The organism is Bacillota bacterium (genome assembly GCA_013178305.1).
Classification (GTDB): Bacteria; Bacillota; Sulfobacillia; order JABLXB01; family JABLXB01; genus JABLXB01.
In genome coordinates, this window is the sequence record JABLXB010000001.1 from 1,095,628 (window position 1) to 1,136,609 (window position 40,982).

General features: G+C 61.1%; 37 protein-coding genes, 7 tRNA genes and 1 other RNA gene (1 of these 45 running past the window's edge). 38 read left to right on the forward strand and 7 right to left on the reverse strand.

Annotated elements, in window-relative coordinates:
- The 3 genes from HPY55_05145 to HPY55_05155 form a co-directional block, all read right to left on the reverse strand.
- A protein-coding gene (locus HPY55_05145; GenBank protein NPV70021.1) for a hypothetical protein crosses the window boundary here: on the reverse strand, positions 1-118 show its 5' end (the start). It extends 767 nt beyond the left edge of the window; the window shows 118 of its 885 coding nt (coding positions 1-118); its start codon is at positions 116-118; its stop codon lies off the left edge, out of view.
- Between the two features lie 150 nt (positions 119-268).
- Positions 269-1,192: a TAXI family TRAP transporter solute-binding subunit gene (locus HPY55_05150; GenBank protein ID NPV70022.1), complete on the reverse strand. Its 924-nt coding sequence runs from the start codon at positions 1,190-1,192 to the stop codon at positions 269-271.
- 97 nt (positions 1,193-1,289) lie between these two features.
- Entirely contained in the window at positions 1,290-1,970 is a 681-nt protein-coding gene (locus tag HPY55_05155; GenBank protein ID NPV70023.1) for a GntR family transcriptional regulator, read from the reverse strand.
- 246 nt (positions 1,971-2,216) lie between these two features.
- Between HPY55_05155 and lgt the strand changes: the two genes are divergently transcribed.
- On the forward strand, positions 2,217-3,101 hold the full coding sequence (lgt, locus tag HPY55_05160; GenBank protein NPV70024.1) for a prolipoprotein diacylglyceryl transferase: 885 nt from the start codon (positions 2,217-2,219) through the stop codon (positions 3,099-3,101).
- A gap of 72 nt (positions 3,102-3,173) precedes the next feature.
- Positions 3,174-3,268: transfer RNA gene (locus tag HPY55_05165), tRNA-Ser, on the forward strand.
- Positions 3,269-3,370: 102 nt separating this feature from the next.
- On the opposite strand, the gene HPY55_05170 is transcribed toward HPY55_05165, so the two are convergent.
- The gene (locus HPY55_05170; protein ID NPV70025.1) at positions 3,371-3,598 is read right to left on the reverse strand and encodes a hypothetical protein; all 228 of its coding nucleotides are present in this window, start codon (positions 3,596-3,598) and stop codon (positions 3,371-3,373) included.
- A gap of 186 nt (positions 3,599-3,784) precedes the next feature.
- Between HPY55_05170 and HPY55_05175 the strand changes: the two genes are divergently transcribed.
- The 11 genes from HPY55_05175 (at position 3,785) to HPY55_05225 (ending at position 17,688) form a co-directional block, all read left to right on the forward strand.
- Positions 3,785-3,862, forward strand: a tRNA-Arg gene (locus tag HPY55_05175).
- Positions 3,863-4,128: 266 nt separating this feature from the next.
- Entirely contained in the window at positions 4,129-4,689 is a 561-nt protein-coding gene (locus HPY55_05180; protein ID NPV70026.1) for a cupin domain-containing protein, read from the forward strand.
- A gap of 81 nt (positions 4,690-4,770) precedes the next feature.
- Complete coding sequence (locus HPY55_05185) at positions 4,771-6,810, forward strand: hydantoinase/oxoprolinase family protein (protein ID NPV70027.1); 2,040 nt, start codon at positions 4,771-4,773, stop codon at positions 6,808-6,810.
- Between the two features lie 3 nt (positions 6,811-6,813).
- Positions 6,814-8,592, forward strand: coding sequence for a hydantoinase B/oxoprolinase family protein (locus HPY55_05190; GenBank protein ID NPV70028.1), 1,779 nt, complete (start codon positions 6,814-6,816; stop codon positions 8,590-8,592).
- Positions 8,593-8,649: 57 nt separating this feature from the next.
- Positions 8,650-9,819, forward strand: coding sequence for a sugar ABC transporter substrate-binding protein (locus HPY55_05195; protein NPV70029.1), 1,170 nt, complete (start codon positions 8,650-8,652; stop codon positions 9,817-9,819).
- 101 nt (positions 9,820-9,920) lie between these two features.
- The gene (locus tag HPY55_05200; protein ID NPV70030.1) at positions 9,921-11,435 is read left to right on the forward strand and encodes a sugar ABC transporter ATP-binding protein; all 1,515 of its coding nucleotides are present in this window, start codon (positions 9,921-9,923) and stop codon (positions 11,433-11,435) included.
- On the forward strand, positions 11,432-12,421 hold the full coding sequence (locus HPY55_05205; GenBank protein NPV70031.1) for an ABC transporter permease: 990 nt from the start codon (positions 11,432-11,434) through the stop codon (positions 12,419-12,421). The genes HPY55_05200 and HPY55_05205 overlap by 4 nt, the downstream gene beginning before the upstream one ends.
- A gap of 126 nt (positions 12,422-12,547) precedes the next feature.
- Positions 12,548-13,027 carry a DUF3830 family protein gene (locus tag HPY55_05210; protein ID NPV70032.1) on the forward strand — a complete coding sequence of 160 codons (480 nt, stop codon included), beginning with the start codon at positions 12,548-12,550 and terminating at the stop codon, positions 13,025-13,027.
- Positions 13,028-13,053: 26 nt separating this feature from the next.
- Positions 13,054-14,163: an aminopeptidase P family protein gene (locus tag HPY55_05215; GenBank protein NPV70033.1), complete on the forward strand. Its 1,110-nt coding sequence runs from the start codon at positions 13,054-13,056 to the stop codon at positions 14,161-14,163.
- A gap of 268 nt (positions 14,164-14,431) precedes the next feature.
- Positions 14,432-15,319 carry a glycyl-radical enzyme activating protein gene (locus HPY55_05220; protein ID NPV70034.1) on the forward strand — a complete coding sequence of 296 codons (888 nt, stop codon included), beginning with the start codon at positions 14,432-14,434 and terminating at the stop codon, positions 15,317-15,319.
- An 8-nt stretch (positions 15,320-15,327) separates the two neighbouring features.
- Positions 15,328-17,688 (forward strand): glycyl radical protein, encoded by a 2,361-nt coding sequence (locus HPY55_05225; GenBank protein NPV70035.1) that lies wholly within the window; start codon positions 15,328-15,330, stop codon positions 17,686-17,688.
- A 79-nt stretch (positions 17,689-17,767) separates the two neighbouring features.
- On the opposite strand, the gene HPY55_05230 is transcribed toward HPY55_05225, so the two are convergent.
- Genes HPY55_05230 through HPY55_05240 form a run of 3 tightly spaced genes read right to left on the reverse strand, consistent with a single transcriptional unit; the run spans position 17,768 to position 22,041 of the window.
- Complete coding sequence (locus HPY55_05230; protein NPV70036.1) at positions 17,768-19,147, reverse strand: hypothetical protein; 1,380 nt, start codon at positions 19,145-19,147, stop codon at positions 17,768-17,770.
- Positions 19,131-20,306, reverse strand: a complete 1,176-nt coding sequence (locus HPY55_05235) for a GerAB/ArcD/ProY family transporter (protein NPV70037.1) — start codon at positions 20,304-20,306, stop codon at positions 19,131-19,133. The genes HPY55_05230 and HPY55_05235 overlap by 17 nt, the downstream gene beginning before the upstream one ends.
- A complete protein-coding gene (locus tag HPY55_05240) occupies positions 20,287-22,041 on the reverse strand; it encodes a spore germination protein (protein ID NPV70038.1) in 1,755 nt (584 codons plus the stop codon). Before HPY55_05240 ends, HPY55_05235 begins: the two co-directional genes overlap by 20 nt.
- 413 nt (positions 22,042-22,454) lie before the next feature.
- On the opposite strand from HPY55_05240, the gene HPY55_05245 reads away from it, so the two are divergent.
- The 25 genes from HPY55_05245 (at position 22,455) to HPY55_05365 (ending at position 40,646) form a co-directional block, all read left to right on the forward strand.
- Positions 22,455-22,533 (forward strand) — tRNA-Arg (locus HPY55_05245).
- A gap of 97 nt (positions 22,534-22,630) precedes the next feature.
- The gene (locus HPY55_05250) at positions 22,631-23,101 is read left to right on the forward strand and encodes a nucleoside deaminase (GenBank protein ID NPV70039.1); all 471 of its coding nucleotides are present in this window, start codon (positions 22,631-22,633) and stop codon (positions 23,099-23,101) included.
- Positions 23,055-23,147 (forward strand) — tRNA-Ser (locus HPY55_05255). The genes HPY55_05250 and HPY55_05255 overlap by 47 nt, the downstream gene beginning before the upstream one ends.
- A 17-nt stretch (positions 23,148-23,164) precedes the next feature.
- A tRNA-Ser gene (locus HPY55_05260) sits at positions 23,165-23,258 on the forward strand.
- A gap of 49 nt (positions 23,259-23,307) precedes the next feature.
- Positions 23,308-23,574, forward strand: an RNA gene (gene ffs, locus HPY55_05265) — signal recognition particle sRNA large type.
- Between the two features lie 71 nt (positions 23,575-23,645).
- Positions 23,646-25,430: a DNA polymerase III subunit gamma/tau gene (dnaX, locus tag HPY55_05270; protein ID NPV70040.1), complete on the forward strand. Its 1,785-nt coding sequence runs from the start codon at positions 23,646-23,648 to the stop codon at positions 25,428-25,430.
- A 91-nt stretch (positions 25,431-25,521) separates the two neighbouring features.
- A complete protein-coding gene (locus HPY55_05275; GenBank protein ID NPV70041.1) occupies positions 25,522-25,815 on the forward strand; it encodes a YbaB/EbfC family nucleoid-associated protein in 294 nt (97 codons plus the stop codon).
- Positions 25,816-25,827: 12 nt separating this feature from the next.
- On the forward strand, positions 25,828-26,424 hold the full coding sequence (gene recR, locus HPY55_05280) for a recombination protein RecR (GenBank protein ID NPV70042.1): 597 nt from the start codon (positions 25,828-25,830) through the stop codon (positions 26,422-26,424).
- A gap of 96 nt (positions 26,425-26,520) precedes the next feature.
- Complete coding sequence (locus HPY55_05285; GenBank protein ID NPV70043.1) at positions 26,521-26,826, forward strand: DUF2508 family protein; 306 nt, start codon at positions 26,521-26,523, stop codon at positions 26,824-26,826.
- Between the two features lie 64 nt (positions 26,827-26,890).
- Entirely contained in the window at positions 26,891-27,154 is a 264-nt protein-coding gene (gene bofA, locus HPY55_05290; GenBank protein ID NPV70044.1) for a pro-sigmaK processing inhibitor BofA, read from the forward strand.
- 197 nt (positions 27,155-27,351) lie between these two features.
- Positions 27,352-27,930, forward strand: coding sequence for a pyruvate synthase (locus tag HPY55_05295; GenBank protein NPV70045.1), 579 nt, complete (start codon positions 27,352-27,354; stop codon positions 27,928-27,930).
- Positions 27,927-28,223 (forward strand): 4Fe-4S binding protein, encoded by a 297-nt coding sequence (locus HPY55_05300; GenBank protein ID NPV70046.1) that lies wholly within the window; start codon positions 27,927-27,929, stop codon positions 28,221-28,223. The genes HPY55_05295 and HPY55_05300 overlap by 4 nt, the downstream gene beginning before the upstream one ends.
- 21 nt (positions 28,224-28,244) lie before the next feature.
- Positions 28,245-29,423 carry a pyruvate ferredoxin oxidoreductase gene (gene porA, locus HPY55_05305; GenBank protein ID NPV70047.1) on the forward strand — a complete coding sequence of 393 codons (1,179 nt, stop codon included), beginning with the start codon at positions 28,245-28,247 and terminating at the stop codon, positions 29,421-29,423.
- Positions 29,424-29,434: 11 nt separating this feature from the next.
- On the forward strand, positions 29,435-30,358 hold the full coding sequence (locus tag HPY55_05310) for a pyruvate ferredoxin oxidoreductase (protein NPV70048.1): 924 nt from the start codon (positions 29,435-29,437) through the stop codon (positions 30,356-30,358).
- A 57-nt stretch (positions 30,359-30,415) separates the two neighbouring features.
- Positions 30,416-32,029 carry a glutamate--tRNA ligase gene (locus HPY55_05315; protein NPV70049.1) on the forward strand — a complete coding sequence of 538 codons (1,614 nt, stop codon included), beginning with the start codon at positions 30,416-30,418 and terminating at the stop codon, positions 32,027-32,029.
- A 60-nt stretch (positions 32,030-32,089) separates the two neighbouring features.
- Positions 32,090-33,022, forward strand: coding sequence for a dihydroorotate dehydrogenase (locus tag HPY55_05320; GenBank protein NPV70050.1), 933 nt, complete (start codon positions 32,090-32,092; stop codon positions 33,020-33,022).
- 13 nt (positions 33,023-33,035) lie between these two features.
- Complete coding sequence (locus tag HPY55_05325) at positions 33,036-33,818, forward strand: dihydroorotate dehydrogenase electron transfer subunit (GenBank protein ID NPV70051.1); 783 nt, start codon at positions 33,036-33,038, stop codon at positions 33,816-33,818.
- A 24-nt stretch (positions 33,819-33,842) separates the two neighbouring features.
- Positions 33,843-35,297, forward strand: a complete 1,455-nt coding sequence (locus HPY55_05330; protein ID NPV70052.1) for an amidohydrolase — start codon at positions 33,843-33,845, stop codon at positions 35,295-35,297.
- 24 nt (positions 35,298-35,321) lie between these two features.
- Positions 35,322-36,617 (forward strand): dihydroorotase, encoded by a 1,296-nt coding sequence (locus tag HPY55_05335; protein NPV70053.1) that lies wholly within the window; start codon positions 35,322-35,324, stop codon positions 36,615-36,617.
- Between the two features lie 29 nt (positions 36,618-36,646).
- Positions 36,647-37,726, forward strand: a complete 1,080-nt coding sequence (locus tag HPY55_05340) for a TRAP transporter substrate-binding protein (GenBank protein ID NPV70054.1) — start codon at positions 36,647-36,649, stop codon at positions 37,724-37,726.
- A gap of 94 nt (positions 37,727-37,820) precedes the next feature.
- Positions 37,821-38,291, forward strand: coding sequence for a TRAP transporter small permease (locus tag HPY55_05345; protein NPV70055.1), 471 nt, complete (start codon positions 37,821-37,823; stop codon positions 38,289-38,291).
- Positions 38,292-38,298: 7 nt separating this feature from the next.
- Positions 38,299-39,588: a TRAP transporter large permease gene (locus HPY55_05350; GenBank protein NPV70056.1), complete on the forward strand. Its 1,290-nt coding sequence runs from the start codon at positions 38,299-38,301 to the stop codon at positions 39,586-39,588.
- A gap of 55 nt (positions 39,589-39,643) precedes the next feature.
- Positions 39,644-40,189, forward strand: a complete 546-nt coding sequence (locus HPY55_05355; GenBank protein NPV70057.1) for a hypothetical protein — start codon at positions 39,644-39,646, stop codon at positions 40,187-40,189.
- A gap of 145 nt (positions 40,190-40,334) precedes the next feature.
- Positions 40,335-40,408, forward strand: a tRNA-Gln gene (locus tag HPY55_05360).
- Between the two features lie 162 nt (positions 40,409-40,570).
- Positions 40,571-40,646, forward strand: a tRNA-Glu gene (locus HPY55_05365).
- Positions 40,647-40,982 lie beyond the last annotated feature (336 nt).

The window sequence follows — 40,982 nt, forward strand, 5'->3', positions numbered from 1 at the left end:
CCCTCATGCCGCGAGCTGCGGCCTCCCTGGCGAGCTGGATGCTGCTCGAATACCTGGGGCTGTCGTCAGGTCCTATGTGAATGTGGCAGTCTATCGCTCCTTCGAGGAAGGAACTCACGGTTTTCATCCTCCCAGGCTGACAGGATAGTGTAAGCCTGCTGGTGGGCTGCGGCCTGATCGCCGCAGCCCACCACGCTTATCCCCGCCACCCGGCCCGGCGGGCCTCCGGCCCCGGCGAACGGCCCCGGCGGCGGACTCAGTCTGTGAACTACTTTACCAGGCCCTTCTCAGTCCAGAACTTCTTGGCCCCGGGATGGAGCGGTATCGGGACTCCGACCGCGGACTCGATCTTGACCTGCTTAATTGAGGCGTGGAACGTCCCGAGCTGCTCGAGGTTGTTGTAGATTGCCTTTGTTATCTCGTAAGCGGTCTTGTCGTCCATTGAAGCGTTGACTACCAGCGTGTTGGCGACACCCTGTACGACCGCGTCCTTATCAAGCTTGTAGACACTCGCGGGCACCACGACCTTAGAGTAATAGGGGTATTTCTCGATCATGGTGTTCATCTTGTCCGGCTCGATCTCGACGAAGCGGATCTTGTCGGTGTTGGCCAGCTGCATCACGGCCGAGGTCGGGTAGCCGGCGCCCGCCAGCGCCACGTCGACGTGGCCGTCCTTGAGGGCCATCATTCCATCCTCGTACGATACGTAGCTCGCCTGCAGGTCCTCGATCTTCATCCCGTATACGTCGAGGACGGCCTTGATCATCGGGATACTCCCACCGCCGGCCGGACCCACGGCGACCTTCTTGCCCTTCATGTCGGCGATCGTCTTGATCGGGGATTTGTCCAGCGTGATGATGTGGAGGATCGTCGAATGGAGCGACCCCAGCGCGCGCAGGTCGAACTTCTCCTTGTACGTGTCCTCGCCCCTGGACGCGAAATACGCCAGGTTGGCGTTCGTTATGCCGATGTCGGTCTCCTTCTTGCCCACGAGCCTGCAGTTCTCGACCGCGCCGCCCGTGACCTCGGCGGTCATAGTAACGCCCTTCACGTTCTTCGAGACTATCTCGGCTATTCCGGTGCCGATCGGGTAGTACGCGCCACCCATGCTGGCGGTGGCTATTGTCATCTTTTTCGGTTGCGCCTGACCGCCGCAGCCCGCCAGGGCGATTGCGGCGACCAGTAGTGCCATGCAGATGCTGACCACAGTGTTACGCTTCACGATTTACACCCCCGTTAGATTTTGATCAAGGAAGCCCAGGATGGATGATAACAACGAAACCGGAAGACTACCCCTTCTTGTTGACGGAATCCAACAGCGACCTCGAAGCATTTGACCTGTGAAGCCTCACGAGCTCCTCAACCCGCTCCTCCTCGCCCTTCTCGAGGGCCTCGAGTATTGCGAGGTGCTCCTGGTGCGACGGGCGGAGTCTCTCCGGAGCCAGTTTGAACACGGATCGCGAGCGTTCCGCGCCGTACCAGATTTCCTCGATCATCTTCTGGAGCTTCGGGTACGGTGATAGGGCGTAAAGCTTCGTGTGGAACTCGTGGTTGAGTATTCCGTAGTTGGCCCTGTCGTCGTTCTCGACGCACCGCCCCATGTTGTCGAGAATGGACCTGAGCTCCGCGATGGCCCCGGGAGCAGCACGCCCCACGGCCGTCCGCGCCGCAAAGCCCTCGAGAACACCCCGTATCGCCAGCGCCTCCTCGATTTCCTCGGGGCGGAAACTGGCGACCTCGGCCCCCGAGTGGGGCGTCACGACAACCAGACCTTCCGCCTGGAGCTGCCGGATCGCCTCCCTGACCGGGATCTCGGAAACGCCCAACTCCTCCGCGATTTTCTTCTGGAGTAGGCGCGTCCCGGGCTCGAGATCGCCGTTGACTATGTGCTCTCGGAGAGCCCTATAGACGACTTCAGTCTTGGTCGTGAATCTCGGCTTCTCGTGTTTGAGTAGCATCAACCTGCTCACTCGGTCACCGCCCTTCGCCGCAGCCCGGGTCGTACTCGGCTGCCGCTAGTATCGCGGTATGACGCCCGTCCGCTATAGAATATATTATATAGAACGCGGCACATTCCTCCTTGGCGTTGACAAACCGTTCGACAAGCGACGCCCCAACGCTGTAAAATGCAATAGGCGTTACCTGCGCATACTCATGACCGGTAGACAGTCGCTGCCGGAAGCGTGGGCTGGATAAACGGGAGGGATGCCGCCGGCATGAACCCGGTTGCTCTCAGAGTCGGTCTGATAACGGTGTACTGGTACGGCATAATGGCGGCACTCGCCATGCTCACCGGCTACCTGGTTGCCAGGCGCTTCGCGGTGTCTTACGGCATCGACCCCGACCGGTTCGATTCGCTGATGCTCCTGTACATCCCGACGATAATAGTGGGCGCGCGGGCGGCATACGTCATCGCCAAGTGGGATTTCTTCCGCGATAACCTGATCGAGATCGTGAAGACGTACCACGGTGGTCTGGGATCGCACGGCGCGATCATCGCGATGGTGATCGTGGGCTGGATATCCACCAGGCTAACGAGAGTCCCGTTCTGGACGCTGGCCGACGCAATCGCCCCGGCGGTTCCGCTGGCCCACGTGTTCGTCCGTCTTGGCAACTTCTTCAACGGCGAGCTGTACGGCCTGCCTACGGGCCTTCCGTGGGGCATGGTGTTCCCCGGGACGTTCGAGCCGCGCCACCCGAGCATGCTCTACGAGGGCATCGTGTCCGTGTTTACGTTCGCCCTGTCATACTACCTGGCCCGCAGGCGGATCGCGGAAGGCCGCGCGCGCGAGGGGCGCGTGTTTTTGAAGACCATGTTCCTGGTCTCCGTCGTGAGGCTGCTGGTGGACTTCACGCGGCCCCGCGGCCGCGGGGTGTTCCTGGGCCTGATGCTCACACAGGTACTCGCCCTGGCGATTGCGCTGGTGTGCGCGGCGTTGCTCGCCCTGCCGGTCCTGCCCGGGGCCGCGTCAGCGCCTGGCAGCGGCGATGCCGGGCACAGCGTTGTCGGGAACGGCGACGGCCGGAGAAGCGGCGGCGATGCCCCGAGCGCAGGCGGCGCCGGCGGAGACGATGATGACGCTGCCGGGTGCGTCCGGTGACCGCCCAGGATCGCCTTCCGGTATTGTAAGTGCAGTTCGACTATGCTATTATTCTCTGTGCAAGTCTTTTGGGGAGAGGTACCCAAGTAGGCTGAAGGGGCGGGTTTGCTAAACCTGTAGTAGGGCGATTAGCTCTAGCGAGGGTTCGAATCCCTCCCTCTCCGCCATGAAAGAACAGCCCGGGGAACCCCGGGCTTTTTACCTGGCGGGACCTTTTTGAAGCCTTTCTCGAAGGTGACCGCACGAAATCTGCCTGCTGCAGGCGATGTTCACAGGACAGGCGGCAGGAACCTCTGGATACGGGTGACTCTCATTACAGGGGTCATGTAGGGCGAGTAGGTGACGTAACCGCACGCGTTGACCAGGTGCCCAAGGTACTCGCGGAGATTAATCGTGCTGCTTACAATTAGTAAGCGGACCGGTCCCCTGTGAAGTATGAGTTCGTTCCCAAAGAAATCCACAAAACCGAGCTCGCAGCGCTCAAGTGGTACCGACATCCTTCCTCCCTCCTCCTCCCGCGTAGACATAAGACTTCTCTACATACTATGCCCGGCGGGGTTTTCCGGTTCACCCGGGGTGGGCCCGCCGCCGGTCGCGGCTGCGGCGGTGGCCGCAATCGGGCCGTCAACAGTGTCAACTTGAAAGCGGCCTATGCTTGTGGTATTATCATTTGTGCACATTGCGCGCCCGTAGCTCAGCCTGGATAGAGTGACGGACTACGAATCCGCAGGTCGCAGGTTCGAATCCTGCCGGGCGCGCCATTTCTATTACCGCTAAAGGTGCATTTATTCCCTCAACAGCACCGGAAGGCCATTATCTCACCCAACCTCATCCCGCCGGTAAATGCAAGGGATCGGCATGTAGAGGTACGTTCCCTGCACGGCATCCAGCACCGCCCCTGCGCCAGTGTCAAGTATTATTTGCATGTCTCGATTTCGCGAGAGAGGAATTCTGTTCGCCACAGCGAACTTACCCATAAAACCCAGAGGCAGTTCTGGCTATACCAGGAAACCAGCATAGATGGAGGATGGACATGAAGGAGATAGGCCAGAGAATTCGCGAGTTAAGACAAGAAAAGCGACTGACTCTAGAAGAATTGAGTTCCCGGACCGATCTCTCCAAGAGTTACATCTCTGAGGCTGAGCGGGGGATCGCGTCCTTAAGCATCACCGCCCTTCAGAAGATCGCGCAGGCCCTCGATGTCCCGCTTTCCCATTTCTTCCTTCTTCCCACTCCCGCGTCGAACACTGTGAGGATTACCAGGGTAGGGGAGCGTTCCGAGTTTCGGATGGAGGCAAACGAGGATCGGACGTTTACGAGCCTCGCGGCAGGCTTCCCCGGTTGCGTACTGGAGCCCCTTCTCATCACTCTCCTTCCCGATCACGCCAGGGTGGAGCCCTATAGCCACCCGGGTGAGGAGTTTGCGTTCGTGCTTGAAGGAAGCCTCACGGTTCTGGTCCAGGATGAGGAGTATGAACTTGGAGCGGGCGATACCATCCATTTGCCGTCGCTGATCCCTCATAACTGGGAAAACCGCACCGATAAGCCGGTCAAAGTCATCGCGGTCAGTACTCCCAAGATCTTTTGAGGCAACGGTTCTGGAGCGCCAGGAGGGCCCGATGAAGCACAGTCGACACATCGAGTTAACCCAGAAGGGGGACTCAATCCAGTGAAGAGATTCCGCGTCGCAATGGATATCGGCGGTACTTTCACAGATTTCGTCCTCTACGACGAGGAAACCGGGGAGTACCGTACGGGGAAGGTTTCGACCACTCCCAGGGATCTCTCGATCGGAGTACTTGAAGGACTGATCCAGCTCACGAAGGATTTCTCAGCCATCGACTTTTGTGTTCATGGCACCACCTCCGGCCTCAACGCGTTCCTGGAGCGCAAGGGAGCCCGAGTAGCTCTCATCGCGACCGAGGGTTTTCGAGACGTATACGAGATTGCCCGGGGAAATCGGCCGGACATGTATAACCTGCAGTACCAGAAACCCCAGGCCCTGGTCAGGCGGCGCGATGTTTTCCAAATCAAGGAGCGGGTTCTCTTCAATGGCACGGTGGCTGTCCCGGTCGACGAAGGCGCCGTTCGAGACCTGGCCGCGAAGATCAAGTCCGGTGGCTACGAGTCCATAGCTGTCGCTTTACTCCACGCCCACATTAATCCCGTAAACGAAACGCGCATCCGCGATGTACTCAAGGAAGAGTTGCCCGGGATATCGATCTCCCTGTCTCATGAGGTCGCCAGGGAATGGAGGGAGTACGAAAGGACGAGTACGACAGTCCTGAATGCGTACGTCGCTCCGATTGTGGAAAAGTACCTGACCCGTCTTGAGGGCGAGGTAAGAGGCGGGGGCATGGAGGAGTCTCTTTACATCATGCGCTCCAACGGCGGTGTCATGACGGCGGAGGTCGCCAAAACCCACCCCATCCAGACCTTGCTCTCTGGTCCGGTCGGGGGCGCGGTCGGGGGGGCGTCGCTGGCCAAGGAGATGGGAATGCGCAGCCTCATCGGGGTTGACATGGGCGGCACGAGCTTTGACGTGACCATGGTCATCAACGGTCAGGCGGATGTCACCAATGAGACGAACCTGCAAGGCTTCCCGGTGTTGACTCCTATGGTCAACATTCATACCATCGGCGCCGGAGGAGGGTCTATTGCCTGGATCGAGGGTGGTGGCCTCCGGGTCGGACCTCGGAGCGCCGGTGCCCAGCCCGGACCCGCCTGCTATGGGAGAGGGGGCACCATTCCCACAGTGACCGATGCCAACGTCGTGCTGGGAAGGATCGACCCTGAGCACTTCCTGGGCGGTAACATGACACTCATGAAGGACGGGGCCCTGGAGGCCGTGGCGTCAATTGCCGCACAACTGGGTCTCACCGTTGAACAGGCGGCTGAGGGGATCTGCGACGTAGTCAACGCCAAGATGGCGGACGCTATCCGTACGATTACCATCCGGAAGGGCATTGATCCCCGGGAATTCACGTTGGTGGCTTTCGGTGGGGCGGGTCCGATGCACGCCGTCTTTATCGCACAGGAACTGGATATCAAGGACATTCTGGTGCCCCGGTTCCCGGGCGCCTTCTCTGCCTGGGGAATGCTGCAAAGTGACATCAGGCATGACGAGGTTCGGACCTTCCTCCAGCCCGCCGGGGGTGCGGATACTTCGGCTATGCAATCCATCCTGGATACCGTGGAGCGAGACGTCGAGGTTGTCCTGAAACGGCAGAAGGTAACCCCCGATCGCATGACCTTCATTCGGACCGCGGACATGCGTTACATCGGCCAGGAGTACGTGGTGAACGTGCCGATGCCGGGCGGCCGATTGGATCGGAATTCCCTGGGTGCTCTCGTAGCCGACTTTCACGAGAAGCACCGGCAGATCTATGGGCACAGTAATCCACGGGGTCCGGTGGAGTTCGTCAACTTGCGAGTGGTAGGAGTAGGAGAGCTCTCATCGGGCGTCAAGGTGGAGCCGGCGGAGGCGACCAAGGGTGAACCAAAACCCAGAACGCTAGCGCCGGTTATCTTCGGAGGCAGAGAGTTGCCCACTCCGATCTTCGCCAGGGATCACCTCCTGCCAGGGCATCGTTTCGAAGGTCCGGCGGTCGTCGAGGAATTCACCGCTACCACAGTGGTGCCACCAGGGTATCGGGTCGAGGTTGGCCGCTTTGGTAGCATGCTGATTAGCGCCAGGGGGGAGGACTGAGGAATGGGCCAGCAGCCTTGTGTCAACCCGGTGACGGTCGAAATCATTCGCAACGCGTTGCAGTCAGCGGCCGAGGACATGAACGCCAGCTTGTTTCGGAGCGCCTTCAGCCCGGTAATCTACGAGATGAAAGACTGCAGCGTCGGCATATTCAACGACAAAGCCGAGATGCTCGGCCAGTCGGCGGGGTTGCCCATCTTCCTGGGAAACCTGGAGGAATGCATCAAGACGACCATCAGCATGTACGGCCTGGATTTCTTCCAGGAGGGAGACGTGCTCATCATAAATGACGCGTACATGACCGGGACACACCTGAATGACGTGACAGTCTTCGCCCCGATTTTCCTCGACGGCCAGATCATCGGATTCTCGGCGAATAGGGCTCACTGGCTGGATGTCGGCTCCAAGGACCCGGGAGAATCGACCGACAGTACCGAGATCTATCAAGAAGGTATTCGTATCGGTCCCACCAAGATAGTCGAGCGAGGACGGCTTCGCCGGGATGTCGTGGATCTCATAGTGAGGAACAGCCGGTTTCACGAGGCGGCCGAGGGTGACATGAATGCGCAGATATCCGCCTGCCTGACCGGAGAGAAGCGCTACAAGGAGATCGTCGCACGGTTCGGCCTGGATACCATTCGAGCTGCCACCCTGGATATCTTCGCTCAAGCTGAACGTCTTGACCGGGAAGTCATAGCCGCCATTCCTGATGGCGTGTACGAGGCCGAGGGATGCCTGGACAATGACGGTCAGAGCGACGAGCCGGTCAAAGTGTATGTGAAGGTCATTATAAGCGGGAGCGATATGACCATAGACCTGGAGGGGTCCAGCCCGCAGGCAAAAGGGTCTACCAACTGCGGTTTCCCGCAGACAGTCTCAGCCTGCCGGGTTGCCTACAAGGCGTTGATCAACCCCCAGGCGCCCGTTAACGGAGGAAACTTCCGTGCACTTACCGTCAAAGCGCCTCCCCGGTCCATTTTCACCGCCCAGGAGCCCGCCGCTGTGCAATGGTACTTCACCCCACTGGGGCTCCTGATCGACTTGATCATAAAGGCTCTCGCCCCGGTTCTCCCTGAACGCACAGCGGCGGCACACTACGGCGACTCGATGTGCATCAACTTCGCCGGGACTGACCCGCGCGAGGGGACTCCGTTCCTCACGGTAGAGGCCACGGTTGGTGGCTGGGGTGCCTTCAGCTGGGGTGATGGGCAGAACGCGCTGATAAATAACGTGAGCGGAGACTTCAAGAATCTCCCGGTCGAGGTTATGGAGACAAAGTACCCCGTGACCGTTACCCGGTACGCGATCCGCCCGAATAGCGGCGGAGCCGGTAAGTACAGGGGCGGAAACGGGGTCATCAGGGAGTACCAGGTACACTGCGATGATGGCACCGTATACCTGTGGTGGGAGCGCTCCAAGACCCCCGCATGGGGCATCCTCGGCGGTCAGGACGGCAAGCCTCCGGTGGTTGCCATTAACCCAGCGACCCCGAGAGAGAGGCGGGTTCTTAAGGTTAACGGAATGAAGCTGGAACGAGCGGATGTGGTGAGAGTAGAGTCGGGCGGCGGTGGCGGTTACGGGGACCCGCTGGAACGCGATCCGGCACTGGTGACAGAGGACCTTCTCGACGGTTATGTAGATGTGGCCGAGGCCGAGTCCGCCTATGGTGTGCGGTTCATTTACGGGACGGACAAAGTCGATGTGAAGGCTACTTCAGAACTACGGGCAATGATGAGCAGCGCCAGGAAGGCAGGCCACTCCCTCCAAGGAGGCCGCCGCTAGTCGGTGCCGGTTTGCGCTCCTTCGTATGGCCCAGGTCAGAGGGGGGATGTAGTGCAGATGAGAGACGGGTTCCGAAGGCTCGCGGTGGCAGTCAAACTATCGACTTCCGGTTCACTAGCTGGCAACATAAGAAAGGGGAAGAGAGTCATGATTAAGGCGTCGTCTTGCCTACTTGTGCCTCTTGCAGTGTTGCTAACCGTCACCGTGCTTCTGGCCGGGTGCGGCGGGTCCAAAACGCCGAGCTCGGCGCCCCAGCAGCAACCTGCGCAGCAACAACCCGCTCAGCAGCCGTCCCAGCCGGCGCCCGCCCAGAAACCGGTGCGTGCGGCCTTGTTCCATCTGGTCCGGGCCAATGCTTATGATCAGGCACGGATTGATGGAATCAACGGCAAAGCGAAGGAACTCAACGCTCAGGTGGACTTCTTCTCGTGTGAGTACAACACCCAGGAGCAGATCAACCAGATCCAGGACGCGATCACGGCGAACAAGTACGATGTCTTCATGATCCACCCCAACGACAGCAACGCACTCGTGCCGGCCATCCAGGAGGCCCTGAAGAAGGGCATCGTGGTAATCGGGGCCGATGCGCCGATAGGCCCGAACACCCGCTCGCTCAAGCCTTACCCGGAGGGAGTCAAGTGCATAATCGGCCGAACCGGCTGGACGACCGGCACTTTCCTCGGTAAGGCGGTGGTCGAGGCGTCCAAGGGGAAGAAAGTCTCCAAGGTCGCCTACCTTATCGGTATGCAAGCGTTGAGTATCGACCAGGACCGCTACGAGGCGTTGAAGCAAGTTATCAAGGACCAGCCGCACATCCAGGTAGTTGCGTTCCAGGAGGGGCAGTACCGGCGTGACATCTCGCGCCAGGTCATGCAGAACGTCTTGCAGGCCCACCCGGACATCAGCGTAGTGGTTTCCTCCGGCGACCAGATGACTCTGGGCGCCTATGACGCGGCCAAGGAAGCGGGCCTCGAGAAGAAAATCAAGTTCATCGGCAACGGCTGCAGCAAGGAAGGCCTGCAGGCCATCAAGGACGGCTGGTTCTTCGGCGGTTACGCCGACATCCCGTACACCCAGGGGCAGCTCCTGATCGAGACTGCCGTGAAGGCGGTACGCGGGGAAAAGGTGCCGGAATACATCAACCTGGAGGACCAGCGGCCCCCGCTGCCGCCGGAGGGTCCGATCATCACCCAGGAGAACGTGGGCAAATTCCAGGGCCAGTGGTAAGCGGGCGGCTCTGCCTGACAGGCAGGCTAACGCCCGAGTCTGTCGGGCGGCAAGGAGCTGATTGCCAGCTCCTTGCCGCCCCGATCCCGTGGTGAAGTGCCATGCAGGATAAGCCCATACTGGTGCTGCGCTCCATTAACAAGCAATTTGACGGCGTCCAGGCGCTGCAGGACGTGTCCCTGGTTGTCGAACGAGGGACGATCCACGCCCTGGTTGGTGAGAACGGGGCCGGCAAGTCGACGCTGGGGAAAATCATTGGCGGGGCTTACCGCCCGACCAGCGGCCAGGTCCTGGTGGAGGGGTGCCCGGTCGTCTATTCTTCGCCCAGGGATGCCCTGGCAGACGGCATCGCCCTGATCTCGCAGGAGGTCGCGCTCGTTCCACAGCGTACGGTGATTGATAACGTCTTTCTCGGCATTGAGAGCGCACGGTACGGATTCCTGCGCGGCGGTGAAATGCGGGAGAAGTACGAAGAACTGACGGGCCGTTCCGGGTTCTACGTTCCCCCGGATACGCTGGTTTCGTCGCTGCGCATCGCCGAGCAAAAGAAGGTGGAGGTTCTCCGCGCCGTGGCACGAAACGCCCGGCTGATCGTCATGGACGAACCCACGGCCGCCCTGTCGGCCGAAGAGACCCAGAGGCTTTTTGCCCTGGTCCGGGGGCTCAAGGCAAAGGGTACCACGATCATCTACGTGTCGCACTTCCTCGAGGAAGTGCTGTCCCTGGCGGACACGGTGACAGTGCTCCGGAACGGCCAGTTGATTAAGACTTCGCCCGTGAGTGTGGAGACGCCCGAGAGCCTGGTCGAGGCCATGCTCGGAAGAGTCATCTCCCTCGGCTTTCCGGGGAAGGTCCACCCCGAATCCGGCGCACCCCTGGTTCTGTCTGTGGAGGGGCTGTCCCGGAGCGGTGTTTTCGCGGACATCTCCTTCGGCATCCGGGCGGGCGAGATCGTGGGTCTGGCCGGCCTTGTCGGCAGCGGGCGTTCAGAGGTGGCCCGGGCCATTTTCGGGGCGGACCGCCGGACGGCGGGTGTCATCCGGCTGCGGGGAGAGATTGCGAGGATCCGGTCTCCCCAGGAGGCAATCGAGGCCGGGGTCGCTCTCCTGCCCGAAAGCCGCAAGCTGCAGGGTCTGATCATGAAGTTTACGGCCGGACACAACGTCACACTGCCACATCTCAGGTATGTGGCTGTGGGCCCACTCGTGCGTTCACGGGTCGAGTACCAGCGGACCCAGTCGCTTCTTGCTGACCTGGATGTCAGGCCGCCGGATCCCCGGAAGGTGGTTGCCGACCTGTCCGGTGGAAACCAGCAGAAGGTCCTGTTCGCCAAGTGGCTGTTCAATCGTCCGAGGGTGCTTATCGCTGATGAGCCCACCGCTGGCGTGGACGTTGGAGCGAAGCGAGCGATCTACCGGCTGATTCACGCGCTCGCTCGGGAGGGGATGGCTGTACTGCTGATCTCCTCCGACCTGGGCGAGGTCTTGGGCCTTGCTCACAGGGTGCTGGCGATGCACCGGGGGCAGATCGTTGCGGAGTTCAGAGACCCGGAACTGACCGAGGAAAGAGTCATGCATGCCATTTTTGCCCGGGATGAGGGCGGTGCGAGCTTATGACAGAGAGACCGAGTGATTCGACGAAGGTGCAGGTTGAGGTCCGCAGGCCCATCACTGTAGGCACCATCCTGCGCAACTATGGAATAATCCTGGCATTCTTGTTCTTCTTTGTCGTCCTCTCATTTTCGACACCGGCGTTTCTGACGGCCCGTAATCTCCGCAACATCGTGGACCAGTCGGCGGATGTCGGCATCGTCGCCTGCGCCATGACGCTCGCCATCATCAGCGGGAACTTCGACCTTTCGGTGGGCGCGGTCTTCTCTTTCGCCGGTTCCCTGTCTGCGATCATTGCTGCCAGGGGCTTCGTTGGCTTGGGACTGGCGGCCGGCATTCTGACCGGTCTGCTACTCGGATTGCTCAACGGCGCCATCATTTCGGGGTTTCGGGTCCACTCGTTCATCGCCACTCTGGCTAGCGGGCTGATCATCCGGGGGCTGGCGATGATCCTGACGGGGGGACGCCTGATTATCGTAAATGAACCGGCTTTCAAGATCCTGGGCCAGAGCACTTTCCTAGGCCTCAAGTACCCGATCTTCATCTTCCTCGCCTGGGCAGCCTTTACGTCCATTCTGCTGTCCAGGACAACCTTCGGCCGGGCTGTCTATGCAATCGGGGGTAACGCCGAAGCCGCACGCATGTCCGGCGTTCGCGTGGACAGGGTCCGGACCCTGACCTTCGGACTCACCGGCCTCAGCGCCGCCCTGGCGGGAATGATCACGGTCTCCCGCATCAGTCAGGGCCAGGCCGACATAGGCTCAATGGTAGACATGGAGGCTATCGCCCGGGTGGTAATCGGGGGCACCAGCATCATGGGCGCGGAAGGCGCCATCTGGCGCACCGTGTTCGGCGTATTGTTGATGCGACTGATGGGCAACGGGTTCAACATACTCAACGTCCCGCCGTTCTACCAGAGGGTGTTTGAAGGAGCGGTCATCCTTTTCGCCGTTGCCGTCGATACACTGACGCGGTCCCGGCGGCAGAACTGAGAGCGAGAGGAAGAAACCGCCTGCCGCAGGAGCCCACAGCCTGGGGGAAAGGGCTTGCGGTACACTGTTGGGCGTCAGGGCGGCAAGATCGGGGACTGCACGGTGGACGGTCAAGGAGGAGAAACCATGTCGAGAAGAATAAGAATACGTTTTGAACGCGGCGGCGAAATCACGGCCATCCTTTTGGAGAGCGAAGCTCCGGAGACGTGCGACATAATCTGGGATCATACGCCCATCTCCTCAGAAGCGCTTCATACTCGCTGGTGCGGACGGGAGGTCAACTGGGCGATCGATTTAGGTCGCAGGCCTCCCCGGGAGAACCAGACCATTTCGAGCAGCGTGGGAAACGTGGTTTACTGGCGAGAGTGGGAAGGGCTCTACCCTTCCACTGGAGCAGAGGCTCTGGGCCTCTATTACGGAGCCGAACTGATCCGCGACCATCGGGGACACCAGCCTGTGAACGTGTTCGCACAGGTAGACGGCGCTTTCTGGGACGTTCTCAAAGAGGTGGGGCAGCGGATCTGGCGGCAGGGGGCGGAAAAGGTCACTGTCACTCGAGTGGTGGACGACGCCGAATCCCGAGAGACAGCGTACGTGGTCTCGTGATCCATCCTTGAGAGCGGGGGAGAAACGTGGAGAGAACAGTTTTCGAGCATCGTTGCATACAACTCCAGTGTATGTTGGCTCAACAAAACGTGGAGGCTGCGTTGATCACGGATCCTGTCAACCTCTACTACCTGACAGGGTGGCGGACCAATCCGCATGAGCGGTTCACCGGACTCCTCGTGCCGCAGGCAGGTCCGCCGGCGCTCGTTGTGCCGGCTCTCGACCTCGAGGCCGCCGGAACTGGCTGGGTGAACGACGTTCGCGGCTGGCGGGACGGGGAAAGTCCCTACGAAGTTCTGGCGGAAGCTGCCCGACCGGGTGGGGCTGCAGGCGGAACCCTGGCGGTGGAAAAAGCCATCATGAGCCTGGAGACCTTCGAGGGCGTCGCCGGGGCGCTCAGACCCAGGGGGACACTGGACGTCCGTCCCTTGCTGAACAACCTGAGGGTCAAGAAAGACGAGAGGGAACTGGAGCTCCTTCAGCGGGCCGCGGACATAGCCTGCGAAGCCCTTGACTCCGTCTGCCAGATTATTCGACCGGGAATGACTGAGAAGGAGGTCGCCGGCCGTCTCGATCAAGCAATCAGGGCTCTTGGAGGCGACGGACCTGCTTTTGAGACGACTGTCCTTTCCGGCCCACGGTCGGCGCTCCCACACGCTCAATCCGGGGACAGGCTAATCGCGCTCGGCGACCTGCTCGTGATCGACTTCGGCGCGGCCTACCGCGGCTACCTGTCCGATATCACCCGGACCTTCTTTGTCGGTCCCTGGCCTGAAGACCTCTCGACCGTATATGACGCCGTCCTGGCTGCCCACGACGCGGCGATCGACTCGGTCGCGCCCGGAAAGACCATGGAAGACATTGACCGTGCAGCCCGCAGGGTCATCGAGGAGCGTGGGTTCGGCCAGTACTTCATTCATCGGACCGGCCATGGGTTGGGCCTTGCGATTCATGAGGAGCCGTACTTTGTTGAGGGCAACCGTCAAGAGCTCGAGCCCGGCATGGTGGGGACGATAGAGCCCGGGATATACTTGCCTGGAATCGGGGGAGTCCGCATCGAGGATGACGTGGCGGTGACCTCTATAGGGAGCAGGACGCTGACGAGATGGCCAACGGAGCGACGGACTCTGGGTTGACTCCGTACCGAAAGATTCCTCAATAGATCACCACCAGATTCGCGACTGGACGAGCGAGGAGGCCATAGCGAGGGCCTTTGGCATTAGCAGGGCCACGCTTTACCGGAGGCTCAGAGAATACGTAAAGACAGCGTGGAACCATCGGAAGAATATGGCACGACACTTGCGTAAGCTTGCGGGGACCACGTTCGTAACCTGACTCGAAACGCAGGGGGCGATCGCCTTAGGCTGTTTGACGCAACCAACCACCGGAATCATTTTCGACATCATGAAATACGGCATTCACGACGGGCCTGGGATTCGAACGATAGTGTTTCTCAAGGGGTGCCAGATGCGCTGCTGGTGGTGCCACAACCCTGAAGGGCAGAGGCCGGGCCTGGAGGTCATGCTCTGGGGCGAGAGGTGCATCGGCTGCGGAGAGTGCCTCAAGGCCTGCCGTCACGGGGCAATCGTGGATGCGGCCGACGGTGAGCGCCCCATCCATACCCTCAGCGAGAAGTGCACCGTGTGTGGGGATTGTGTGAAGGCGTGCTACGCCGGGGCCAGAACGATTGTGGGCAGGGTGGCGACAGTCGATCAGGTCATGGAGGAAATACGGAAGGACAGGGCCTTCTACGAGGAATCGGGCGGCGGGGCGACGTTTTCGGGGGGCGAACCGATGTCGCAGGCGGAATTCCTCGACGCTCTCCTGCAGGAGTGCAAGAGAGAGGAATTGCACACTGCGGTTGAGACCACCGGGTTTGCGAAGCTCGAGGACCTGCTCAGGGCCGGCGAGAAAACCGACCTGTTCCTGTACGACCTCAAGCTGATTGACGACGAGGAGCACAGGAAGCACACGGGCGTATCGAACGGGGTCATCCTCGACAACCTGAAAGCCCTCTCCCTCCGCCACGGGAACATCATCGTCCGGATCCCCATCATCCCCGGGGTGACAGACACCGACCGCAACCTTCTGAAGATGGGCGAGTTCCTGTCGGGGTTGGACGACGTGAGGGAGGTACACCTGCTCCCCTACCACAAGGCCGGCGTCGGCAAGTACGCGAGGCTCGGCAAGGGCTACGACCTGCCGGCTTTGCAGCCGCCGAGCGAGCAGGCTATGAACGGGATTGCCGAGAGGCTCAAGAACTGCGGGAAGAGGGTTAAGATAGGAGGTTAGTCCTGGGCATGAACGAACGGGTTGCGATGCTGAGGCAGAAGAGCCAGGAAACGAAGCCATTCATTACGACTGAGAGGGCCGAGCTGATGACCCGGTTTTACAAGGAATTCAGCGAGCCTGTCTCGGTTCCGGTCCGGCGGGCCCATGCATTCAAGTTCCTGATGGAGAACAAGGCGATCTACATCGGGGAAGGCGAGATCATCGTCGGCGAGAAAGGCCCAAGCCCCAAGGCGACCCCGACGTATCCCGAACTCTGCTGCCACAGCCTTCAGGACCTCGAGATTCTAAACTCGCGGGAGAAGGTTCCCTTCGTGGTGAGCGATGAAGTGCGGCGCGTCTACCAGGAGGAGATAATACCCTTCTGGAAGGGAAAATCGATGCGCGACATGATATTCCGCGAGATGACGGATGAGTGGAAAGCGGCCTACGACGCCGGCATCTTCACCGAGTTCATGGAGCAGAGGGCTCCGGGCCACACAGTCCTCGACGACAAGATCTACCACAGGGGCTTTCTCGATTTCAAGAAAGACATACAGGCCGCGCTCGACGCCCTCGATTACCTCGATGACCCGGAGGCGTACGCAAAGCGCGAAGAGCTGAAGGCCATGATGATCTGCGCCGACGCGATCATCAGGTTTGCGGAGCGGCACGCTGAGAAGACCAGGGAGATGGCCAGGCAGGAGAGCGACCCTGTGAGGAGGCAGGAGCTGGAGCAGATCGCGGAAGTGTGCAGCCACGTTCCGGCCCATCCCCCCAGGAACTTCTGGGAAGCCCTGCAGGCGTACTGGTTCGTCCACCTCGGCGTGACAACCGAGCTGAACACGTGGGATGCTTTCTGCCCCGGCAGGCTCGACCAGCACCTGTACCCGTTCTACAGGAAGGGCCTCGAGGACGGCACGCTGACGGTCGAGAAGGCCCGCGAGCTCCTGCAGTGCTTCTGGGTCAAGTTCAACAACCTGCCTGCGCCGCCGAAAGTCGGCGTCACGGCAGCCGAGAGCGGGACGTACACGGATTTCGCCAACATCAACCTCGGGGGCCTGAAGCCCGACGGCTCGGACGGGGTCAATGACCTTACGTACCTCATCCTTGAGGTCATCGACGAGATGAGGCTGGTACAGCCGAGCACGAACATCCAGCTCAGCAGGAAGAGCCCCGACAGGTTCCTGAAGGCGGCTCTGAGGGTCATACGCAAAGGCTGGGGGCAGCCTTCGATATTCAACTGCGACGCCATCGTGGAGGAGCTCCTCCGCCAGGGGAAGTCCATCGAGGACGCGAGGAACGGCGGCGCGAGCGGGTGCGTGGAGACGGGCGCGTTCGGCAAGGAGAGCTACATCCTGACCGGCTACTTCAACATAGTGAAGATGATAGAGCTCGCCCTTCACAACGGGGTGGACCCGCGCACTGGCAAGCAGATCGGCCCCAGGACGGGCGATCCCACGGAGTTTACGACGCATGATGAGTTCTTCGAAGCCTTCAGGGGACAGATGAGGTACTTCATTGACGTCAAGCTCAGGGCAAACAACCTCATCGAGAGGATGTTCGCGACTTACATGCCGTCTCCGTTCCTCTCGATACTGATAGACGACTGCATAAAGAAGGGCAAAGACTACAACGACGGCGGCGCCCGCTACAATACCACGTATATCCAGGGCGTGGGCCTCGGGACCGCGACGGACAGCCTTTCAGCGATCAAACACCACGTCTTCGATGAGAGAAATCTGACCATGGCCGAACTCATCGAGGCGCTCGACTGCAATTTCGAGGGCCGTGAGAAGGTCCGCCAGATGCTGCTCAACAGGACGCCCAGGTATGGCAATGACGACGAATACGCCGACCGGATCATGACTTCCATCTTTAATGCGTTCCACGACGAGGTAAACGGGAAGAAGAACACCAAGGGCGGGGTCTGCAGGATAAACATGCTCCCGACTACCTGCCACGTCTACTTCGGGTCTGTGATAGGGGCTACGCCGGAAGGGAGGAAAGCCGGGCTGCCGCTCTCGGAGGGGATCTCTCCGGTGCAGGGGGCCGACAGGCGAGGGCCCACGGCAGTCATCAAGTCAGCTTCGAAGATGGATCATGTCAGAACGGGCGGCACCCTCCTGAACCAGAAATTCACCCCGCAACTGCTCGAGGGCGAAGAAGGCATTGACAGGCTTGCGAACCTGGTGCGGACGTACTTCCGGCTTGACGGCCACCACATCCAGTTCAACGTGGTGAGGGCCGACACCCTTCGCGCCGCGCAGCGGGAGCCGGAGAGGTACAGGGACCTCATCGTCCGCGTCGCGGGTTACAGCGATTACTTCTGCGACCTCAGCAAGGCTCTCCAGGACGAGATTATCACCCGTACGGAGCACACATCGTTATAGGAGGAGAGGCGTACTCACGGGTTCCGCCGCATACCGGTCTCAGGTTAACCAGGAAGTCGTTCACCACGCCGTCAACAATCTACTCGAACATCCAGACGTCTCTCATGATCAATCCGGGCCGCCTGAGGTGAGCCGTGACTTTGACTTCGAATGTGGCTTCCCTGAAGCGCTCAGGCCACTCGTAGGACGCCCATTCGGCCCACGTCATGAACCTATACCTTACCAAGTCGCCGAAGAAGAAGATATCGGCGCCCTGGAACTCCGTCTGCGCGCGCCTGATGAGGTTTTCGATATGGGACTGCACGCCTCGGGCGACCTGTTCCTGAAGGTTCGCGAGCCCCTCGGGCTTCGATATGTCGATATTGCCGGGCAGCTCGATGAGAGTCCCCTCAAGTTCCACGGACACCTCGATGTGGGCCCTCGGATAGCCCGAGGGGGTGGTCTGGGGCGTAATGAGGACCCTGCGCTTTGAGCGTGAGGTCCCCCATTCAACTGCGGCGATTTGTTGAGTCCCCATTGTGGGGCCCCGGCCCTGCCCCGGGCCGGTGCCGCCGGGAGCGCTGTCGCCGCCGGGCTGGGCCTGGGCGGCTCCGGCTCCCGCTTGCGGCGTGACTGGGTACCCCACGAAGCCCTTTAACAGGCCTCCGCGGAGCATCAGCGCGTGAATCGCCTCGGTGACGTCGAGTCTGCCCACCATTGTCGAGTCCTTCATCACCGCGCCGCCCACCGCTGCCACGCTGATGTGCGGACCGCCGGCCTTGCCGGTGGTCGCGCTGGCCCCAGGGTTGATTTCCTCCCAGGTACGGACTATCCCCAACACCGCATCCTTCGACTTGGAGGCGCTGGTGGTCAGCAAGTCGTGGATGTGCAGCTGATCTGTAATCCGCCTGTTGATGTTGAGTTCAATGAACTTGCGGATGAACACCCAGGGAGCCGCCTCGATCGAGGGGCTCAAGTTCGATAGGACGTCTCGGGCGGTCCCATCCGCCACGAGAACCGGGACCGTGTGACGCAGATTCCTGTGGCGCATCATTGAGTCGAGGACCTCGCTGAGCCCGAGCCTGGCCAGGTCTTCGCCAACAATGAGGGATTGGAGGTGGGTGCCCCTGAGGTCCCTGTCCAACGATTGCTCAGCTGCCTCCGTCGCCAAGGTCACGTTGGAGGCCGTCGTGTTTATCACGAGAAAGCTGACGCCGGGCGCCCCTCCGCCGCCGCCACCCGGTTGTCCCTGGGGGCCGGGAGAGGTGCGGGGGATCGTTATACCCATAGTGACTTCGATGCCCGCCTGCCCTGGGGGGAGGGGCTCGCCGGATTCACCCCTCACCGCATCGATTCCGAGCAGGGCGAGAGAGGCGATTTCCTCGAGCTCACGACGTCCCCAGCAACCCGTGAGTGCGATCACGGTGACCATGAGCAGTAGTGAGAGGGCCAATCCCCGGAACTTATTCAGCGCCGTCACCCCCGGCCGGCTCCCGATCACGGCGTTCCCGGCCAGGTAAGCGCCTGGTCGCGGCAATCGCCAGGAGAAGCGCCGGAAAAACCCACGCGACGATCCATCCAACCGATCTGAACAGTGTAATCTGTAGAATGAATACGTCAACGAGCGTGTCGGGGGCGAACGCGCCAAAATAGGTGAGGATGGCAACAGGCCATATTATAAACGACCACCGCCGCACACCCAGGATGTCGGTCAGGAGAACCGACGCGAGCAGGTTGCCGAGCGCAACCTTGACTGACGCGAAGAAGATCCATGCGAAAACGAACAACGACTCGATCCTTTCGAAGAATGCACCCAGCTGTATCGCACTGGCCAGCTGGAGCATGGGGTAGAGCATCTGGGCGCCAACCGGGGCGGTGAATAAGACCTCGGTGAAAAACACCGCGGCAGCGATGTAGCCGGCGGAAATCAGCAAAGAGACCGTACACAGCCTGCGCCCCGTCGTCTCCGCGGATCTCAAGTAGGGGACGAGAAGGCCGACGGCGAAACCCTCGGCGTACAGCGAGGAGCAAGGCGCGCTTCCCCAGATGGTGTGACTCGCCCCGGTGCCCCAGAGTGGGAACACCTCGGCCACGCTGAATTCCAGGAGCAGCGCGGACAACAGGATTGTGAGCGAGAGGAGGGCAAGGGGCGCGAACATCATCGAGGCGGCGCGGCCGATGGCCTCGATGCCGAACATCGATCCCCACACGGCGGTGAAGGCGCCCAGCCAGCCTAGCACCGGCAGGGGGGTCATAGGCAGGATGCTCGTCTTATACGCGCCCGCGAATTCACGAAGGCTTATCGCGTTCATCCCCAGGAGGATGAGAAAGAAGACCAGCCCGAGGAGTTTTCCGGCTGCCTTACCGACGGTTGCCTCCACGCACCGTTGATAGGATAGGCCGCCGAACCTCACGGCGAAATGGTAGTTGGCCAGCATCCCGAGTACGGCCGGCACGTAAGCGATTATCGCGGTAATCCACGCCGACGTCCCGACCAGGTAGATAAGCTGAGAGGGGCACGATGTAAACGCTTTCGAGCCGATGTAGATAGTCAGGAGCGCCGTCGCCTCCCTGTAAGAGAGGCGCGTCCCCGGGTGCCCCGGCGGCCGCTCCGGCATCCTACCTGCCCGGGTCGTCATTGGGATTGTCCCGCCTTTTCATCCAGCGCCGGGTGACCGGTGGGGCAATGCGCGGCTCCAGGGGTCGCAGGTACACGGGCCTACGTTCCATCTTCCAGAGCGGCCCCCTGATTGTCACGTCGGGGGCCCCCTTTACCCTGGGCGCGAACGGAATCATGAATGGCACTCCGAAATTCCGGATCGAACACAGGTAGACGAGTATACCGAATCCTACTAACCCGACCCCGAGCAATCCCCACAATGCGGAAGCTGCCAGGAAGAGATATTTCGAGACCCTCACCATAATGGCGAGCTGTGGGCTGGAGATTGTATACGAGGAAACCGCCGTAACCGCGATGAGGATGACCTCCGCGGGGGTGAGAAGGGAAGCCCGCACCGCGGCCTCCCCGATGAGCAGCGCGCCGACAATGCCTATGGTGGGGCCGATAGGGGCAGGGACGCGGATCCCCGCCTCCTGGATGAGGTCGAACGCCAGGAGGGTGATCCATACATTGAGGATCGACGGCAGAGGTACCGCCTCTCTTGTCGCCCCGATTGAGAAGAGCAGATTCGTGGGGACCATCTCCTGGTGGTAGTTTATCGTAGCAACGTACACGGCGGGGGCGAACATAGCAATCAAGAACCCCAGAAACCGGAGCAGCCTCAGGAAGGTTCCATACGGCCATCTCGTGTAGAAATCCTCGGGGTTTTGCAGCAGGTCTGCCGCAGTGCTGGGAATAATAATGCCTGCTGGCGCGTTGTCGGTGAATACCCCTACATACCCTTCAGCAATGTGCGCGGCGAACCTGTCCGGCCTCTCCGTAATCATCGTTGAAGGGATTACCGAGCCCGTGCGCTCGTCGAGTAGCTGCTCGAGCTCTCCGTCCGTGGACACGTAGTCCAGCCGGATCGCATTCAGGCGTTTCTTGACTTCGTCGACGAGCCGCGGGTTTGTCACTCCCGCGATATACACGACGGCGACCTCGGTCCGTGATAGACTCCCGACCTCGGTCAGCTCGACCACCAGGTCGGGGCTGCGGATTATCCTTCTAACCAGGGTAACGTTGATTTTCAGTGGCTCGACGAACGCCTGGTGCGGCCCGCGGACGACCCTCTCGTTCACCGGCTGGTTGACATCGCGGTGACGCCACCCGGCCGCGTCCGCGAGCACTGCAACACTGAACCCGTCCACGATGACTGCGATCTTCCCGGACATAATCTCCCAGGCGATGCTATCCAGAGAATCCTTGAGATCGACTGAGACCTGGGGGAAAAGCCTCTCGAGTTTCCCTTCAACCAGCGCGTTCTCGACCTGGATTACGCGTGCCGGGTCCGGGCTGAGGAGGGGGCCGAGCAGGTCGGCATCGAGAACCCGCTTGTCGATCATCGCGTTGACAAACAGGACTGCCACGCGGCGAGGCTTCCTCAACGGAATCTCGACCTCCTTAAGAAGAATGTCCGAGCTCTCCGGAAGGTGGAACGTGGTGCGGATCCGCCTGAGGTTTTCCTCGAGACTGCCGGTGAGCCTGGGTGCCGCGCTCGGCAGACCCCTGCGCACCTCGCCCCGTTTCCGTCTTCGCAACGCGGATGCCAGCCGGCGAATGAGCCCCTTACCGCCGCGTGACGCCACCCGGCCCGAGCCGGCACCGGAAGGCCCTGGCCCGGGATACTCCGGGTCGAGCGAGAACTCGGGAAGCCCCTCCTCGTTCAGCCAGTCGATGACCCTTTTGACCAGGGTGCGCTGTTTCTGTGTCAAGGATGCCGTCCACCTCTAGCCGCCTGTAACGAGAACATTGCTGTCAGCTTACCACTGCTAATTCGCGCTATTCGCGAATACTGCGGCGACCTGCGCGAGATCTCCCACGAGGTGCCTGATCAACTTGGGCCGTCGTCTGGAAGTCAGCGGGTGGTGTGTCACTATGGCGGGCTCCCTTCGATGTCGAAATTCCCGCGGGTGACCTGTCCTACTTCGCGCTGGTCCGTCTGGAGTTCACCTGCGGGAGTGCTTGTTGTAGGTGCGGGCGACGGCAGCCACCTCCGCCGCTGCTCCGCGCCGTCGCCGACAATGCCCGCCCGTCCTTGAAATGCCCCTGTTTATGTGGTAATCTACTTATTGCCGAAAAACGGCGGCGTGCTGTATTGAGCATTCCCCGGTCTCGGACACGACGTGCGCCCGTAGCTCAGGTGGACAGAGCGGAGGATTCCTAATCCTCGTCAGCCGGAGGTTCGAGTCCTCCCGGGCGCACCATTTTTACGGCGGGACGGGCTTCTCGAAGCCCGGGCAAGTCCCGCGCAAGAAGGCCGAAGTGCAGCAGGCTGACGAGCAGCAGGTTCATGAGTCATACATGGCCGAGGCGCTCTCGGAGGCAAGGAAGGCCGCCGCGATGGGCGAGATCCCGGTAGGCGCCGTCGTCGTGAGAGACGGACGCATTGTCGGGCGGGGCCACAACCTCAGGGAGACGGCCAACGACCCCACGGCTCACGCCGAGATGGTCGCGATACGCGAAGTGAGCCGCGCGCTGGGGGCGTGGAGGCTCGAAGGCTGCACGATGTACGTCACGGTGGAACCGTGCGCGATGTGCGCCGGCGCGATCGTGCTGGCGCGGATCCCGGCGCTGGTGTTCGGGACGAGGGACCCCAAGGCGGGCGCGTGCGGCTCGGTAATGAACATAGTCCAGGATGCGCGGCTCAATCACCGCGTGAACATAATTGAAGGGATCCTGGCCGGAGACTGCCAGGCGATATTGAAGGAGTTTTTCCTGAGATTGCGGAGGGGTGTCGGAGAGGTCGAACGAGCTCGCCTCGAAAGCGAGTAGGCGGCTAAACCCTGCCTCGTGGGTTCGAATCCCACCCCCTCCGCCATTTTGAGCCGTAGTTGCGGAGAGATGCCCGAGCGGCTTAAGGGGCACGCCTGGAGAGCGTGTAGATGGGCTTAAACCTGTCTCGTGGGTTCAAATCCCACTCTCTCCGCCAGATGATTGCTCCGGGCCACAGCCCGGAGTTTTTTGAACGGAAAGCCTTGCCGTGCTAGATGGGGAGGTAGCGGTGCCCTGTAACCCGCAATCCGCTATAGCGGGGTCGAACTCCGCGCCCGAGGCTTTTCCCCTGTGGGGTCTGCCGCGCGAAGGCGGCGTCGATGGCTTGGTCCTGCGCAACCGGAACCCGTGAACCCCGCCAGGCCCGGAAGGGAGCAACGGTAAGCGGCCAAGCCGGTGTGCCGCAGTCAACCTGGCCGGAGCATGGCCACGCGTGTAACGCCCGGAGGGGAGAGTCGGAGGCCGGTGCACGGCATTTGATTTTGGCGCGGCCCGCGGGCAGGATACACCCCCACGGGCAAGAATCATACCCTGGGTGAGAGATATGCCTTACACGGCGCTTTACAGGCAGTGGCGCCCCCAGACCTTCTCGGACGTCATCGGCCAGGCCCACGTTACCGTAACCCTGCAGAACGCGCTCAGGTCTGGCAAGATCGGGCACGCCTATTTGTTTGCCGGTCCGCGTGGGACGGGCAAGACATCCGTGGCCAAGATCCTGGCCAGGGCGGTCAACTGTCTCGATGGTCCCGCGCAAGAGCCGTGTAACCGGTGCACGTCCTGCACCACCATACTGGACGGGTCGGCTACCGACGTCCTCGAGATCGACGCCGCCTCCAACCGCGGTATCGATGAGATCCGCGACCTGCGGAGCGGGGTGCGTTTCTGCCCCGCCAGCCTCAGATACAAGGTGTACATAATCGACGAGGTCCACATGCTCACCCCCGAGGCGTTCAACGCGCTCCTCAAGACGCTCGAGGAGCCGCCGCCTCACGCCATATTCATTCTCGCGACTACGGAACCCCACCGCCTTCCCGCTACGGTGCTGTCGCGGTGCCAGAGGTTCGGCTTCCACCGCATATCATCGAAGCAGGTCGCCGAGAGGCTGGAGAACCTCGCGCGGAACGCCGGTCTGGAGGTCAGCGGTGACGCCCTCCGGCTGATCGCGAAGGCTTCCGAGGGTTCGCTTAGAGATGCGCTGGGCCTCCTGGAGCAGTGTGCGGCCTACGCCGGGAGCGAGATAAGTGTCGAACACGTGCGCACTATCCTGGGGGATGCCGGACCGGAGGGGCTGCTCGAGCTCGTGAGGGCTGTCAAGGATGGGGACCTGACCGCGATACTCGGCGGGCTCGACGCCATGGGGGCCGCGGGCAAGGATTTCCGCCAGCTGGCCAGGGACATCTGCCAGGTATACAGGGACCTCCTCGTGCTGAAGGTGTGCAGGGACCCCGGCAACCTCGTCGATCAGGACCCCGAGACGATCCGGAGTATGAACACCATCGCTTCGGGGTATCCGGAAGAAGAGGTGCTGCGGATAGTCAGGGCGCTGGGCGAAGTGGAGTCTCAAATGAGGTACTCGGCAAATCCGAGGGTTGGCCTGGAGGTGGGGCTTCTGCGGATCGCGGGGGCGGGCAAGGCGCCAAGCCACCCATCCGCCCAGTCGTCCGCGCAGGCACCGGCGGCGCCGGCCCCGGTAGCAGCACAGATGGGGCCCGTGGTATCTCCCACACAGCCGGCGCCCGGGGCAGCGCCCGAACGGGCAGCACGAGAACAGGTCGCGTCCTTGTCCGCGGAAACGGCCCCTGACCAGGCGACCGCCGACGTGTCATCCGTCTGGAGGCCTTTGATGGCGTATCTCAGGCGGGAGAAGAAAGCGAAGATCGTCGCCTTACTAGAGCCCGCCGCGCCAGTGGGTTTCAAGGATGGCGTATTGATACTGGCCTTCCGGCCGGATGCACAGTTCCACAAGACACAGATGGAGGCAGCGGCCAATCTGCGGGTGCTGGAGGCCGCGCTGAAGTCGCTTACCGGGCAGGACATCCGCGTGAGGTGCACGGTTCAGCAAGGCATTCAACAGGACGCCCGCCATGATGCGGCGCGTGGCGCCCAGCCCGGCGGCAAGCAGGGACCGGAAGAGGTCGCGACCCCGCTGCCGGAGGCTAACCCACCATTACGGGGCGACGGCGGTAACGAGAACTCCGAAACGACCCTCAAGGCTGCCGCGGTGGGTGCGGTCACGCCCGGCGAACAGGCCGGCGACGGCCATGACGATCCCGAGATCGCCCAGGTCCTTGAGATGTTTGGAGGCCGGATAGTGGACGACCTGACGTGATCGCCGGTCCGAGGGCCGTCAAAACCGGCACGACGCCTGCTTTCTGGAGGGGTAATTCGTGAACAAGGGATTCGGGTTCGACATCAACCGGATGATGAAGCAAGCCCAGAAGATGCAATCGGACATGAAGAAGGTCCAGGAAGAACTGGCTAACAGCATCGTTGAAGCGGCGTCGGGGGGCGGAATGGTGAAGGTCGTCGCCACCGGCGCGCAGGAGGTAAAGTCGATAGAGATCAAACCCGAGGCGGTCGACCCTGACGACGTGGAGATGCTGCAGGACCTCGTGCTGGCCGCGGTGAACGAGGCCCTCCGCAAATCGCGGGAACTGGCCGCCTCCGAGATGGCCAAAATCACCGGCGGGCTCGGCCTGCCCGGGCTGATGTAGGCGGAGACAGGGATGCTGTACGCCGAACCCATTCAACGTCTCGTGGAAGAGCTCACCAGGCTGCCCGGCGTCGGGCCGAAGACGGCGCAACGTCTCGCCTACCACCTGGTCAAGGCGCCGAAGGAAGAAGTGGAGGCGCTCGCGCGGGCCCTAGTCGAACTGAGGAGCAAGATAAGATACTGCTCCGTGTGCGGAAACCTGACGGAAGCCGACCCCTGCAGGATATGCTCGTCGGATTCGCGCGATGCCTCCGTCCTCTGCGTGGTCGAGCAACCGCGCGACGTCGTCGCCATGGAGCGGACAGGCGAGTTCAAGGGCCGCTATCACGTTCTCCACGGCGTCATATCGCCCGCGAACGGGGTTGGGCCGGCCGATTTGCGGATAGAAAGCCTGCTCCAGCGCGTTCGCGAGCAGAAGGTGACCGAGATAATCCTGGCGCTGAACCCCAACGTCGAGGGCGAAGCCACCTCGCTCTACCTTGCCCGCATCCTCAAGCCTGCCGGGGTCAAGGTCACGCGGATCGCCTACGGTGTCCCGGTCGGCGGGGACCTTGAATACGCCGACGAGGTCACCCTGTCGCGCGCCCTCGAGGGCAGGCGCGAACTCTAACCTCCCCCGGTCCCCCGACCCACGAGACTGCGCGGATGAAAACCGCCGCTCCTGGGCATAATTTCCTCGAATCCTTCCAGGAAGATCCCCATATCAATGAAGGAAGGGGTCCTGGAGAAGGGACGAGGACGAATGGGCGAATTCCTGTCGCGTTTCGTAGATATTGTCTCCAGGTCCATGTTCACCGACACCACGGTCAAGACCTCGCAGGGGCCGACCCTCGCCGACGCTACGGTAAAAGCGCTCGAGGACTGGCGCTCGGCCGAGCAGTGCTTCAACCTGGTGAACGACCCCGATCTCGTCGATCATGCCATCTACACGATCGAGGCGAGCAGGAAGCGGTACATTTATCTTCTTCACCGCCTCAGGCAAGGGTGCGATCCTTCCAGCCGGGTGTACTAGCCCCGCCATAACCCGCATATTGTTCAGGTAGCCCCGTCCTGCGCGGGCACCTGGAGGGTTTCCCATGGATTACTACCAGCTCGCGGCGTACGCCGTTGCGGTAGCCGTCGTCTTCATGGCGGTGAAGGTCCTGTTCACGCCCCTGAAGTTTGCCTTCTACGTCGTTTACTACGCGATCGTCGGGGGACTCGTATTGTGGGGGATCAACGTGATCGGCGCACTGGTGGGGCTTCACCTTCCGCTGAACCCGGTCGCCGCCTTTCTCTCGGGCTACCTCGGAGTGCCTGGTATACTGCTCGTCTACGCGCTACAACGGATACTTACCTGAAGACCGCCTTGCGTTTGTGAACATTTCCAAAGGTTGTGGTTGACGCCTCTGAGAGGCTGGTGTTAGATTAGGAGCGAGGGCCTGTCCATAAGGCCAGCCGCTCTGAGATTAGACAGGAATCAACGAGGGTCAAATCCTTAACAAGCAGCCCCTTGTGGCTGCGTTTTCGTTGTTATCATCAGGAAGGAGGTAAGTATATGGAAGGACTCGTCGAAATCCGTTGGCATGCCCGCGGAGGACAAGGGGCGAAGACCGCCGCCATTCTCCTCGCGGAAGCGGCGGAGGCTGCCGGGCAGTACATCCAGGGATTTCCCGAGTACGGACCTGAGCGGATGGGTGCACCCATACTCGCCTTCAACAGGTTGAGTAACAAGCCCATCAGAGTCCACGGGCGAGTGGAGAGTCCGGACATCGTCGTGGTCCTGGACCCAACTCTCATCGGAAAGGTTAACATCGGCGAAGGGTTCCCACCCCATGGCGTTCTGCTGGTCAACACCCCGAAGAGCCCCTCGGAAGTCAGAGCCAAGGTGGGCGTCCAGGGGGGCAAGGTTTACACGGTCGACGCGTCGAGGATCGCCATGGAGGAGCTGGGCAAGGACATCCCAAACACGCCCATGATGGGCGCGGTGATGGCGATAGCCAAACTCCTCGACTTCGACAAGTTCATCGAGGTCACCAGGGCCCAGATGGAGCACAAGTTCCGCGGCAACACAAAAGTGGTTGAGGGAAACATCAAGGCGATCGAGCGCGCCAGGCAGGAGGTGAAGGCAGAGTGAGCACAGAGAATCTTCCTGGATGGAAGGACCTGCCCGCCGGCGGACTGATTCTGGAACCCGGAAACGCCGAGAATCTGGAGACCGGCGAATGGCGGAGCTCAAGGCCCATCCATGACAAGCAGAAGTGCATCAACTGCCTGTTTTGCTGGGTATTCTGCCCCGATTCGTCGATAATCGTCGAGGACGGCAAGGTCGTTGGCATCGACTACAAGCACTGCAAGGGCTGCGGGATCTGCGCTCGCGAGTGCCCGCCGAAGGTCAAGGCCATCACGATGGTTCCTGAAGGCGAGTAACCGGAGGGAGGGGGAGTACGTATGGCGGAAAAGAAAGCCCTTACGGGCAACGAGGCCGTTGCCCTGGCCATGAAGCAGATAGAGCCCGATGTCGTCGCGGCGTATCCCATTACGCCCCAGACCGACATCGTCCAATACTTTTCGAACTACGTGGCTGACGGCAAGGTAAAAACCGAGTTCGTCACAGTTGAGAGCGAGCACAGCGCGATGAGCGCCACTGTCGGCGCGGCCGCGGGCGGTGCTCGCGCGATGACGGCCACCTCCTCGCAGGGCCTGGCTCTGATGTGGGAAGTTGTCTACATCGCGGCGTCGAGCCGGCTTCCGATCGTGATGCCGGTTGTCAACAGGGCGCTCTCCGGCCCGATCAACATCCACTGCGACCACGGCGACACCATGGGCGCCAGGGATTCCGGCTGGATTCAGCTATACTCTGAGAGCGTCCAGGAGGCCTACGACAACCTGATACAGGCAGTCCGGATCGCGGAGCACCCGGACCTTCAGCTGCCGGTAATGGTCTGCCAGGATGGGTTCATCACCAGCCACGGCCTCGAGAATGCCGAAATCCTCGACGATGAAACCGTGAAGAGGTTCGTCGGTGAGTACAAGCCGAGGTTTTCGCTGCTCAATCCCGCGAAACCCGTGACGTTCGGGGCACTCGACCTCCAGGACTACTATTTCGAGCACAAGCGGTCGCAGTCCGAGGCCATGAAGAACGCGGGCAAGGTAATCCTCCAGGTCGCGGAGGAGTTCAAGAAGCTGACCGGTCGCGAGTACGGTTACTTCGAGAAGTACATGCTCGACGACGCCGAGGTTGCGGTGGTCGCCCTCAATTCGACCGCCGGCACCGCGAAAATGGTCGTGGACGAACTCCGCCAGGCCGGCTCCAAGGTCGGTCTCCTCAAGCCCAGGGTGTTCAGGCCGTTCCCTGCGAAGGAACTCGCCGAAACGCTCAGGGGGCTCAAGGTCGTAGCGGTCATGGACAGGGCCGATTCGTTCAACGCATACGGCGGCCCTCTGTTCAACGAGATCCGTTCCGCTATGTACGACACGCCGGGTCCGAAGATCCTCAGCTATATCTATGGCCTCGGCGGGCGTGACATCGGCCCGGCCGACGTGACGAAGGTATACGACGACTTGCTGGAGATCAAGAAGACCGGCAGGTGCGACAGCATCCTTAACTACCTCGGGGTCAGGGAATAGGAGGTGACACGATGGCAACTCTCAAGGAGCTTGTAAAGAAGCCCGGGATACTCTCTCCTGGCCACCGCCTGTGCGCCGGTTGCACGGCGCCAACTCTGGTCCGTCAGGTGCTGATGGCCGTCGACACACCCGTCGTAATAGGCAACGCGACGGGATGTCTCGAGGTGTCAACCACGATCTTTCCCCAGACGGCCTGGAGGTGCTCGTGGATACACAACGCGTTCGAGAATGCGGCTGCGACTGCCAGCGGCGTCGAGGCGGCATACAAGTCGCTGAAGCGCCAGGGGAAGATCAAGGACGAGTTCCGCTTCATAACGTTCGGCGGCGACGGTGGCACGTACGACATCGGCCTGCAGTCCCTGTCCGGCGCGATGGAGCGCGGGCATCACATGCTGTATGTCTGCTACGACAACGGCGCTTACATGAATACGGGTATCCAGAGGTCGAGCGCCACGCCGAGGGGTGCCGACACCACAACCAGCCCCGCCGGCGAGAAAGTACCCGGCAAGCCCGCGAACCGTAAGGACTTGACGGCTATCATGGCAGCGCACAACATCCCGTACGTGGCGCAGGTTTCGCCAAGCCACTGGAACGACGTGGTCACCAAGGTGAAGAAGGCCCTGGACTGCGGCGGCGCCGCGTTCATCAACGCCATCGCGCCGTGCCATAGAGGGTGGAGATACCCCATCGAGGACGGCATTGAGATGGCGAGGCTGGCGGTGGACACCTGCTACTGGCCGCTGTTCGAAGTTGTCAACGGCGAGTGGAAGCTGACATACAAGCCCAGGGAGAAGAAGCCCCTGGTGGAGTTCCTCAAGCCCCAGGGCAGGTTCAAGCACCTGTTCGCTCCGGAGAACGAGCACATAATCAAGGAGATGCAGGAGCAAGTGGACCGGAACTGGGAGGCGCTGCTCAAGCGTTGCGGCGAGGCCTGAAATCGGGTAACCTAGGAGGGGATGTCATCCATCCCCTCCTGATTATTTTATAGGGCGATGCAGCGGTGGTATCCACGGACCGCGCACAGCCAAGTCTCATCAATAGAGGTGAACGCCGTGTCTTCACCCAGCGATCCTGCATCCCAGGTGCCGCCTTGTGTCTCCTCGGAGACGGTGGACCCATCGAAGTTTTACGGGCCAAGGGTGAGGTTCGCACCCAGCCCAACTGGATACCTGCACATCGGAGGGGCCCGTACCGCGCTGTTCAACTGGCTCTATGCTCACAAGAACGATGGTGCTTTCATACTCCGCGTTGAGGATACCGATGCGGAGCGCACCAAGGAAGACTCGATCTCGCAGATCCAGACGAGCCTGGCGTGGCTGGGTATAACGTGGGACGAAGGCCCGGGTAAGGGCGGCCCGGTAGGCCCGTACTTCCAATCGCAGCGGCGAGATCTCTACCGGTCGTATTCCGAAGTAATGCTGGGGAAAGGCGCTGCGTACAAGTGCTATTGCACACCGCAGGAACTGGAGCGGCGGCGCGAGGAGGACCGCAAGGCGGGCCGTGCGCCGCGCTACGACGGCAGGTGCAGGGACCTTGCGCCCGAGCAGCGGGCGAAGTTCGAGGCGGAGGGACGAAGACCTGCGCTCAGGCTGCGGGTCCCCGACGATGGCGTCACGGTGGTCCACGACCTCGCCCACGGGGATGTGGAGTTTGAGAACGCGCTCATCGGCGACTTCGTGATAATGAAGTCGGATGGGTTCCCGACCTACAACTACGCCTGCGTGATAGACGATGCGTTGATGCACATTTCACTCGTAATGAGGGCCGACGAACATCTCTCCAACACCCCCAAGCAGATACTCATGTACCAGGCGCTTGGCTTCCCGATACCGCAGTTCGCGCACGTCCCGATGATACTCGCCCCCGACAGGTCGAAGCTTTCCAAGCGCCACGGCGCCACGTCGGTCGAGGAGTTCCGGGATGCCGGGTATCTGCCCGAGGCGATCGTCAACTACCTGGCGTTTCTCGGCTGGACCCCCGGAGAGGAGTCGGAGCTCCTCTCGCTCGAGCAGATGGCGCAACGCTTCTCGGTGGAGGACGTCTCCAAGACTCCGGCGATCTACGACGTGAACAAGCTTACGTGGATGAACGGCCTGTACATGCGGGTTGCCGACCTGGACAGGCTTGCCGGCCTCGCGTTGCCGTACCTTCAGAAGGCGGGTGTCGTTGGCTCCGGCGTCGGAGCAGCCGAGGTATCGAGGATAAAGGATGTACTCGTGGCCGTCCGTGAGAGGGTCAGGTTGCTCAGCGAACTACCCGAAGCCATGGGGTACTTCTTCAAGGATGATTTCAAGTACGACGAAAAGGGCTACCAGAAGCTGTTCACGAAGCCGGGGGTCGCGTCGCTGCTGGCCGAAGCCAGGGAGCGGCTGTCGCGTATCGCCGCTGCCGACTTCGGCAAGGAGACGACCGAGGCGGCATACAGGGAGGTCATCGCGGAGAAAGGCATATCCGGCGGCGACCTCATCCATCCGACCAGGCTTGCGCTGACGGGCCGGACTGTCGGCCCCGGGTTGTTCGATGTGATGGCGCTGCTTGGCCGCGACAAAGTCCTTGCGCGGCTCGACAGGGCGGTTGAAGTAATAGGAGCCCCGCGGCCCGTATAGTTACAGGATAAATGAACGGGGCGCCCCTAGCGGAACCCGGCGAGGCGGGGAGATGGAGACATGGGATCTCAACCAAACCTTGCTGTAAACATCGGTGGCATCCGAATGAAAAACCCCGTGATGACCGCTTCCGGCTGTTACGGCTACGGCCTTTCGTATGTGGACTTTTACCCCCCGGACCTGCTCGGCGCCATGGTGGTCAAGGGCCTCTACCGGGAGGCGTGGCGTGGCAACCCCCCTTTGCGGGTTGTGGAGACCCCCGCCGGGATGCTCAATGCGGTCGGGCTGGAGGGCCCGGGAGTCGATAGTTTCATCTGCAACGAGCTCCAGCAATTGAGGGAGTATGGGGCGACGGTCATAGCCAACGTAGCCGGGCATTCGGTCGAGGAGTATGCCTGTGTCGCCCAACGCTTGAGTGAAGCCAAGGGCATAGCCGGATTGGAATTGAATATCTCGTGCCCGAACGTGTCACAGGGCGGCATGGCGTTTGGCACCGACCCCCGGATGATATTCGAACTCGTGTCCGCCGTCAGGAAGGTGACCAGCCTGCCCGTTATCGCGAAGCTCTCCCCCAACGTGACGGATATCCGGGTGACGGCGCGCGCCGCCGAGGACGCGGGGGCTGATGCGCTTTCGGTGATAAATACCCTGCTCGGGATGTCTATCGACATCAGGACCAGGCGTCCCAGGCTTGGAAACATAACCGGAGGGCTGTCCGGCCCGGCGATACGCCCCGTGGCGATCCGCATGGTCTGGCAGGTGGCGCAGGTCGTGAATATCCCCATCATCGGCCAGGGTGGCATCATGACGGCCGAGGATGCCGTGGAGTTCATTCTCGCGGGAGCCAGGGCGGTGGCCATTGGAACCGCCAATTTCGTCAACCCGATGGCCCCGTTACAGGTGATCGAGGGGCTCAGGCAGTACTGCATCGAGAACAACGTGGATGACATTAACGACCTGGTCGGGAAGGTAGTCATCGAACTCGGCAAGTAGCGGAGGGTTGACTGTGCATCAGATGATGGCGGCAGTCAGAGGGCATCGTCCGGAACGCCCGGGTTACTACAGGTTAACCCTGGAGGCGCCACAAATAACCGGTGAGGCCCAGGCCGGCCAGTTTGTCATGATCCGTTGCGCTCCCACCCTGGAGCCGCTGTTGAGGCGCCCATTTTCCATCTTTGCTACCCGCCCAGAAAACGGAGAACTGGAGATCCTGTACAGGGTCGTTGGACGTGGCACCCAGCTGCTAAGCGAGGTGCGCGAGGGTTCACCGGTAGACATCGTGGGTCCCCTGGGGCACGGCTATACCCTCCTCCCGGAGGCGCGGACAATCGCCGTGGTTGGTCGCGGCGTGGGGGTCGCGTCCGTATTCAGCGTCGCGCAGGCTGCCAGGAGGGAAGGCCGCCGCGTGTTCGCGTTCGTAAGTGCTCGAACGCGAGATCTCCTTCTCGCCGTGGAGGATCTCAAGCGGCTGGGATGCCAGGTGGAAATCTCGACCGATGACGGAGACGCCGGTTACCAGGGCCTTGTAACCGACCTCCTGGCGAGCAAGGCCAAGAGCGAGGGCATAGGCCAGGTCTTTGTATGCGGCTCCAGGCGCCTGATTCGGGCGGCGGCGGAGATCGCGCGCGAGGCCGGGATCCGGGCTCAGGTCTCCCTGGAGCAGCAGATGGCGTGCGGGGTCGCCGCGTGCATGGGATGCGCGCGGCTCGTCGGGACGCCGGGAAACAAGGTTTACAAGAAAGTATGCAAGGACGGCCCGGTCTTCTGGATTGAAGAGGTACTTGACTAGATTGCTCACGGCGAGGGAGGAAAAATGGGGTATCTCCTCAGGGGGGCGCTTGTAGTCACAGGCGGGCGTGACTATGCCGCGCCTCTCCAGGCCGATGTGCTGGTGAAAGACGGCCGGATCCAGGCCGTCGGGAAGGGACTCGCGATTCCCGGGGAAGAGCCGGTTGAGGTTATCGATTTGACCGGCAAAGCCGTGGTTCCGGGGCTCATCAACGCCCATACTCACTGCTATGCGAACCTGGTCAGGGGCATGGGTCACGGCCTGCCCCTGGAGCCGTGGATGTTTTACGCGATGCTTGTTGGGAATTTCTCGATGGACGAATTGAGACTCTCTGCACTCCTGCAGGTGATCGAATCTGTCAGGACCGGATCCACGGCCTTCGTGGATCATCTCGGACGCGAATATGCCGGCCTCGACACGGTGCTCGCTACCTATGCCGCGACGGGAGTCCGTGCCACGGTTGCGCCGATGATCAGCGACCGGCGGTACGATCAGGGACTGCCCGTACGCGACGGCGATCTGACCGCGGACGAGGCCGAGGAGTTCAGCCGGGCCAAACCGCGCCCGGCGGAAGAGATCCTGGCTGAGTGTGAGGATCTCATTCGCAAGTGGCAGGGGTACGGTGGAGTGCTGGGCGTCATGGTCGGTCCTTCGGGGCCTCAGCGCTGCAGCGACAGACTTCTGGAGGGCGCGGCCGAACTGTGCCGTAAATACGGGGTCGGATACCATACGCACATTCTGGAGACGCGGATACAGGCCGAAATAGGCCGGTATCTTTACGGAAAACCTGTGGTCGAACACCTCCGGGATCTTGGAGTGCTGTCACCCCGCGCTTCCCTTGCGCACTCGGTGTGGCTGGCCGAGAGCGAAATCGAGATCATCGCTGAGTACGGCGCTTCGGTGGTGCACAACCCGGTCAGCAACCTTACGCTGGGGAGTGGCATCGCGCCGTTGCAGAGGCTCAGGCGCGCGGGGGTCAATGTTGCCCTGGGTACGGATGGCTCCAACTGCGGCGGCAGTCAGGCGGTCTGGCAGTCGCTGCGCATGGCCGCGATCCTTCCCCGGATTCTCGATCCGGAGTATCGCGAATGGCCCACCGCAGCCGAGGTGTTCAGAATGGCTGTGGCCGGCGGCGCCCGCATAATCGGGCAGGAGGCAAGCCTTGGAGAAATCGCCGCCGGAAAGGTCGCCGACCTGGTGGCAATCAACCTCGATCAAACCATCTACCGGCCGTTGGAAAGCCTTGTGGACCAGATGGTTTATGGCGAGACGGGTCAGGGAGTCGAGATGGTGATGGTCGCCGGAAGATTCGTCTTGAGGGATGGGAAGATGACTACCGTCGACGAGGAGACGGTGCTCGCTGAGGCGGGGAAAGTGGCCGCTTCAATTTCGGCGAAAAGGGATCTCTGGATGGCGCGGGTTGCGAAGCAGTACCGTGGAGTGGAACGACTTTACAGGAATCACTGGCTGGGAAAGTAAGGCGCCGGCCGGGGGGTGTCGCAGGTGAAGCTCCTGCTCAAGGGCGGGCGTGTGGTGGACCCGAGAAGTGGCCTGGATCGCGTGGCCGACGTGCTTATATCAGGCGGTGTAATCGAGCGGATTGGGACAGACATATCCCATTCTGAAGCCGGAACAGTCAATGTGAGCGACCGTGTGGTGGCCCCCGGGTTCATAGACCTGCATGTCCACCTGCGGGACCCAGGCCTGACGGAAAAGGAAGACATTCGTACCGGGACAATGAGTGCCGCGCGGGGCGGCGTCACCACAGTGGTCGCGATGCCCAATACGCGGCCGGTGTGTGATGCTCCGGAACTGGTCGACTATGTCGCCCGGCATCCCGGCGCCTGCGTCAACGTACTGCCGGCAGCAGCCGTGACGAAGCAGAGCAAAGGCGTGGAATTAACCGACTTTGCTGCTCTGAGAGACGCAGGGGCGGTTTTCCTGACCGACGATGGGGAAACGGTCATGGATTCACGTGTTATGCGGGAGGCAATGATCAAGGCGCGGGAACTGGACCTCCCCGTGGTGACGCACTGCGAAGACAAGAACCTCAGCCGGGGCGCGGTCATGCACGACGGTGAGACGGCTCGCCGTTTGGGTTACAGGGGCATGCCTTCCTCCGCCGAATCCGTGATGGTCGCGCGAGACATCATGCTGGCTGCTGAAACCGGTTGTCACCTGCATATCACCCACGTCAGCGTGAAGGAGTCGGTCGAGCTCGTCCGCCTGGCCAAGAGGCACGGGATCCACGTGACCGCCGATGTCACTCCGCACAACTTCTCCCTCACCGACGAAAGGGTCGCGGTCGCGGGCAGCAACGCGAAAATGTATCCCCCTTTGCGGACGCGGGCCGACGTTGACGCGATCTGCGAGGGCCTGGCCGACGGGACGATCGACGCGATCGCCACGGACCACGCCCCGCACACCCCGGTGGAAAAGGCCCAGGGTATGGAGGCTGCCCCGAAAGGCGTTGTGGGATTGGAAACCGCCCTCGCAGTTGCGGTGACGTACCTGGTCCTGAAGAAAACGCTTACAATTCCAGAGATGATAGCCAAGTTTACCCTGGCCCCGGCAGATATCCTGAGAACCGGAACGGGCGCTCTACAGCCCGGCAAGCCCGCCGATGTAACGGTGTTCAACGCTGGCAAAGAGTGGGTGGTCCAGCCGGCCGAGTTCCTCTCAAAAGGCCGAAACACTCCGTTTGAGGGGTTTACTCTAACCGGCAGGCCGCAAATGACGATAGTCCGCGGGAGCGTCAGGATGCATGGAGGACAGGTGTTCTGCCCGGCCGGGCAGTAGGACAGAGCATGACAAGGAGGGAGTCATCGATGGTGAAGTCGGTTAAGGCCAGGGTTGTCGCGTTGGTGGTGGCAGGTGTACTCGTGGTGTCGCTACTCGCTGGTTGTAGCGGGTCGCAGCCGGCCGCCCCCGCGCCGGGAGGGCAGCCAAAGGCGGAGCAGCCGAAGCAGGAAGTCTTCAAGGTGAAGTTCGGTCACAACCAGGATACCAACAGCCCGCAACACCGTTGCGCAGAGGCCTTCAAACAAAAAGTGGAGGAACTGAGCAAAGGCAGAGTCCAGGTCACCGTATACCCGAACATGCAGCTTGGCCAGTTGCGTCAGCAGGCGGAGCAGGTTCAGGCCGGGACCCAGGAAATGAGCATGCAACCCGTCTCGGTGTGGGGCAACTTCGCCCAGGCCCTTGAGGGCTTCGACATCCCGTTCCTCTTCGCAAACAACGATGCAATGTTCGAGGTCGTCACCGGCCCGGTGGGGCAGGAGGTATTCAAGGCCCTGGAGGCGAAGGGGCTGGTGCAGATCGGCGTCGAGACCGGCGGCCTGAAGGTCATGACCGGCAAGGCTCCATACCGCGGCCCCAAAGATCTGAAGGGCAAAAAGTTCAGGGTCATGCCGGCGCCAATCCTCATCGAGACGTACAAGGCGTTCGGTGCGAACCCCACCCCCGTCGAATACGGCGAGCTGTACAACGCGTTGCAGCAGGGAGTCGTGGACGGCCAGGAGAACCCCCTGCAGACACTTAGCATGTTGAAGCTCTGGGAGGTTCAGAAGGCGGTCACCATCACAAACAACGGCCCGATGCTTTACGTCACGGTCGGCAACAAGAAGTGGTTCGATTCCCTTCCGAAGGATCTGCAGCAGAACATCCGCGATGCAATGGCCTACGCCGACAAGATCGAGTGGGAGGACCTGAAGAAGAACGAGGAGGGGTACTTGAAGCAGCTCAAGGAAAAGGGTATGGAAGTCTACTCCCCCACTCCCGAAGAGATGCAGGCATTCCGTGAAGCCAGCAAGCCCGTCGTCGAGTTCATCGCCGGGCGTATCGGCAAGGACCTGGTCGACAAGCTGATGAAGACCGCGGAAGCCGCCAACATAAAGTACTCGAAGTAACCCTCGACGCGGCTCGAGGATCACCGGGGGCCACCCGACGTGTCAGGCGGGCCGGCCCCCGGTGCGGCGAGATGTCAAACGGGCGGTGATGATGGTGCAAAAGATAGACAGGGCTGTTGCACAGGTCGAAGAGGTATTCGTGGCCATGGGCCTCCTGGGTTCGACCATGTTGATGTTCCTGAATGTGGTCCTGCGCTATGTGTTCAAGTCCGGCCTGCCATGGTCGGAGGAGCTCATACGGTTCACGATCATCTGGATCACCTTCGTCGGGATCGGATTATGCGTGCGTAAGGGTTCTCATGTGGCCATCGACTTCTTTGCTTACTACATGAGTAAGAAGCAGCAGAGGTACCTTACGGTGATCGTTGATTCGATATGCATCCTGTACTGCGCGCTGATGGCGTATTACAGCATCCAGCTGATCGGCAAGCAGTTTGACGTGGGGCAGAAGGCCCCGGCTTTGCAGGTCCCGTTCTACATCATCTACCTGTGCCTGCCAATCGGCTTCACTCTGGGGATAGTGCGTTTCGCACAGGACCTTGTAAGTAAGCTGGCAGAAAGGTGAGAGGCCAATGATTACCGTTCTACTGGCGATCCTGTTCACCCTGCTCGTCGGCAGAGTACCGATATTCATCTGCCTGGCCTTTGCACCACTGGCAGTGCTGATACTCTTCAGCGACATCTCGCCCATCGTCGCGGCCCAGTGCGTGTTTGGCGGCATAGATAAATTCGCCCTCATGGCGATGCCCTTTTTCATCTTCGCGGCGGACCTGATGCGCCATGGAGGCATAGCCAAGCGACTGGTCAATTTCACGAATGCTTTGGCAGGTTTCATGCGTGGCGGGCTTGCTCTCACGACCCAGCTTGGCTGCATGTTCTTCGGCGCGCTCTCCGGGTCCAGCCCCGCTACGGTTGCCGCAATAGGGGGCATGATGTACCCGGAGCTTGTTGAGAAGGGGTACAACAAGGGTTTCGCAATCGGCCTGATTACTGTCAGCGGCGCGGTTGCCATCCTCATCCCCCCCAGCATCACCATGATCGTCTATGGTTCGGTCACAGGCGTCTCAGTTGGCGCACTGTTCATAGGCGGGTTCGGCGCAGGGGTGCTGTTTGGAGGGGCCGTGCTGCTGTACTCGTACTACCATGCGGTAAAGACCAGGAGACTACCGGATTCGGAGTTCAGCCTCGGGGAGATCCTGCGCACCGGCAAGGAGGCGTTGTGGTCTCTGGGTGTCCCCATTATCATCCTCGGGGGGATCTACACGGGCGTGTTCACCCCTACGGAGGCCGCAGGGGTCTCCGCAGTGTACGCCATTCTGGTCGGCATGTTCGTTTATAAGGAATTGACATTGAAGAAGCTGTACGAAGTTACTTTACAATCCGCCACGACCTGCGCTTCAGTCATGGTCCTGGTGGCCGGAGCCACGGTTTTCGGCTGGGTGCTGACCGTTTACGAGGTTCCCCAGCAGCTTGCGGGCGTGTTGCTTGGACCCGGGACATCGAAGGCGCTTTTCTGGATCGCGGTCAATATCCTGTTCCTCATTGCGGGGATGTTCATGGATGGCTCCGCCGCGGTCACGATCCTGGCGCCTCTGGTGTACCCCCTCGCAATGAAGTTGGGCATCAATCCTGTCCATCTCGGCATCGTGTTGACCGCCAACCTGGCCGTAGGAATGTACACACCGCCCTTTGGTCTGAACCTGTTCGTGGCGACCGGTGTCACCAAAGAGCCGATGACGAAGATAGTCCCCACGCTGGGGGCTTTCCTGGCCGTCACGCTGGTGGCCCTGATGGTCATAACCTACTGGCCGGCGGCATCACTTTACCTGCCAGGTCTGGTCTACCCTGATATCCTGCACTAGCCCCCGCTTCCGGCCCGCAGGGGCCAAGGGCGAGACCCTTGAAGATACCATCAGGATGGTCGATTCCTATTCGGACATCATCGTCATGCACCACCCGCAGAAGGGCTCGGCCCAGATAGCGGCGGATGTCGCCAGAGTGCCCGTCATCAACGGCGGGGACGGCACAGGGCAGCACCCGACGCAGGCTCTGCTCGACGTCTATACCATCAGGAAGGAACGCGGCTACCTCGGGGGCCAGACGATCACGATCCTTGGCGACCTGAAGTACGGCAGGCCGGCTCACTCCCTGGCCTACCTCATGGCCATGTATGAGGATGCCGAGGCGGCCCTGCCGGCCAGCGACGTTGTTTACATCATGAGGATCATGAGGGAACGTTTCGAGGACCCGGGGGAGTACGAGACCCTGAAGGGCTCGTACGTCCTGGATCGGAAGCTCCTGCAGAAGGCCAAACCCGGCATAACGATCCTCCATTCGCTACCTCGCGTGGACGAGATGCCCACTGAGGTCGACGACTACGAAGGGGCCGCCTACTTCAGGCAGGCCGAGAACGGCGTATACATCCGCATGGCGCTGTTGTCGCTGGTGAGCGGCTGCGTTTGAGGCGATGACGTGCGCGACCCGCGGCGCCGGCGAGCAGTATCTCGATAATATGTAACGTCGGACCACTGATTGACGGTCCTTCGCGGGGAATGATATAATCAATTCTCGCTGGTATCCGATAACGTGATCGGGTGACTGCAGACGCTGGGGGATCGGCTAGTGGTAGGCCTACAGACTCTGGATCTGTCTGCGGAGGTTCGAATCCTCCTCCCCCAGCCAGTTCTTTGAAGCGCATCTTATACGGGTGGCAACGGACCTGGTGGAATGGCTGTACTACCGCTGTTTGGTAACGGCGGATAGGGGTTTACAGGCGCCGGACCACGTTGTATAATAGGCGTTGCCGCGATTTGCGCGGCGTGTTTGTGGAGAGCGGCAAAGCATGGCCCCATCGTCTAGAGGCCTAGGACACCGCCCTCTCACGGCGGCGACAGGGGTTCGAATCCCCTTGGGGCTACCAAATAATGACCCCAAAACGACAGTGCGAGAGGCACTGCGTTTTTTTGGGCGCCTTAGGCCCGAAAATGAGTGTAATACTCTGGGCGGAACCGACATAATATGTATGTTGAGAAGCGCTTGACACAATGTTGACGCGGTGCTAACATATCGACTTGTGACTGCTGTCTGGCCTGGTAGAGGCTGGAATGGCGGCTGGATAAACCGAGCAAGTTTTGGTCTTTGAAAACTGAACAGTGTGCGAAGGAGCCTAAGCGGCCCGAGTGGGGTGAGCGGAGCTGGAGGCAGGCGGTGAGCCTGCGGAAGGCCGAGCGGCACTATGAGGGTAAGTAAAGGTAAT

What these genes read in the sequence shown, in the direction of transcription:
- dnaX (NPV70040.1), top strand. Translation starts at nt 23,646, where the DNA reads ATGCCTTACACGGCGCTTTACAGGCAGTGGCGCCCCCAGACCTTCTCG.
- HPY55_05275 (NPV70041.1), top strand. Translation starts at nt 25,522, where the DNA reads ATGATGAAGCAAGCCCAGAAGATGCAATCGGACATGAAGAAGGTCCAG.
- HPY55_05210 (NPV70032.1), top strand. Translation starts at nt 12,548, where the DNA reads ATGTCGAGAAGAATAAGAATACGTTTTGAACGCGGCGGCGAAATCACG.
- HPY55_05285 (NPV70043.1), top strand. Translation starts at nt 26,521, where the DNA reads ATGAAGGAAGGGGTCCTGGAGAAGGGACGAGGACGAATGGGCGAATTC.
- HPY55_05250 (NPV70039.1), top strand. Translation starts at nt 22,631, where the DNA reads ATGGCCGAGGCGCTCTCGGAGGCAAGGAAGGCCGCCGCGATGGGCGAG.
- HPY55_05295 (NPV70045.1), top strand. Translation starts at nt 27,352, where the DNA reads ATGGAAGGACTCGTCGAAATCCGTTGGCATGCCCGCGGAGGACAAGGG.
- HPY55_05170 (NPV70025.1), bottom strand. Translation starts at nt 3,598, where the DNA reads ATGTCGGTACCACTTGAGCGCTGCGAGCTCGGTTTTGTGGATTTCTTT.
- HPY55_05340 (NPV70054.1), top strand. Translation starts at nt 36,647, where the DNA reads ATGGTGAAGTCGGTTAAGGCCAGGGTTGTCGCGTTGGTGGTGGCAGGT.
- bofA (NPV70044.1), top strand. Translation starts at nt 26,891, where the DNA reads ATGGATTACTACCAGCTCGCGGCGTACGCCGTTGCGGTAGCCGTCGTC.
- HPY55_05205 (NPV70031.1), top strand. Translation starts at nt 11,432, where the DNA reads ATGACAGAGAGACCGAGTGATTCGACGAAGGTGCAGGTTGAGGTCCGC.
- HPY55_05180 (NPV70026.1), top strand. Translation starts at nt 4,129, where the DNA reads ATGGACATGAAGGAGATAGGCCAGAGAATTCGCGAGTTAAGACAAGAA.
- HPY55_05315 (NPV70049.1), top strand. Translation starts at nt 30,416, where the DNA reads ATGCAGCGGTGGTATCCACGGACCGCGCACAGCCAAGTCTCATCAATA.
- HPY55_05310 (NPV70048.1), top strand. Translation starts at nt 29,435, where the DNA reads ATGGCAACTCTCAAGGAGCTTGTAAAGAAGCCCGGGATACTCTCTCCT.
- HPY55_05235 (NPV70037.1), bottom strand. Translation starts at nt 20,306, where the DNA reads ATGACGACCCGGGCAGGTAGGATGCCGGAGCGGCCGCCGGGGCACCCG.
- HPY55_05220 (NPV70034.1), top strand. Translation starts at nt 14,432, where the DNA reads ATGAAATACGGCATTCACGACGGGCCTGGGATTCGAACGATAGTGTTT.
- HPY55_05150 (NPV70022.1), bottom strand. Translation starts at nt 1,192, where the DNA reads ATGGCACTACTGGTCGCCGCAATCGCCCTGGCGGGCTGCGGCGGTCAG.
- HPY55_05355 (NPV70057.1), top strand. Translation starts at nt 39,644, where the DNA reads ATGGTCGATTCCTATTCGGACATCATCGTCATGCACCACCCGCAGAAG.
- lgt (NPV70024.1), top strand. Translation starts at nt 2,217, where the DNA reads ATGAACCCGGTTGCTCTCAGAGTCGGTCTGATAACGGTGTACTGGTAC.
- HPY55_05190 (NPV70028.1), top strand. Translation starts at nt 6,814, where the DNA reads ATGGGCCAGCAGCCTTGTGTCAACCCGGTGACGGTCGAAATCATTCGC.
- HPY55_05200 (NPV70030.1), top strand. Translation starts at nt 9,921, where the DNA reads ATGCAGGATAAGCCCATACTGGTGCTGCGCTCCATTAACAAGCAATTT.
- recR (NPV70042.1), top strand. Translation starts at nt 25,828, where the DNA reads ATGCTGTACGCCGAACCCATTCAACGTCTCGTGGAAGAGCTCACCAGG.
- HPY55_05320 (NPV70050.1), top strand. Translation starts at nt 32,090, where the DNA reads ATGGGATCTCAACCAAACCTTGCTGTAAACATCGGTGGCATCCGAATG.
- HPY55_05330 (NPV70052.1), top strand. Translation starts at nt 33,843, where the DNA reads ATGGGGTATCTCCTCAGGGGGGCGCTTGTAGTCACAGGCGGGCGTGAC.
- HPY55_05225 (NPV70035.1), top strand. Translation starts at nt 15,328, where the DNA reads ATGAACGAACGGGTTGCGATGCTGAGGCAGAAGAGCCAGGAAACGAAG.
- HPY55_05350 (NPV70056.1), top strand. Translation starts at nt 38,299, where the DNA reads ATGATTACCGTTCTACTGGCGATCCTGTTCACCCTGCTCGTCGGCAGA.
- HPY55_05195 (NPV70029.1), top strand. Translation starts at nt 8,650, where the DNA reads ATGAGAGACGGGTTCCGAAGGCTCGCGGTGGCAGTCAAACTATCGACT.
- porA (NPV70047.1), top strand. Translation starts at nt 28,245, where the DNA reads ATGGCGGAAAAGAAAGCCCTTACGGGCAACGAGGCCGTTGCCCTGGCC.